Source organism: Microbacterium sp. NPDC077391, from assembly GCF_040686955.1.
GTDB lineage: Bacteria > Actinomycetota > Actinomycetes > Actinomycetales > Microbacteriaceae > Microbacterium > Microbacterium commune.
In genome coordinates, this window is the sequence record NZ_JBFBMI010000003.1 from 226459 (window position 1) to 284129 (window position 57671).

Consider the following 57671-nt stretch of genomic DNA (forward strand, 5'->3'; position numbering starts at 1 on the left):
GACCAGGAACTGACATCCCACTTCCGCGAAGGAGCGACGACATGACCAACATCACCATCATCGGTCTCGGCATCATGGGCCTGCCCATGGCGAAGAACCTCGTCAAGGCGGGCTACGCGGTCACCGGCGTGAACCGCAGCCCCGAGGCCGTCCAGAAGCTCGTCGATGCGGGTGGCAACGGCGCCGCCAGCGTCGCCGAGGGTGTCAAGGACGCCGACGTGATCATCACGATGGTCCCCGACTCCCCTGATGTCGCCGACGTCGTGCAGGGCCCCGAGGGCGTCTTCGCCAACGCGAAGAAGGGCGCTCTCTGGATCGACAACTCCTCGATCCGCCCCGACGTCGCCAAGGAGCTGGCCGAGGAGGCCGTCGCCGCCGGTCTCGGCGTCGTCGACGCGCCCGTCTCGGGTGGCGAGCAGGGCGCCATCGACGGCGTCCTCTCGATCATGACCGGCGGCTCGCCGGAGGACTTCGCCAAGGCGGAGCCCATCCTGCAGGCCATCGGCAAGACCATCGTGCACGTCGGCCCTGCGGGTGCCGGTCAGACCGTGAAAGCGGCCAACCAGCTCATCGTCGCCGTCAACATCCAGGCCCTCAGCGAGGCGATCGTCTTCCTCGAGGCCTACGGCGTCGACACCGACGCCGCCCTCAAGGTCCTCGGCGGCGGTCTCGCCGGCTCGAAGGTCCTCGACCAGAAGGGGCAGAAGATGCTCGACCGCGACTTCGCCCCCGGCTTCCGCCTGGCCCTGCACAACAAGGACCTCGGCATCGTCACCGCCGCGGCGCGCGGCGCCGGCGTGAGCGTGCCCCTCGGCTCGGCTGTCGCCCAGCTCGTCACCTCGCTCGTCGCCCGCGGCGACGGCGGCCTCGACCACTCCGGCCTCTTCAAGCTCACCGCAGAGCTCTCCGGCCGCGAGTAAGAATTAAGGACAGAACATCATGACCCGCATGCGCGCAGTGGACGCCATCGTCCAGATCCTGATCAAGGAGGGCGCCGACGAGGCGTTCGGCCTGCCCGGAGCCGCCATCAACCCCCTGTACTCCGCGATGCGCGCAGGCGGCGGCATCCGGCACACCCTCGCGCGCCACGTCGAGGGCGCCTCGCACATGGCCGACGGCTACAGCCGCACGGGCGACGGACGCATCGGCGTCTGCCTCGGCACGTCGGGCCCCGCCGGCACCGACATGATCACCGGTCTGTACGCGGCGATCGCCGACAGCATCCCGATGCTGTGCATCACCGGACAGGCGCCGGTGGCGAAGCTCGACAAGGAGGACTTCCAGGCCGTCGACATCGCGTCCATCGCGAAGCCGGTGACCAAGTTCGCCAAGACGGTGCTCGAGGGTGCGCAGGTTCCCGGCGTGTTCCAGAGCGCCTTCCAGATCATGCGCTCGGGCCGCCCCGGTCCCGTGCTGATCGATCTGCCGTTCGACGTGCAGATGACCGAGATCGAGTTCGACATCGACACGTACGAGCCGCTGCCGGTCGCCAAGCCCGTCGCCACTCGTGCGCAGGCCGAGAAGGTGCTCGACATGCTCACCGCGTCGAAGCACCCCGTCATCGTCGCGGGCGGCGGCATCGTCAACTCCGGCGCGTCCGACAAGCTCGTCGAGCTGGCCGAGACCCTCGGCGTGCCGGTCGTGCCGACCCTGATGGGCTGGGGCGCGATCGCCGACGACCACCCGCTGGCAGCCGGCCTGGTCGGCATCCAGACCTCGCAGCGCTACGGCAACGCGAGCTTCCTCGAGAGCGACTTCGTGCTCGGCATCGGCAACCGCTGGGCCAACCGCCACACCGGTGGGCTCGACACGTACCGCAAGGGACGCACCTTCGTGCACGTCGACATCGAGCCGACCCAGATCGGCCGGGTGTTCGCACCCGACTACGGCGTGGTCTCCGATGCCGGCGCGTTCATGGACGTGCTGCTCGAGGCCGCACGCGACCGGGTGGCCGAGCTGCCCGACTACAACGGCTGGGCCGAGGAGTGCCGCGACCGCAAGGCGCGTCTGCAGCGCAAGACCAACTTCGACAACGTGCCCATGAAGCCGCACCGCGTCTACCAGGAGATGCTCACGGCGTTCGATCGCGACACCACCTTCGTCACGACGATCGGCCTGTCGCAGATCGCCGGAGCCCAGCTGCTGCACGTCTACGGTCCCCGCAAGTGGATCAACGCGGGCCAGGCCGGCCCCCTCGGCTGGACCGGTCCCGCCGCCCTCGGCGTCGTGCGCGGCAAGCCGGGTGAGCAGGTCGTCGCCCTGTCGGGCGACTACGACTTCCAGTTCATGATCGAAGAGCTCGCCGTGGGCGCGCAGCACAAGCTGCCGTACATCCACGTCGTGGTCAACAACAGCTACCTCGGTCTGATCCGTCAGTCCCAGCGCGGCTTCGAGATGGACTACGAGGTCTCGCTCGCGTTCGACAACGTCAACACCCCGTACGACCCCGACAGCGTCGCCACCGGGTACGGAGTCGACCACGTCAAGGTCGCCGAGGGCCTCGGCTGCAAGGCGATCCGCGTGGAGCGCCCCGAAGAGCTCGCCGCCGGGTTCGCCGAGGCCGCGCGCCTGCGCGACGAGTTCCAGGTGCCCGTGGTGGTCGAGGTCATCCTCGAGCGCGTGACGAACATCGCGATGGGTGCCGACCTCGACACGATGAACGAGTTCGAGGACCTCGCGGCATCGCCGGCCGACGCTCCTGAGGCGATCTACGCCCTGCTCGACTGATCGGTTCCGAGTACGACATGCGCATCCTCATCGCCTCTGACAAGTTCAAGGGCTCGGCGACGGGCTCCGAGGTGGCGGCGGCGCTCGCCGACGGCATCCGGGAGATCATCCCGGATGCCGTCGTCGACGCGGCTCCGGTCGCCGACGGCGGCGAGGGCACGGTCGACGCGGCCGTCGCGAGCGGATTCACGCCGGTGACGGTCTCGGTGACCGGTCCCACCGGGCGTCCGGTGGATGCCACCTTCGCCCTGCGCGATGGTCAGGCCATCATCGAGATGGCGGCGGCCAGCGGTCTGGACGTGCTGCCGGACGGCGAGAAGGATGCCCTCGGTGCGACCAGCCGCGGTACGGGCGAGCTGATCGCCGCGGCACTGGACCGAGGAGCGACCTCGATCGTGCTCGGCGTGGGCGGCAGCGCCTGCACCGACGGCGGCGCGGGCATGCTGCAGGCCCTGGGTGTCGCACTGCGCACCGAGGACCGGCCCGTCCGCCCCGGTGGCGCGGGCCTGGTCGAGCTGGTCTCGGCCGACCTCACGGGTCTCGACCCTCGACTCACCGCGGTCAGCGTCGTGCTGGCCGCCGACGTCGACAATCCCCTCCTCGGAGAGCGGGGGGCCGCCGCGGTCTTCGCGCCGCAGAAGGGGGCGAGCGCCGATGATGTCGCGGTCCTCGAGGCGGGCCTCTCGCGTCTGGCAGAGCTCGTCGACGCGCTGCCCGGGGTGCGCGCCTCGGCATCCGCGCCCGGAGCAGGCGCGGCCGGTGGCGTCGGCTACGCCGCCCTCGCGGTGCTCGGCGCCGTGCGCGAGCCCGGCATCGACGTCATCCAGCGCCTCATCGGTCTCGAGGCGCGCATCGCCGACGCCGACCTCGTCATCACCGGCGAGGGCAGCCTCGACGATCAGAGTCTGGGTGGCAAGACGCCCCTGGGCGTCTCGGCCGCCGCGGCCAGGGCGGGCAAGCCCGTCGTCGCGGTGTGCGGTCGCGCGACTCTGGATGCCGCGCAGGCGGCGTCCGCGGGCTTCGCCCGGGTCTACGCACTGAGCGACATCGAGCCCGAGCCTGCGAAGAGCATGGCGAACGCGGTGCCCCTGCTGCGCGAGGTGGGCCGCACGATCGCCGCCGACCTGCCCGCTCTCACCGCGCGCTGAGCCCGCGCCTGGCTGCATCGGCGTGCGGGGTGGGCCCGTGTGGTCGCCTCGCGGCGTGGGATGCGGCCGTTCGGGCCCACTCGAGGCGTGGGTGCGCCGGGAGTGGGTTCCCGTGTCGAGCCGGGTGGTCCCGTGTGGTCGCCTCGCGGCGGGGGATGCGGCCGTTCGGGCCCACTCGGCGCGGGGTGCGCCGGGGGTGGGTTCCCGTGTCGAGCCGGGTGGTCCCGTGTGGTCGCCTCGCGGCGGGGGATGCGACCATTCGGGCCCACTCGGCGGGGGATGCGCGAAGGGGACCGGACCGCCGGTGGGCGGAGCCGATCCCCTCTGTCGCGCGTGGGTCCTCAGGCCGCCTTCGGGAAGAGGACGCGGAACGCGCGGATGAAGCCGTTGCCCTGGCCTGCGGGCAGGTGGAAGTCCGGGTCGATGTTGACCGACGGGTTCTCAGCGGACGGGACGTGCCCGCTCGCCTCGGTCGGATGTGCGCTCACGTCCCTCTCCGTTTCTGTTTCCATAAAGCGAAATAATCATCTTGCTGTATGAAAAGAGTACGCACAGGCGCGCCGGAGAGTCAATACCCTCTCGGCACCTGTGACGCCGGATTGCGCTGCGGTGCAGGCGAGTCGTCAGCCCCAGTGCCCCGGATCGGCGAGCACCCGAGAGGTCACCTGCAGCGATCCCGGCGCCACCTCTGCCGTGCAGAACAGCAGCGACATCGTCGGATATCCGTGCACGCGGTTGTCGCGCACGATCGCCCGGTCGTCCTCGGGCGAGAGGCGAGCGCTCTCGGCGAGCACGGCGACCCAGCGCTCGTCCCACCCGCCGGGCGTCCGGTCGGCGGCCGCGGCGAATCGCGGCAGCCACGCATCGATGCGCGCCGTGCCCGGATCGTCCAGGTCGTCGTGGGCGATCATGTGCACTCCCGCGGGCACCGCCGTCTCGCGCAGCTCGACGCCGTCCCACGACAGCACGCGGGATGCCTGCGCAGTCACCTCGAGCAGGTTGAAGCCGTGCATGGGCGGGTGTCCCTGCGGGGAGCGTCCGGCGACCGACTCCAAGGCCAGCGAGCCGCGCGAGCGCACGTCGCTCTCCGGGAGGCCGAGCACGTCCGCGCGATTCAGCAGCACGGCGAGGCGTCCGACGGCGGGATCGGCGGCGAGCCACGCCCCGCCGGCCCGACGATCGCGGATGCCGACCACCCCGGGATGGGTGTCGGGCCACCACTGTCCGAGGTCGTCCCAGGGGCGATCGGGATCCTCGTCCCGCACGGCCAGCAGCCGCGCGCCTTCGCCGGGAGAGGGGGCGACATCGATCACGACGGTGCACACGAGCACGAGTCTAGGCGGGGGACCGGGGCGCGCCGGAGCTGTCTGCGCCGGCAGCCTGGGGCAGAATCGGACGCGTGAACATCGTCGTCGCCGTCACCGGCGGGATCGCCGCCTACAAGAGCGTGCACCTGGTGCGCCTGCTGATCAAGGCCGGACACGAGGTCACCGTCGTGCCCACCGAAGACGCGCTGCGCTTCGTCGGCCTGCCCACGTGGGAGGCGATCAGCCGCCGTCCCGTGACCACAAGCGTGCACGAGGACGTCGCCCAGGTGCGCCACGTCGCCCTCGGTCAGGCGGCCGAGCTCGTGATCGTCGCGCCCGCGACCGCGAACACCATCGCGAAGATGGCCGCCGGCCTCGCCGACGATCTGCTCGGCACCACTCTGCTCGCCACCACCGCCCCGGTCGCGATCGCTCCTGCGATGCACACCGAGATGTGGCGCCACCCGGCGACGCAGGCGAACATCGCGACGCTGCGCGACCGCGGCGTCGCCGTCCTCGGTCCCGGCGAGGGCGAGCTGACCGGGGGAGACTCGGGAGCCGGACGGATGCTCGAGCCCGAGCAGATCATGGCCGAGGCGCTCACCCTGATCGACGCGGGGCACCGGGGAGCGCACGAGCCGCACGACCTCGACGGCCTGCGCGTCGCGGTCTCGGCGGGCGGCACCCGCGAGCCCCTCGACCCGGTGCGCTTCCTGGGCAACCGCTCCAGCGGGCGGCAGGGGGTCGCTCTCGCGCTCGCCGCGGCCGACCGGGGCGCGGACGTCGTGCTCGTGGCCGCGCACGTCGACGGTGCGGTGCTGGCGGATGCCGAACGGCATCCGCTCATCCGGATCGAGCACGTCGGCACCGCGGCCGAACTCGGCGACGCGATGCGCCGCGCGGCGGAGGAGGCCGCGGTGATCGTGATGGCCGCGGCCGTCGCCGACTACCGACCGGCCGACGTGTCCGACCGCAAGCTCACGAAGGAGGCGGGTCCGCTCGAGAGCATCGAGCTGGTGCAGAACGAGGACATCGTGGCGCATCTGGCTGCGCGACGGCATCCGGGTCAGGTGATCATCGCATTCGCGGCCGAGACCCCGGATGACGACGGCGAGCTGCTCGAGCGCGCGCGACGCAAGCGCGAGCGCAAGGGCGTCGACCTGCTCGTGGTGAACGAGGTCGGCTGGGACCGCGGATTCGAGGCGGGCGAGAACACCGTGCACGTGATCGGCGACGGCGGCGCGGTGCTCGCCCTGGCATCCGGAACCAAGCGCGCGGTCGCCGACGACGTGTGGGATGTCGTCGCCGACGTCCTGGGGTGAGCCGCGGCGGCTCAGCCGCCGATGTACGACATCTCGATGCGCTTGCGCTGCGTGCGCAGGGCGGGGGTGAGGCCGGCGCGGATCTCGGAGTAGCGGTCGTCGCGTCCGCCCCAGATGGATGCCATGGCCGCCGCCAGCTCGACGTCGTCTGCGCCGCCGCGCATGAGCGCCCGCAGATCGTGACCCTGGGAGGCGAACAGGCACGTGAACAGCCTGCCCTCGGTAGAGATGCGGGCGCGCGTGCAGGTGCCGCAGAACGCGTTGGTGACGCTGGAGATCACGCCGATCTCGCCGCTGCCGTCGGTGTAGCGCCAGCGCTTCGCGGTCTCGCCGTGCACGGTCGGGGCGACCGGCTCGAGCGGGAACACCGCGCCGATGCGCTCGATGATCTCGGCAGAGGGCACGACCTCATCGAGCGACCAGCCGTTGGTGTTGCCCACGTCCATGTACTCGATGAAGCGCAGGGTGTAGGGGGTGCCCTTGAAGTGACGGGCCATGCTGAGGATCTCGCCGTCGTTGACCCCGCGCTTGACGACCATGTTGAGCCTGATCGGCCCGAGCCCCGCCGCCTGCGCGGCGTCGATGCCGTCGAGCACCCGGCTCACCGGGAAGCGCACGTCGTTCATCCGCTGGAAGAGATCGTCATCGAGCGAGTCGACCGACACGGTCACCCGATTCAGCCCGGCAGCCTTGAGCGCCCCGGCCTTCATCGCGAGGGCCGAGCCGTTGGTGGTCAGGGCCAGGTCGAGCGGCCGGCCCTCCGGCGTGCGGATCGCCGCGAGCTGCTCGATGAGCTGCTCGATGCCGCGGCGCAGCAGGGGTTCGCCGCCGGTGAGGCGCAGCTTGTGCACCCCGTGCGCGGCGGCGACGGTGGCGATGCGCGTGATCTCCTCGAAGCTCAGCAGCTCGTCGCGGTCGAGGAACGCGTAGTCCCGCCCGAAGATCTCCTTGGGCATGCAGTAGACGCAGCGGAAGTTGCAGCGGTCGGTCACCGAGATCCGAAGATCGCGCAGCGGACGATCGAGCCGGTCGGTGAGCGCGGTCGTCGCAGTCGCCAGCCGGCCGTCGCCGTCTATGCGCCTGCTCGCCATGATCACGTCCTCCCGCGTTGAAACGCTAGCACCGGATTGCCGGGTGCGGACCCGCGGATGCCCGTGACAATTCCCTCTCGCGCGTCTTTCCGGTCGAGTGCGGAAATGCGCGCCGGAATTCTCTGGACGCCGGGAAATGATGTTGCTATTCTTGGACAGCCGCATATCCGAGATGCGGCTCAATTGAACAGTCAGCGGTTCGACGTATATCTCGCAGAACGATCCCATCCGGATCCGACTCGATAAGCCGTATCACTGCTACGACAGCAAGGAAGCTCTCGTATGAACAGCAGCGCTATGCCCCGACCCGAATCGCCGGCCGACCCGATGACCTCCCGCGACCCAGCCGAGTACCTGGCCGAGGCGGTGCGGATCGCCGTCGAGAACGTCCGCAACGAGGGCGGACCCTTCGGCGCCCTGGTCGTCACGGCAGACGGGCGGGTCTTCGAGGGCGTCAACCGGGTCACCGCAGATCTCGATCCCTCGGCGCACGCCGAGGTCACCGCGATCCGCAACGCCTGCCGCGGACTGGGCACCTTCGATCTGTCGGGAGCGACGCTCTACACGAGCTGCGAGCCCTGCCCGATGTGCCTGGCGACGTCGCTGTGGGCGCGGATCGACCGGGTCTACTTCGCCGCCGACCGCAACGACGCCGCCGACGCCGGCTTCGACGATGCGGCGTTCTACCGCTACTTCGAGGGCAGCGACGCCGATCGGGCCGTCATGCCCGTGCGCGACATCGCCCTGCCGCCCGAGCAGCGCGTCGCGCCGTTCGCGGAGTGGGCCAGCACCCCCACCCGCATCGATTACTGACCCCCTACACCCTTCTCCGGAGCCGATGATGTCTTCACCTGTCCCTCCTTCCGCACGCCCATCCGAGGCCGACACATCCACCACCGAGGTGGTCGGCAACGACGCCGCCGGGCACTTCGCCCGCGGCGACGAGAACCTGCCGCCCCTGGCGACGGGCGCGACGACCACGGTCGACGCCACACCCAAGAACGGCTTCGACCGGTTCTTCGAGATCACCCGACGAGGGTCGACCATCGCCCGCGAGATCCGCGGCGGGGTGGTCACGTTCGTGACGATGGCGTACATCGTCATCCTGAATCCACTGATCCTCGGCGGCGTCACCGACGTGGCCGACGGGGCGCTGGATGCCGCGCAGATCGGCGCCGCGACGGGCCTCACGGCCGGCGTGATGACGATCCTGTTCGGCGTGGTGGCCCGGCTGCCGTTCGCGCTCGCGGCGGGGCTCGGCATCAACTCCTTCCTCGCCGTCTCCGTCGTCGGGCAGGTCACCTGGCCGGAGGCGATGGGTCTCGTCGTGATCAACGGTCTGCTGATCGTGCTCTTCGGTGCCACCGGCATCCGCACCGCCATCTTCAAGGCGGTGCCGCAGGCTCTCAAGGCCGCGATCACCGTGGGCATCGGCCTGTTCATCGCCTTCATCGGCTTCGTCGACTCGGGCTTCGTCACCCGCACCGCCGGCGGCCCGCCCGTGCAGCTCGGCGACAACGGGTCGATCACCTCGGTGCCCACGCTGATCTTCCTGCTCGGTCTGGTGCTGATCGGCATCCTCGTGGCGCGCAAGGTGCCCGGCGGCATCCTGATCGGGATCGTGGTCAGCACGGTCGTGGCGCTGATCGCGCAGTCGGTGCTGAAGCTCGGGCCGTCGTTCGAGGATCCGAACGGCTGGCACATGACGATCCCCGAACTGCCCGCAGCGTGGATCACGGTCCCCGACTTCGGTCTGATCGGCCAGTTCGACCTGTTCGGCGCCTTCGAGCGCGTGGGCATCCTCTCAGCCACCATGCTCGTGTTCACCCTCGTGTTCTCGAACTTCTTCGACGCGATGGGAACGATGACCGGTCTCGCCAAGAACGCCGGCCTCGCCTACAAGGACGGCACCTTCCCGCGGCTGCGCTCGGCGTTCGTGGTCGAGGGCTTCGGCGCCGTGGCAGGCGGCGTGACCTCCACGTCGTCGAACACGGTGTACGTCGACAGCGCCTCCGGCATCGGCGAGGGCGCGCGCACCGGCCTCGCCTCGCTCGTCGTCGGCGTGCTGTTCCTGCTGTCGATGTTCGTCACCCCGCTCACCCTCGTCGTGCCGATCGAGGTCGGCTCCGCGGCGCTGGTGGTCGTCGGCGCGATGATGATGTCGCAGATCCGCGAGATCAAGTTCACGAAGTTCGCCGTGGCCCTGCCCGCGTTCCTCACCATCGTCACCATGCCGCTGACCTACTCGATCGCGAACGGCATCGGGGTGGGCTTCATCTCGTGGGCGCTCGTGAACGCGTTCTCCGGTCGGGCGCGCAAGGTGCACTGGCTGATGTGGATCGTCGCCGCCGGTTTCGCGCTGTATTTCGTGCGCGGGCCGATCGAGGCGATGCTCGCCGGCTGAGCACCGCACGCAGAAAGCCCCGGTTCCCGCGCTGCGGAACCGGGGCTTTTCGCGTTCTGCGTGAGAATTCGTATGCCGTGGAATGCGGAAATAACGCGACGTATTCTCGCGGGTGACAGAATGCGCGCATTCATGCAATTGCGACATCACCGGAATGCATTCGATGCATTCCGGTGATGCCGAAGAATGTCATGCGGATGCCAGTGGCGCGGCCTCCTCGATGAGCTGCAGGATGCGCGCGGCGACGCTCACCGCGATGACCGCCGGCTGCTTGCCCGACACCTCCGGGACGCCGATCGGCGTCGTCACCCGGGCGAGCTCCGCGTCGGTGTGGCCGAGCTCCTGCAGCTTCCTGCGGAACCGCGCCCATTTCGAGGCCGAGCCGATCAGACCGATCGACCCGAGCGCGGGTGTGCGCAGCGACTGATCGACGACCGCGAGGTCCTCGACGTGGTCGTGGGTCATCACCAGCACGTGGGCGCCGGCGGGAATGCTCAGCAGGGCCGCCTCCGGCACCGGCGCGTGATGCGGATGGATGCGCGCCACAGCGTCTGTCGTGACCGGCGCGAGGCGCGCGGGATCGAGCATCTCGGCGCGGGAGTCGACGAGATGCAGCGACACCTCGTGGCGCGACAGGATGCGCGCCAGTTCGAGGCCGACGTGGCCCATCCCGAACACGGCCACCGACGGCACCACCCGCACGGGCTCGAGCATGATCGTGACCTCTCCTCCGCAGCACTGCACCCCGTACTCGGTCGTCGCCTTGTCGCTGAGGGTCAGGGTCAGCAGCTGGGGCTCGGCGGTGCCCGAGGCCAGCATCTCGCGGGCGCGATCGGTGGCGGTCGCCTCGAGGTTGCCGCCACCGATCGTGCCGAACTGACCGCCTGGCGAGATGACCATCTTCGCGCCGCCGTTGCGGGGCGCGTGACCGCGCACCATCGCCAGCGTCACGATCACCGCGGGGGTGCGGCTCTCGCGCAGCGCGCGCAGGGCATCCAGCCAGTCGACCATGTCAGACCGTGCTGAGGGCGGGTGCGGGCTCAGCCGCGTCCTGCGCCGCGCGCGCTGTCTCGACCGCCCAGTACACCGACTCCGGTGTCGCCGGCGAGGCCAGATCGACCGAGTGGCCGGCCGGGCCGAAGGCGGCGACGGCCTGGCGCAGCGCCTCGCGGGCACTGAACGCGAGCATGAACGGCGGCTCGCCGACGGCCTTCGAGCCGTACACCGCGCCGTCCTCGCGAGCGTTCTGGAACAGGCGCACGGTGAACTCCTCGGGCATCTCCGAGAAGCTGGGCAGCTTGTAGGTCGACGCCGACTGGGTCTGCAGGCGGCCGCGGTGCGGTCCGTCGGTGTCATCCCACCGCAGGTCCTCGAGCGTGAGCCAGCCCATGCCCTGCACGTAGGCGCCCTCGATCTGGCCGATGTCGAGCATCGGCGAGAGCGAGTCGCCCACGTCGTGCACGATGTCGACGCGGAGGATGCGATACGCCCCGGTGAAGCGGTCGATCTCGACCTCGGTGGCCGCCGCGCCGTAGGCGAAGTACTTGAACGGCGAGCCCTGCATGGTCTCGGGGTTCCAGTGCAGACCCGAGGTGCGGTAGTACCCGGCGGCGAACAGCTGCACGCGCTGGAAATACGCCGCCTTCGCGACCTCGGCGAAGGTCAGACGCCCCGGTGTGCCGAGTGCCGTGACGTAGCCGCCGCCGAAGCGCACGTCGCGCTCGTCGACGCCCAGCAGGCGGCCGGCGACAGCGGCCATCCGGTCGCGGATCTGATCGCACGCGTTCTTCACCGCGCCGCCGTTGAGGTCGGCTCCCGACGACGCGGCCGTGGCCGACGTGTTGGGCACCTTGTCGGTGCGGGTGGGGGCGAGGCGCACCTGGTGCAGCTCGAGCCCCAGCGCGGTGGCCGCGATCTGCAGCATCTTCGTGTGCAGGCCCTGGCCCATCTCGGTGCCGCCGTGGTTGACCAGCACCGAGCCGTCCTTGTAGACGTGCACGAGGGCTCCGGCCTGGTTGAAGGCGGCGAAGTTGAACGAGATGCCGAACTTGATCGGCGTCATCGAGATCGCGCGCTTCACGTCGGGGCTCGCGGCGTTGAACGCGTCGATCTCGGCTCGGCGCTGCGCGATCGACGCCTCGTCGGCGAGCTGATCCCAGATGGTCGGCATCCGCTCGGCATCCTTCACCAGCTGACCGTACGGGGTGTGCTGACCGGGCTGGTAGAAGTTGCGGCGACGCAGCTCGAGGGGATCGATGCCGAGCGTCGGGGCGATCCGGCCGAGGATGTCCTCGATGAGGAACACGCCCTGCGGACCGCCGAAGCCGCGGTACGCGGTGTTCGACTGCTTGTTGGTCTTCGCGATCCGTCCGTACGCGTGCACGTTCGGGATCCAGTAGGCGTTGTCGATGTGGCAGAGCGCGCGGCCGAGCACGGGCTCGGACAGGTCGATCGACCAGCCGCCGTCGGCCGTGAGCACGGCGTCGAGCGCCTGCAGCATCCCGCTCTCGTCCAGGCCGACCTTCCAGCTGATGTGGAAGGGATGCCGCTTGCCGGTCATCGTGAGATCCTGCGTGCGGTTCAGGCGCACCCGCACCGGGCGGCCGGTGAGCTTGGCGCCGAGAGCCGCGATGGCGGCGAAGCCGTGCGGCTGCATCTCCTTGCCGCCGAACCCGCCGCCCATGCGCAGGCACTGCACGGTGACCTCGTTGGCGGGGATGCCCAGCACGTGCGAGACCAGGTCCTGCGTCTCGGTCGGGTGCTGGGTGGAGCACTGGACGAAGTACTGCCCCTCCGAGTCGCGCACCGCGAACGACGCGTGCGTCTCGAGGTAGAAGTGCTCTTGACCTGCGAACTCGGTGACGCCCTCGAAGACGTGCGCCGAGGACGCGAGGCCGGCGGCCGCGTCGCCGCGGGCGACCGTGCGCGGCGTTCCCATGAACGATCCTGCCTCGATGGCGTCGTGCACGGTGATCAGCGACGGGAGCTCGTCGTACTCGACCTTCACCCGCTCGGCCCCGAGACGCGCGGCCTCGGTCGTCTCGGCGAGCACCCACACGAGTGCATGTCCGTAGAACATGGCCTCGCTCGGGAACAGCGGCTCGTCGTTGCGGATCCCGGCGTCATTCAGGCCGGGCACGTCGTCGGCGGTGAGCACGCGCACGACGCCAGGCACCTCGTAGGCGCCAGAGACGTCGATGCTGACGCGGGCGTGGGCGCTGGTGGACTGCACCGGCCAGGCGGTCAGCACGCCGGCGGTCTGCGCGGCGATGTCGTCGGTGTACATCGCCGCGCCGGTCACGTGCAGCGCTGCACTCTCGTGCACGGCGCGGTGTCCGACGACGGCGTTCTCGGGTCGGTCGGCGAGAGAGCTCACTTCGACACCTCCTTCGACTGGATGACGGTCTGGCTGTAGAACTTCAGCAGGGCGGAGCCCAGCATGTGCGCGCGGTAGTCGCCGCTGGCGCGGTGGTCTGACATCGGGGTGCCCTCGGACTGCAGCACGGCGGATGCCGCCTTCACCGTGGCGATGCTCCACGGCTTGCCGATGAGCGCCTCTTCGGTGGCGAGGGCGCGCAGCGGAGTGGCCGCGACACCGCCCAGGCCGATGCGGGCGGAGGCGACGGTGCCGCCGGTGATGTCGAAGGCGAAGCCGAGCGCGACGGAGGAGATGTCGTCGAAGCGACGCTTCGAGATCTTGTGGAACGCGGTGTACTCGGCCAGGGGCAACGGGATGCGCACGGCGGTGATCAGCTCGTCCTTCGCGCGCACGGTCTGCCGGTAGCCGGTGAAGTACTCGGCCAGCGGCACCTCCCGCTCGCCGTCGACGGATGCCAGCACCAGCCTCGCGTCCAGGGCCAGCAGCGCGGGCGGGGTGTCGCCGATCGGCGAGCCGGTGCCGAGGTTGCCGCCGATGGTCCCGCGGTTGCGGATGAGGCGGGAGGCGAACTGCGGGAACAGCTTGGCGAGCAGCGGCACGCGGCCGGCGAGGCGGCGCTCGACGTCGGAGATCGGCAGCGCCGCGCCGATCTCGATCATCTCGTCGGTGGCGGTGAGTGCACGCAGCTCTTCGAGCTGGTCGATCGCGACGACGAAGGGCGCGCGACGGCCGCGGAGGTTCACCTCCACGCCCCAGTCCGTCGAGCCGGCGACGATCAGCGCATCCGGCTCATCGCGAAGCAGGCGCAGGGCGTCGGCGAGAGCGGCGGGGCGGACGAAGCGCGATCCCGCGACCTGGGCATCCGTCGCGACCGCCGTCGGCGCGGGCTGCGACAGGCGCTGCTGCAGCGGGTCGTCCTGCTCGGGCGAGCCGAGCGAGTAGGCGGCGTCGCGGATGGGGCGGTAGCCGGTGCAGCGGCACAGGTTGCCGCTGAGCGCGTGCAGGTCGAATCCGTTCGGTCCGGCCTCCATGCCGTCGTCGTCGGGTCCCTCGCCGTGCTGCTGCTCGCCGTCGTGCGCGGGGCAGCCGGTGCCGCGCTCGGGCCGGTAGTACTCGGCAGCCATGCTGCACGCGAAACCAGGGGTGCAGTACCCGCACTGCGAGCCGCCGGCCTCGGCCAGCTTCTGCTGCACCGGATGCAGGTCCTCGACCCCACCGAGCCCCTCGGCCGTCACGATCTCCTGGCCGTCGAGCGCGTAGACGGGCACGAGGCACGCGTTGACGGGCGTCCAGCGGGTGGTGCCGTCGTCGTCGGGGGTGGCGATCATCATGGCGCACGCGCCGCACTCGCCCTCGGCGCAGCCCTCCTTGCTGCCGGGCAGTCCGCCGTCGCGCAGCCAGTCCAGAGCGGTCGTGTGGGTGGCCACACCGTCGAGTGGGCGGCTCCGCCCGTTCACGGTGACCGTGGTGTCAGTCATTGTCTCTCCTCGGGTACGACGCGGCGGCGTCTGGTGCACGCTTCTCGCGTGCCGGCGGGGATTCCGAGGGTGAGCGCCGCGGCGATCGCGGGGCGATCACGTCGACGTCGCGCGCGGACGCGCTGATCTCAGGCGAACCGACGGCGAGGCCTCGGAATCGTCGGGAAGGGCGATTCCGGGGGCGGCTGCTCAGGCGCCGTGGGCGTACCAGTTTCCCCAGGCGGTGGAGCTCTCGACGGGGGCGGTGGCGTGAACGTGAACGTGCTGCAGCATCGCGGCCCCTCTCTGCGCTGAGCTGAGGAGAATCCTCATGGTGTCGGTCAGTGTAATCGGCCCGCTCGGGTTCGGTCAAGGCGAGCGGGTTGCCCTTCGCCCGTTCGACATCTAAACTTGAGTCAAGACAACTCAAGTTTGAAGGAGTCTCCCTCCAGGAGGAACGAATGACCAACCCGGCACAGTCTGAAGAGCAGCAGAGCGCGCTCGAGCAGTTCGGCATCAATCTCACCGATCGCGCCCGCCAGGGCAAGCTCGATCCGGTGATCGGACGCGACAGCGAGATCCGCCGCGTGAGCCAGGTGCTCACCCGGCGCACGAAGAACAACCCCGTGCTCATCGGCGAGCCCGGCGTCGGCAAGACCGCCGTCGTCGAAGGGCTCGCCCAGCGCATCGTCGCGGGAGACGTCGCGGAGTCTCTCAAGGACAAAGAGCTCGTCTCGCTCGACATCTCGGCGCTCGTGGCCGGTGCGATGTACCGCGGTCAGTTCGAGGAGCGCCTGAAGAGCGTGCTCAAGGAGATCACCGAGTCCGAGGGCAAGGTCATCACGTTCATCGACGAGCTGCACGTGCTCATGGGCGCAGGCGGCGGCGAGGGGTCGGTCGCGGCATCCAACATGCTCAAGCCCATGCTCGCCCGCGGCGAGCTGCGCATGATCGGCGCCACCACGCTCAACGAGTACCGCGAGTTCATCGAGAAGGACGCCGCGCTCGAGAGGCGCTTCCAGCAGGTGTACGTCGGCGAGCCGAGCGTGGAGGACACGGTCGCGATCCTGCGCGGCCTCAAGGGGCGGTACGAGGCGCACCACGGGGTGACCATCTCCGACACCGCGCTCGTGGCATCCGCCGCCCTGTCGAACCGCTACCTGCCCAGCCGGCAGCTGCCCGACAAGGCGATCGACCTGATCGACGAGGCCATGTCGCGGCTGAAGATGGAGATCGACTCGTCGCCCGTCGAGATCGACGAGCTCAAGCGCCAGGTCGACCGGATGAAGCTCGAAGAGCTCGCGCTGAAGAAGGAGAAGGATGCCGCCTCGAAGGAGCGCCTCGCGGCGCTGCGCGAGCAGATGGCGGGACTCGAGAGCGAGCTGCGCGGGCTCGAAGAGCGCTGGGCCCGCGAGCGCCAGGGGCTGAACCGGGTCGGCGAGCTGAAGAAGCAGCTCGACGAGGCCACCACGCAGCGCGACCTCGCGATGCGCGAGGGCGACTACACGAAGGCATCGCGGCTCGAATACGAGACCATCCGGCGCCTGAACGCCGAGATCGCCGAGGCCGAGCAGGCCGAGGCCACGGTCTCGGACGAGGGGCGCATGGTCAACGAGCAGGTCACCGAAGAGGACATCGCCGCCGTGATCGCCGCGTGGACCGGCATCCCGGTCGGTCGACTGCTGCAGGGCGAGAGCGAGAAGCTGCTGCATCTCGAGAGCGAGCTCGGTCGTCGCCTGATCGGTCAGAAGGAGGCGGTGAAGGCCGTGTCGGATGCCGTGCGGCGCTCACGCGCCGGCATCAGCGACCCCGGCCGCCCGACCGGATCGTTCCTCTTCCTCGGCCCGACCGGCGTCGGCAAGACGGAGCTGGCCAAGGCCCTCGCCGCATTCCTCTTCGATGACGAGCACGCGATGGTGCGCATCGACATGAGCGAATACGGCGAGAAGCACTCCGTGTCGCGTCTCGTCGGAGCCCCTCCGGGATACGTCGGGTACGAGCAGGGCGGTCAGCTGACCGAGGCCGTGCGGCGGCGCCCGTACTCGGTGGTGCTGCTCGACGAGGTCGAGAAGGCGCATCCCGAGGTGTTCGACGTGCTGCTGCAGGTGCTCGACGACGGTCGCCTGACCGACGGGCAGGGCCGCACGGTCGACTTCTCGAACGTGATCCTGATCCTCACCTCCAACATCGGCTCGCCCATCCTCATCGACCCGGTCATGTCGCCCCACGAGAAGCGCGAGGCGGTGATGACGCTGGTGCGCCAGTCGTTCCGGCCCGAGTTCCTGAACCGCCTCGACGACATCGTGATGTTCTCGTCGCTCTCGCACGACGACCTCGCCCAGATCGTCGAGCTGGCGGTCGACGGCCTGCAGCGTCGGCTCGCCGATCGTCGGCTGACCCTGGCGGTTACACCGGATGCCAGGGCCTGGCTGGCCGAGCGCGGATACGACCCCGTGTTCGGCGCCCGGCCGCTGCGCCGGCTCATCCAGACCGAGGTGCAGAACCGCCTCGCGACGGCGCTGCTGTCGGGCGGCGCGCGCGACGGCGACACGGTGCGCGTCGATGTCGCGGCCGACGGCAGCGGGCTGGCGCTCACGGCTGACAGCGTGTGACGAACAGTAGGGAGCCCCGCGAGTGAGACTCGCGGGGCTTCCTGCCGTTCTGCTCAGTTCCAAGATGCGGAATAGTTAGTTCGGCTTTTGGAAAAACCATTGACCTCGGCGCGGACGCGTGGTTGACTCTGGACTACTTCAGCAGCCACGCCGGGGACGGCGTCGACATCCGGGGCGGCCTCGTCATCGAGGACGACCGCGTGATGGCAGACATCCTGCTCGGCGACACACCGACCGGACCGACCGGGCCCGGCCCACGAGACGATCGACACCACGGCGAAGCCGCTCGCGCCCTGCTCGCGCCGGCGCTGACCCGACATTCACCTGATAACCGATCACCCGACACGACGAAGAGGTCGACATGACGAAACAGAAGACGCAGAGCACTGCCCGCCCCGAAGACGAACGCCTGTCCATCGGCGCGACCTTCGGGTACGGACTCCAGCACGTGCTGACGATGTACGGCGGCATCATCGCCCCGCCGCTGATTATCGGTCAGCTCGCCGGCCTGAGCCCCGCGGAGATCGGCGTGCTCATCGCGTCGTGCCTCTTCATGGGCGGCCTCGCGACCATCCTGCAGACCGTGGGTGTGCCGTTCTTCGGCTCGCAGCTGCCGCTCGTGCAGGGCGTGTCGTTCGCCGGCGTCGCCACCATGGGAGCGATCGTGACGAACGGCGGGGGACTGCCGGCCGTGTTCGGATCGGTGATAGCGGCATCCGTCATCGGTCTGCTGATCGCACCGATCTTCGCCATGGTGATCCGGTTCTTCCCGCCCGTCGTCACCGGTGTCGTCATCACGACGATCGGTCTGACCCTGCTGCCCGTCGCGGCACGTTGGGCGATGGGCGGCAACGCCGCCGCAGACGACTTCGGCTCTCCGCAGAATCTGCTGCTCGCCTTCGTCACCCTGCTGTTCGTGCTGATCCTCAGCAAGGTGCCGATCGGAGCGGTCTCGCGCCTGTCGATCCTGCTCGCCATCGTCGCGGGCACGATCTTCGCCGCGTTCCTCGGCCGCGTCGACTTCTCGCAGGTCGGCGAGGGCGCCATCTTCGCCTTCCCGACGCCGTTCGCGTTCGGCTGGCCGACGTTCGAGATCGCCGCGATCATCTCGATGTTCATCGTGATCCTGGTGACGCTCACCGAGACCACCGCCGACATCCTCGCCGTCGGTGAGATCGTGGGCACCAAGGTCGACAAGAAGCGCATCGCCGACGGCCTGCGCGCCGACATGCTCTCCAGCGCCGTCTCGCCCGTGTTCGGCACCTTCACCCAGTCGGCGTTCGCGCAGAACGTGGGTCTTGTCGCCATCACGGGTGTGAAGAGCCGCTTCGTGGTCACCGCCGGTGGTGTGGTGCTCGTCATCCTGGGCCTGCTGCCCGTGCTCGGCCGCGTCGTCGGCGAGATCCCCTCGCCGGTCCTGGGCGGTGCGGGCATCGTGCTGTTCGGCTCGGTCGCGGCATCCGGCGTCCGCACCCTGGCCAAGGTCGACTACCGCGGCAACATGAACCTCATCATCGTGGCGGCGTCGATCGGCATCGGCATGCTCCCGATCGCAGCTCCCACGATCTACGACCAGATGCCCGACTGGTTCAACACGATCTTCCACTCCGGCATCAGCTCGGCCGCCGTCGCGGCCATCTTCCTCAACCTGCTGTTCAACCACGTCGGCGCCCGCCGCTCGAAGAACGCGAACAGCTTCGTCGCGGCGCCCACGCGCAGCATCCCGGTGCAGTTCCTCGACGCACTCGAGGACGGCGACTCGGTCGTCGACGGCAAGATCGTCGACCGTGAGGGTCAGGAAGTGCCGGTGCGCGTCAGCGAGCACTGACCTCACACCGCTCTGACCCCCGCTGCAGTCGTGTGGCGGGGGTCAGTCGCTGTGCGAGGTCTGCCACGATGCCGGGCCGGTGGAACCGGCGGGGTACTCGTCGAGCGGCGTCTCGCCGCGAGCCCAGGCATCCCGAACCGGCTGGATGATCCGCCAGCACTGCTCGGCCTCATCCGCGCGCACCGACAGCGCGACATCGCCGTCGAGCAGCTCGTCGAGCACCTCCTCGTACGACCGCTGCTGCCCGACGCCGAGCTGCGCGACGAGCTCCTCGTCGCGCAGCGCGAACGGGTCATCGCCTCCCGTCACGTGCAGCCGCAGGTGCATCTCGTCGGGGCCGAGCGAGAAGGTGAGGCGGCCGCCGTCGGCGGGGGTGCCGTTCAGCCCCGGCGGCACGTGCCGCACGGGCTTGAAGGTCACCACGATCTCGGAGCGCTTGCGATCGAGCCCCTTGCCGGAGCGCAGGGTGAACGGCACGCCGGCCCAGCGGTCGCTGGACACCTCGAAGACGACCTCGGCCAGCGTCTCGGTCTGCCGTGAGACGTCGACGCCGTCCTCGTCGCGGTACGAGGGAAGCTCACGGATGCCGCCGTCGGCGAGATGCTGCGTGCCCGCGGTGTACTGCGCCCGGCGCGAGAAGCGGGCGGGGTCGTCGCCCATCACGTGCGTGGCACGCAGCACCTCCGCTTTCGCGTCGCGCAGATCGCGTTCGCCCAGCGTCGCCGGGGGATCCATCGCGAGCAGGGCGAGCACCTGCAGCAGGTGGCTCTGGATCATGTCGATCATGGCTCCGGCCCTGTCGTAGTAGCGGGCTCGACCTTCGAGGGCGACGGACTCGTCGAAGCGGATCAGCACCTCCTGGATGTGCTCAGCCGACCACACCGGCTCCCAGATGCGGTTGGCCAGGCGCACGCCGAGCAGGTTGAGCAGGGTCGACCGACCGAGGAAGTGGTCGACGCGGAAGATCTGGTTCTCGGGCACCAGCGCCAGCAGCTTGTCGTTGAGCGCGCGGGCGCTCGCCTCGTCCTGCCCGAACGGCTTCTCCATCGCCAGCACGGTGCCCTCGGGCAGCGTCAGCCCGGTCATCGCATCGATCGCGGCGGCGGTGACTGCCGGCGGCAGCGCGAAGTAGAGCACGGTGTTCGGGTCGAGCGTGTCGACGAGGGATGTCACGGCCGAGGGATCCGTCACATCGGCCTGCACGTAGTCGGCGACGCCGACCCGGTCCAGCGCCCCCGGGGAGTCGGAGAACGCCTTCTCGACCGTGGCGTGCCACGTCTCGGCATCCCAGTCCTCGGTCCCCGACCCCCTCAGGGTGACGCGGTGTTTGCGCTCCTTGCCGAGCAGCGTCGCGAGCGAGGGCAGCAGTAGGCGAGAGGTGAGATCGCCGGTCGCACCGAGGATGAAAAGCGTTGTGGTCGTCGACATGGCACCGAGGGTAGTCGCCGCCGGATCGAGCGCAAGGGGGGTGGAGCGGGTTCGACGGCGGTGACAGACTGCGCTCGTGGTGACGCGAATCGAGGACTACGCCCTGCTCAGCAACTGCCGTACGGCGGCGCTCGTGTCGATGGAGGGGAGCATCGACTGGCTGTGTCTGCCGCGACTGGACTCGCCCAGCACCTTCGCCGCGCTGCTGGGCGACGAATCGCACGGACGGTGGATGGTGCGTCCCGACGATCCGGATGCCGTGGCGACCCGTCACTACGACCGTGACACGTTCGTGCTCATCACCCGATGGCAGAGCGGCGATGCCGTCGCCGAGGTGCACGACTTCATGCCCATCGACCCGGACCCGGGTGTGCAGATCCGGCGGACGGATGTCGTGCGCCGCGTCGTCGGGCTGAGCGGCGAGATGACGTTCACGCAGAGCCTGCGCATCCGGTTCGATTACTCCCGAGCGATGCCGTGGGTGCGGCAGACGGGCACCGACGACGAGCCTCAGCTGGTCGCCATGGCCGGGCCCGATGCGGTGGTCGTGCGCGGGGCACGTCTCACGGCGATCGACCACGAGCACCGCGGCGAGGTGCGCGTCGCCGCCGGCGAGGCGCGCGATCTGCAGCTGGCGTGGTTCCCGTCGCACCGCCCCGCACCCGACCCGCTCGATGTCGATGACGTTCTCGAGGCGACGAAGACGTGGTGGCAGAGCTGGGCCGACAGGATCGAGCACTCCGGACCGCACCACGAGAAGGTCGTGCGGTCGCTGCTCATTCTGCGTGCTCTGACGAATCACGAGACCGGGGGGATCGCCGCGGCGGCCACCATGGCGCTGCCCGAGGAGATCGGCGGCGAGCGCAACTGGGACTACCGCTACGTATGGCTGCGTGACGCCGCGCTCACACTCGAGGCACTGCTCGACCACGGCTTCCTCGGCCTCGCCGACAGCTGGCGCGAGTGGCTGCTGCGCGCAGTGGCGGGTGATCCAGCCGATCTGCAGATCATGTACGGCCTGGCAGGCGAGCGCGATCTGACCGAGCGCGAGTTGACCGCGCTGCCCGGCTACGCCGGATCGTCGCCGGTGCGGGTGGGGAACGGGGCGTGGGGGCAGTATCAGGCGGATGTCGTCGGCGAGGTGCTCGTGACCCTCTCGGCCGCCCGCAAGGCCGGTCTTGCCGAGAGCGCGTTCTCGTGGCCGCTCGAGCGCAGCCTGCTGCGGTTCGCCGCGGATCAGATCGATCAGCCGGATCACGGTCTCTGGGAGATCCGTGGGCCGGCGCGCATGTTCACCCATTCGCGGGTGATGATGTGGGCGGCGTTCGACCGCGGTGTGCACGCGGTGGAGGACTACGGTCTGCCCGGCGCGGTCAAGACCTGGCGCACGCTGCGCGACCGGCTGCGAGAAGAGATCGATTCCCGGGGAGTGCGAAACGGACATTTCACCCAGCATTACGGCACGGACGAGGTGGACGCGTCGCTGCTGCTGCTTCCGGAGGTCGGCTACTGTCGACCCGATGACGAGCGGATGCTGGCGACGGTCGACCGCATCGAGAAGACGCTCATGCACGACGGCCTGCTGTACCGGTACCGCACGTCGAGTGGCGTGGACGGGCTGGCGGGGGAGGAGAGCCCGTTCCTCGCGTGCTCGTTCTGGCTCGTCGAGCAGTACGCGAGCACGGGACGACGCGACGAGGCCGCCCAGCTGATGGACCGGCTCTGCTCGCTGACCAACGACGTCGGGATGCTCGCGGAGGAGTACGACCCGATCGCCGGTCGACAGCTGGGCAACACGCCGCAGGCGTTCTCGCACCTCGCTCTGGTGCGCGCCGCCGACGCGCTGACCGACAGCGAGAGCATGCCCCGCTGACGCGGAGAGCGCCGTCCCCGGATCGGGGACGGCGCTCTTCGGGAAAGTGCTCGGGTCAGGCGTTGGCGAGCAGCGTCTCGTCGATCGGCCGACGCACGCGCGGCGCCGACTCGCGCTCCTGCAGTGCCTCGGGCAGCTCCCCGGCATCGCCGAGCTCGCCCAGGGCGATGACGGTGATCGGGGTGAAGCGCTCGCCGAGGTCGGTCAGCTCGCTGATGGCGGCGGGGTCGAACCCGCTCATCTGGTGCACGACGAGGCCGTCGTGGTGGGCCTGCACCGACAGGTGCGCGACGGACTGACCGAGGTCGTAGACGGCGTGCGAGATGGGAGCGCCTTCTTCGTTCGTGGTCTCCGCGACGGCGACGATGAGTGCCGCGGCGTTGCCGGCCCACGCCTGGTTGAAGCCCATCAGCGCGGACTGGATGCCCCGGTGCAGCTCGGTGCCGCGGCGGGCGACGATGAAGCGCCACGGCTGCGAGTTGTTGGCACTCGGGCTCCAGCGGGCGGCCTCGAGGGCGGAGGAGAGCTTGGCCTCGTCGATCGGCGTCTCGGAGTCGTAGGCGCGCGGGCTCCACCGGTCGGCGAGCACATCGAGGACGGGATGCTCGGTGGGTGCGGTGCGATCGATCACGGGGGTGCTCATCAGATGAGGCCTTTCGTTATGCGGCTGGTTCGGGCGGACCTCATCGTCCATCCGACACAACCCTTTCATGCACTCGCATATTCCTCGGCATCCGGGGCCGTTTCGCGAGTGGGTCCGCGGGTCAGCCGCGCAGGGCCTCGGCGAGCCGCACCCGGGCGCCCATCCGAAGCAGCGAGTTCTCGTAGATCTTCGCCGCGACGACGATCGCTGCGGCGCACGTCGCGAGCAGGATCACCAGCGACAGAGCGCCCTCCCACCACTGCGCCTCGCCGACGAACATCCGCACCGGCATCGCCACCGGGGCCGAGAACGGCACGTACGACATGATCGTCAGCACCAGCGGGTTGTCGTTGAAGAAGATCACCAGGAAGTACGGCGCCATCACCAGCATCATCAGCGGCATGGTCGTCGAGCCGATGTCCTCCTGCCGTGACACCATCGCCGCCGCGGCCGCGTACAGCGAAGCCAGCAGCACGAACCCGAACAGGAAGAACACCGCGAACCACAGGATGGGGGCGCCGACGCCGCTGAGCACGTCCTCCTGGCCGGTCACGATCAGCCCGACGATCGCGATCACGGCCAGCGCGATGATCTGGCCCATCGCGAGCACGGTGTTGCCGAGCACCTTGCCGGCGAGCAGCGTGCGCGTCGGGATCGCCGAGATCAGCAGCTCGACCACCCGGGTCTGCTTCTCCTCGACCACGCTCTGCGCGATCGTGCCGCCGAAGGTCGACGCGGCGATCAGGAACACGAGGCCGAACCCGAGCGCCACCAGGTAGCGCAGCAGCGGGTCGGTGTCGGCCGGCTGCAGCACCTCGACGGTGGGCGACTGCGACAGCATCATCATGAGCCCGGTCGGCGCGCCCTCCTTCGTGAGCACCACGTACCCGAAGCCGGTCGGATCGCCCGGCACGAGGGCGGCCTCCACCTCGCCGCTCGTGACGAGGTCTTCGGCGGCCGCACGATCGGCCACCTCGCGCGGCTCCAGCCCGGGCATCCCGTCGAGCACCGGCGCGGTCTCGGACGTGACGGCGACGGCATCCGCGGTCGGGCTCTTGCTCATGAACCCGCCGAGGATCACCCCGGCGAGGGCGATCAGCAGCAGGATGCCCGTGGCGATGACGAACGCGCGACTGCGCAGCTTCGCGGTGATCTCGCGCTCGGCGACGAGCCAGACAGCACTGTTCATGCGATGACCTCCTTGAAGATCTGGGCGAGGGAGGGATGCTGCGGGGCGAAGCTCGACACGGCCGCGCGGTCCATGGCCTCGCGCAGCACGCGCTGTGCGGTGTCGGGGGTGTCGACGTCGAACAGCGCGGATCCGCCCTCGAAGTCGATCACGGAGACGCCCGGCTCGCCGCGCAGCCAGCCGGCATCTCCGCCGGAGTGCAGCTGGTAGCGCAGCGTCGAGTGGGCCGAGCGCAGCTCGTCTCGCGAGCCGGCGGCGCGGATCGTGCCTCCGGCGATGATGATGAGGTCGTCGCACAGCCGCTCGACGACATCGAGCTGGTGCGACGAGAACAGGATGGCGGCTCCCGCCGCGGCGCGGCGCTGCAGCACCTCGGCGACCACGTCGACCGCGAGCGGGTCGAGGCCCGAGAACGGCTCGTCGAGGATGAGCACCTGCGGATCGTGCACGAGAGCCGCAGCGATCTGTGCTCGCTGCTGGTTGCCCAGGGAGAGGGCCTCGATCTTCTCGTCGAGGCGTTCGCCGAGCCCGAGCTCCTCGAGCAGCGCGGTGCCGCGCGCGGTGGCGTCGGCCTTGTTGAAGCCGTGCAGGCGAGCGAGGTAGACGACCTGCTCGAGCACCTTCATCTTCGGGTACAGGCCGCGCTCCTCCGGCATGTACCCGAAGCTCTGCCGGTCGTCGGCCGTCGCCGGGTGCTCGTCCAGCGTCACGGTGCCGCCGTCGGCGGCGAGCACGCCGAGGATGATCCGCATGGTGGTCGTCTTGCCCGCGCCGTTGCCGCCGACGAATCCGGTCAGTCGCCCGGGGGCGACGTCGAACCGGATGCCGTCGAGCACCCTGCGCGAGCCGTAGCTCTTGGTGATGCCGTCGAGTCTGAGGAAGCTCATGACCCCACGCTAGGGAAGGCCGGTGGCGCCCGGCATCCCCCCTGCGACGGATTCGGGGGATCCGCCTACCGGCCGAGGTGCAGGGCGGCGCGCACGACGAGTCCGGCGACGAGAGCCCAGAACGCGGCGCTGATCCCCAGCAGGGCGACACCCGACGCCGCGACGAGGAAGGTCACGACAGCGGGCATCCGCTCGCCGGGGTCGTCGATCGCCTGCTGCACCGCCGAGCCGAACGCCCCGAACAGCGCCAGGCCGGCCACGGCGGGGATGACGGCGGCGGGGGCCAGCAGCACGAGCGCGGCGAAGACGGCCGACAGCCCACCGAGCACGATGTACGACACCCCCGTCGAGACCCCCGCGATCCACCGGCGCGCGGGATCCGGCTCCGCCTCGGGGGCTGCGGCGAGGGCGGCGCTGATCGCCGCCAGGTTGATCGCGTGACCCCCGGCCGGCGCCCCGAGCGCGGTGCCGATGCCGGTGACGAGCATCGCCGGTCGCCACGGCACCTCGTACCCGAAGCTGCGCATCACAGCGATGCCCGGCACGTTCTGCGACGCCATCGTCACGATGAACAGCGGCAGGGCGATGCCGACGATCGATCCGAGGGTGAAGGTGGGAGCCGTGAAGACGAGGGCGGGCAGCAGCGCCCCCGGGTCGACATCGGTTCCGGATGCCGCGATGCCGGCCACCACGACGACCGTCGCTGTCATGAAGGCCGCCGGCACCGCCCAGCGCGGAGCCAGCCGCGTGACGACCAGCCACGTGAGCACGACCGGCACGACGCCCCACGGGTTCGTGACCATCCCGCTGATCGGGGCGAGACAGAGCGGCAGCAGGACACCGGCGAGCATGGCCTGTGCGATCGACGGCGGGATCGCCGCGACCAGAGCGCCGAGGCGCGGCACGAGGGCGGTGAGCAGGATGAGCGCGGCGACGACGACGAACGCCCCCACGGCGGCGGGCCAGCCGCCGTCGACGACGCTGACCGCGGCGAGCAGAGCAGCGCCGGGAGTCGACCAGGCCGACGTGATCGGCATGCGGCAGCGCCAGGCGAGGATGATGCATGCGGCGCCCATCGTGAGACTGAGCGCCAGCAGACCGCTGGCGGCCTGAGCAGGGGTGGCGCCGACGGCGTCGAGCCCGGTGAGCACGACGGCGAAGGAGCTGGTGAAGCCGACCAGGGCGGTGACGATCCCCGCAGTGATCGGACGGATCCGCCAGGGCCTCTCCACGGACGTCGATGCGGTGCTCATCGGGTGAGTCCGTGGCGGTGGGCCAGCACGATCGCCTGCACGCGGTCGCGGGCGCCGAGCTTCTGCAGCACGCGGGACACGTGGGTCTTCACGGTCGCCTCGCCGATGAACAGCCCTCGGGCGATCTCCGCGTTGCTGCGGGCGTCGGCCATCAGCGCGAGCACCTCCGACTCGCGGTCCGTGAGCGGTTCGGCGAGGACGTGCGCCCGGGCCGGGGTGGTGCGTTCCTGCGCTTCGGCGACGGGCGTCGCGCAGAACCGCGACAGCACGCGGCGGGTCACCTCGGGGGCGAGGATCCCGTCGCCCGCAGCGAGCGCTCGGACCGCTGTGATCAGCTCCTCCGGGCCGGCGTTCTTCAGCAGGAAGCCCCCGGCGCCGGCATCCAGCGCCTGGAAGAGGTACTCGTCGCGATCGAACGTCGTGACGATGGCGACCGCGGCTGTGACGGCAGGGTCGGCGGCGATGCGCCGGGTCGCCTCGATGCCGTCCATGTCGGGCATCTGCACGTCCATCGTGATGACGTCGGGCTGCAGCCGGGCGGCCAGCTCGACACCCTCGGCCCCGGTCGCGGCCTCGCCGACGACCTCGATGTCGGGCTGGGTGCAGAGAATCGCGCGGAATCCGGCGCGCAGCATGGCGTGGTCGTCGACGAGCAGCACCCGGATCATCCGACACCCCCTCCCCCTGCTTTCGAATCGCTCACCTTGTCGCTCCCGGTGCCCGGATGCCGCCAAGTGAGCGATTCGAAAGCAGGGGGCGCCGCGATCGGCACGGTGACCCGCACGCGGAAGCCCCCCTGCGGGCGCGGCTGCAGCTCGATCTCGCCGCCGGATGCCAGGGCGCGCTCGCGCATGCCCAGCTGGCCGAGCCCCGGGCGCAGCACGCCGACCGTGCGGCCGCTGTTCACGATCTCCAGCTCCACGGCACCGCGGTTCCAGCGCAGCCGCACATCCGCCGTCGCGCCCGATCCCCCGTGCCGTCGGGCGTTGGTCAGCGCCTCCTGTGCGATCCGGTACAGGTTCACGCCGACCGTCGTCGGCACCGCAGCAGGGTCGCCGATCTCGGTGAAGGCGGTCGGCAGACCGGCATCCGTCGATGCCTGCGCAAGGCGCTCGAGGTCGGCGAGACCGACGGCAGACGGCTCATCCGACCCGCCGTCGCCGGGCTCGCGGAGGGTCTCGAGCAGCTGCCGGAAGTCGCCGATCGCCTCGCGGGACGCGTCTTCCACACTCGACAGCATCCGCTTCGCCTCGTCGGGGTCGCGGTCGATCATGAGCCGCGCCGCACCGGCCTGCACGCCCATCACCGACACGTGGTGCGCGACGACGTCGTGCAGCTCGCGGGCGATGCGCACCCGATCCAGAGCCACCGCCTGCGCGGCGGTGAGCTCGCGCTCGGCCTCGAGCTCGGCGGTGCGCTGTTCGAGCACGAAGCGCTGCGCGGCGGCGTGCCACGAGCGCTCACCGAAGTAGTACGCGCCGCCGAAGTAGAGCACGTTGATCAGCAGGTTCAGCATCATGAACGCCACGAAGGGCGAGAACAGCCCCGCGGCGACGTCGGCCTTGTCCGCCTCATCGATCGCATCGCGATACATCACGATGATCAGCCACACGAACATGCCGAGGATGATCCCGGCCCGCACGAAGAACGCGCGACGGCGGTCGATCATCCATGCACCCACGGTGTACAGTGCGATGAACATGGCGATGTTGGTGGCGTACACCTCCGGGACGCGCAGTGTGACGCTGGTGAACATGACCAGGGCGATGACGACAGCGGCCAGAGCCGGATACCGCCGGCGCACGATGAGCGGAGCGGAGAGCCCCACCGCCACCAGCAGCGCCCCCCAGAGGGGCGCCTGCTCATCGCTGTAGAGGCCCGAGATGCTCGACAGCGCCGCGCTGATGACCGCGCCGACCAGCATGATCACAGCGAGCAGCAGGTCCTGGCGCCGGTCGCGGTCGGTCGGGGTGCGGCTGAAGACGGCGGGCTCGGGCATCTCTCCAACTTACGGATGAGGGGATGCCGGGGCATCCCTCCCACGACGGATGGCGCAGGCGGAGGCGGAACCCGTCAGTCGCTCTGATCGGCGGGAAGCAGGTCGGCGACCGACTGCACGATCTCGTCGGGGCGGAACGGGTACCGCTCGATCTCCGCCCGGTCGCTGATGCCGGTCATGACCAGCACCGTGTGCAGACCGGCCTCGATGCCGGCGACGATGTCGGTGTCCATGCGGTCGCCGATCATCCCGGTCTTCTCGGAGTGCGCCCCGATCTTGTTCAGCGCCGAGCGGAACATCATCGGATTCGGCTTGCCCACCACGTACGGCTCGCGACCGGTGGCCTTCGTGATCAGCGCGGCGATCGCGCCGGTGGCGGGCAGCGGGCCCTCGGCACTGGGCCCGGTGGCATCGGGGTTGGTGACGATGAATCGCGCTCCGGCGCCGATGAGCCGGATCGCCTTGGTGATCGCCTCGAACGAGTAGTTGCGGGTCTCGCCGACCACGACGAAGTCGGGCCGGGTCTCGGTCATGATGAAGCCCGTCTCGTGCAGCGCGGTGAGCAGGCCCGCCTCGCCGATGACGAAGGCCGAGCCGCCAGGCAGCTGCTGGGCGAGGAAGTCGGCGGTCGCGAGCGCGGAGGTCCAGATCCGCTCCTCGGGCACGTGCAGGCCGCTGGCGCGCAGCCGGGCCGAGAGGTCGCGCGCGGTGAAGATGGAGTTGTTGGTGAGCACGAGGTAGGGGACGCCGTCGCGCTCCCACTCGGCGAGCAGCTCGGATGCGCCGGGGATCGCGTCGTTCTCGTGCACGAGAACGCCGTCCATGTCGGTCAGCCAGCATTCGATCTCAGAGCGGTCAGCCATGGCATCAGGCTATCGGCTGTGCCTCCGCAGGAATTCCTGAGGCGGTCAGCCGCCCAGCATCCGCTCGATCACGGCGGCGACGCCGTCGTCGGCATTCGAGCCGGCGACCTCGTCGGCGGCATCCCGCACGACGTCGATCGCGTTGCCCATCGCGACGCCGTGCCCGGCCCACTGCAGCATCTCGAGGTCGTTGAGGGCGTCGCCGAAGGCCAGCACCTCGTGCGCCTCGACGTCGAGGCGCCGACACACCTGCGCAAGTCCGGTCGCCTTGGTCACGCCCTGCGCCATCACCTCGACGAACGGCGCACCCGACAGTGTCGACGCGAAGCCCGACAGCCCGAGAGCGTTCAGCGTCGCGTAGATCTCGTCGATCGGCACCGACGCGTGCCGGATCACGAGCTTGAGACTGGGCGAGCCGAGCACCTCGTCGAGTGCGACGCCGCCCATCGTCTCGGGGTCGCGCTTGTGGTCGCTCAGCTGCGCGAGCGCGGCGTAGCCGTGCTGGGCGACGAATCCCTCGCCGGCGTCGCGCACGCTCGCGAAGACCAGATCGGGGATGCTCTTCAGCAGCGCCCGCGCCAGCTCGCCCTGCACATCGGCGGGGATCTCCGCCGCGAACAGGTGCTCTCCGGTCGTCAGGTGCAGGCCGTAGGCGCCGTTGCCGCACAGCGCCCAGGAGTCGAGACCGGCCTGCTCGGCGATCGGCCGCAGCCCGATGGGCTGGCGGGCGGTGACCGGGATCGTCTCGATCCCGGCATCCCGAGCGGCGTCGAGAGCCGCCCTGGTACGCGGCGACACCTCACCGGACTCGTCGAGCAGGGTGCCGTCGAGGTCGGTCGCGATCAGCCGGATGCCCGAGAGCGCACTCACGAGAAGATCATCGGCAGGTCGCCGTCGTCGTCACCACCGCCGAAATCGAGGTCGACGACGACGGGAACGTGGTCGCTCGGCTGCTCGCCCTTGCGCTCGTCGCGGTGGATCGACGCCCCGGTGACGGCGTCGGCGAAGGGCTTAGAGCCCAGCACGAAGTCGATCCGGATGCCCTCGTTGCGGGGGAACTTGAGGCGCTGGTAGTCCCAGTAGGTGTATCCCTCCGGGATCAGCGGACGGACGACGTCGGTCACCCCTGCCGACTCGAGGGCGAAGAACGCCTCACGCTCGGGGGGTGACACGTGCGTCGAGAAGCCCTGTACGATCGCGGGGTCACCGTTGTCGTGGTCGAACGGGATGATGTTGAAGTCGCCGACCAGCGCGAGCGGCAGGTTCGGGTCGGCGGCGAGCTCGGCGGCGGTCGCGGTGCGCAGCGCCTCGAGCCAGTGCAGCTTGTAGTGGTAGTGCTCGTCGTTCAGCGAGCGGCCGTTGGGCACGTAGAGGCTCCACACCCGCACGCCGTCGACCATCACGCCCAGGGCGCGCGCCTCGAGCGGGGCATCCGGGCCCTCGTGACCCTTCGCGAACCCGGGCTGGCCGGCGAACGAAGTGCGCACGTCGGTCATCGGCAGACGGCTCGCGATCGCGACGCCGTTCCACTGGTTCAGCCCGTGCACCTCCACCTGATAACCGGCCTCTTCGAACGGCTCGTAGGGGAACTGCTCGGGCTTGCACTTGGTCTCCTGGAAGGCGAGCACGTCGATGTCCTCCCGCACGGCGAAGTCGACGGCGCGCGAGACGCGCGTGCGGATCGAGTTGATGTTCCAGGTGGCCAGGCGCATGCATCCAGCCTATTCGGGGCGACGGACAGGCGCCGTCCGACGGCTGCCGCTCTGCGGCTACCGCTCGGCGGGGTCTCCCGTGCCGATCAGCACGCCGCGGGCGAGGGTGTGGAAGTGCCGGTTGAAGCCGAGCACCCCGGGCGTGGATCCGGGCTCGAGGTCGAGGTGGTCGACGTCGAGCGCGTCGACGACGAAGAAGTAGCGGTGGATGCCTGTACCGGCCGGAGGAGCCGCGCCGATGAAGCGCTCCTTGCGGGCTTCGTTCGGCAGCACGATCGCACCGTCGGGGAGGTCTGCCGTGGTGCCGTCGCTGCTGTCGAGGCGGCGCACGTCGGGGGCGATGTCGTAGGCGGCCCAGTGCCAGAAGCCGGATCCGGTGGGGGCGTCGGGGTCGAAGCACGAGATGGCGAAGCTGAGCGTGCCGGCCGGCGGGTCCGACCATTCGAGCGTCGGATGCCGGTCCTCACCCGCCCGATCGGATGACCAGGCGAAGCCGGGCAGCGGCCCGCCCGCCGTGAAGTCGGGGCTGGTCAGCGCGAGCGGGGCGACCGGACGCAGCTCGGCGAGTTCGGCATAGGGATCGAATGAGAACATGTGTGACCTCCTCGACCCACGGTAGGGGAGGAGTGGGCATCCGGCCAGGCGGCGAGCGGTGAATACACTGGATGCCGTGACCCACCTCGCCGAAGACCGCCAGGCCCTGCTCGATCTCATCAAGGACGAGGCCGTGTTCCACGGCGACTTCACTCTCTCCAGCGGCAAGAAGGCGACGTACTACGTCGACATGCGCAAGCTGACGCTCGACCATCGCGCGGCTCCCGCGATCGGGCGCATCATGCTCGACCTCATCAAGGACTTCGACATCGCCGCCGTCGGCGGGCTCACGCTCGGCGCCGATCCGATCGCGAACTCGGTGATGCACGCGTCGGTGGCGACGGAACGCCCGCTCGACGCATTCGTCGTGCGCAAGGAGCCGAAGGACCACGGCCGAGGCCGCCAGGTCGAGGGCGCCGACATCGCGGGCAAGCGGGTGATCGTGCTCGAGGACACCTCGACCACCGGCCAGTCGGCCCTGAAGGCCGTCGAGGTGCTGCGCCGCGAGGGCGCCGAGGTGCTCGCGGTCGCCGTGATCGTCGATCGCAAGACCGGTGCGCAGGCCGCGATCGAGGCCGAGGGCCTGCAGTGGCTCGCCGCGTACGACCTCGACGACCTGGGCCTCGACCCGCAGTAGTCGCTGTGCCCGCCGGCACCCCGCTGACACCCCGGTGACACTCCGGGGGCCGACACTCCAGATGTCGGACCCATTCGCGGGATCCGTCCGACATCTGGAGTGTCGTCCCCCGATTCGTACGTGGTTCCGGTGTGTCGTCAGCGCTTACCGCGGGGCCGGTCGTCGTCGTCCCAGGGGCCCTCGTACCACTCGCCCCGGTTGTCGCGCTTGCGCGGCTTGAGCAGCTGGATGGTGATGAGCGTCAACGACGCGAGGCCGATGCTGATCAGCACCAGGAACAGCATGTCGCTCTGATTCACGGTCGGTTCCTCCTCGCTCAGCCTAGGCTCAGCCAGATCGCGTGGGCTGCTCCGTCGGGCAGGTCGGCCGGAGCGGTGATCTCGACGCCGACGCTCACACCCGCGTCCTCCAGTCGCTGCAGCAGGTCGGGGTCGCGATCGCTCACCCGCAGCACGCGGCCGGTGTGCCCGGCGGGCGCGTCGCCGAGCAGCACGAACGGCTCGCGTACGACGTCGCCGTTCGCGTCGGGGATCGCGTCACCGTGCGGATCGAAGCGCGGGCGTCCGAGGCGCTCGTCGATGGCATCCAGCAGCCGATCGCTGATCGTGTGCTCGAGCACCTCGGCCTCGTCGTGCACCTCGTGCCAGGCGTAGTCGAACTCGCGCACCAGCCAGGTCTCGATCAGGCGGTGGCGGCGCAGCATCTGCAGTGCGCGCTCCCGCCCGGCATCCGTCAGCTTCACCGCACCGTACGGCACGTGCGAGACGAGACCTGCGGCAGCGAGCTTCTTCACCATCTCGGTGACGCTCGACGGGGCGATGCCGAGCGCACCGGCGAGCTGCGACGGGGTGATCGGCGCCTCCTGCCACTCGGTGTGCGCGTAGACCGTCTTGAGGTAGTCGTCGAAGGCGGGGGATGCCATGCTCAGCCGCCGAGTGAGGCCAGCACGTTGAACGCCGCGTTGCCCGCGAAGAACAGGACCGCGAACCCGGCGATCGCGGCGAGCAGCGACAGGCGCCCGTCGTAGTCGGTCACGCCCCGGGTGCCGATGGCGCGAGCCCGGAACGCGAGGAAGAGGGTCAGTGCACCGAGCGCGAGCTGCACCCACGGGCCACCGGCCGGAAGCAGATCAGGCAGCGCGATGAGCAGCACGCCCAGGGCTCCCGATGCGAGCGCGAACCACGTGCTCAGCTGCATCGCCCGACGCGCCTCGGAGTCGTCGCGGTGCTTCTTGGCGGGGGAGGAGGGCATGATCTCGAGCCTACCCGGGGCAGTCCGCGCCTCCCTCGCGTGCCGGGGTCACGCGCCGGTCGCGACCAGCCAGAGCAGTACGGCGTTCAGGGCGATCAGCAGCACCGCGAACACGACGCCGAGCACGGTGGTAATGGTGCGGTTGGCGTGCTCGCCGAGGGTGCGGCGCTGGGCGGTGAGCGCGACGAGCGGCACGAGCGCGAACGGGATGCCGAATGACAGCACCACCTGACTGAGCACGAGCGCGAGAGTCGGGTCGAATCCGACGCCGAGCAGCACCAGCGCAGGAATCAGGGTGACCAGGCGCCGGGCGAGCACCGGGATGCGCACGGTCAGCAGTCCGTGCATGATCTCCGCTCCCGCGTAAGCGCCGACGGAGGTCGACGCGAGACCGGACGCCAGCAGCCCGACCGCGAACAGGGTGCCGATCACCGGGCCGAGGCTCGCGCTGATCGCGGCATGCGCGCCCTCGAGCGAGTCGGTGCCGTCGACGCCGGCGAGATTGGCTGCGGCCAGCAGCAGGATCGCGAGATTGACGGAGCCCGCGATGACCATCGCGATCGTGACATCCCAGCGGGTGACGGCGAGCAGCATCCGGATGCCCGGGCGGCCGACCTCGGCGGCGAACCGATCGCGCGTGAGAGCACTGTGCGCGTAGATGGCGTGCGGCATGACGGTGGCGCCGAGGATCGAGGCGGCGAGAAGCACCGAGCCGCTGTCGGCGAAGCGCGGCAGCATGCCGCCGAGCACGCCCGCGGGGTCGGGCGGTGCGACGAAGAGTCCCGCGACGAACCCGATCACGATGACCGCCATCAGGCCGATGATGACGAACTCGAAGTGCCGTGGCCCGCGCCGGGTCTGGATGGTCAGCAGCACGATCGAGACGGCCCCGGTGATGGCTCCGCCGAGCAGCAGCGGAATGCCGAAGAGCAGATGCAGGGCCACGGCGCCGCCGAGCACCTCGGCGATGTCGGTGGCCATGGCGACGAGTTCGGCCTGCAGCCAGTACGCACGGCGCGCCCACCGATTGCGGATGCGGGTGCCGAGCACCTCGGGCAGGCTCTGCCCGGTGACGATGCCGAGCTTCGCCGACAGGTACTGGATCAGCCAGGCCATCACGTTGCCGACGACGACGACCCAGACGAGCAGGTACCCGTAGCGGGCGCCGGCGGTCATGTTGCTCGCTACGTTGCCGGGGTCGAGGTAGGCGACACCGGCGACGAGGGCGGGGCCGAGCAGCCAGGCGCTGCGCCACCATGACCCCCGCGCTCTCGTACTCTCCACCAGATTTTTAGGCACGCCTAAAAATAGCACTTCCCCTCCGGCTTTCGAATCGCTCAGTTGGCGACGGCCGCGGCCCCAGACCGGCAAGGTGGGCGATTCGAACGCGGGGGTGGGGGCCGCGGTTAGGCTGGGGACGATGGACGAGACCGGGTCAGAGACGCAGCCGGGATACGGCGTCGGCCCGTGGTCGGGCGAGTGGCCGACCGACGAGCACTACGACCCCGAGCTGCTCGCGCACGGCGACACCCGCAACGTCATCGACCGGTACCGGTACTGGCGGATGGATGCCATCGTCGCCGACCTCGACACGCACCGACACCCGTTCCACGTGGCGATCGAGAACTGGCAGCACGACATGAACATCGGCTCGATCGTGCGCAGCGCCAATGCGTTCCTCGCCGACACCGTGCACATCATCGGTCGCCGCCGCTGGAACAAGCGCGGCGCGATGGTGACCGATCGGTATCAGCACGTGGTGCACCACCCCGATGTCGCGGCGTTCACCGCGTGGGCGGCGGGCGAGGGCATCCCGATCATCGCGGTCGACAACGTGGGCGAGGCGGTGCCGGTCGACCGTGCCGCTCTGCCCGAGCGCTGCGTGCTGCTGTTCGGGCAGGAGGGGCCGGGGTTGTCGGATGAGGCGCTGGCCGCGGCATCCGGCCATATCGAGATCACCCAGTACGGCTCGACCCGCTCGATCAACGCGAGCGCGGCGGCGGCGGTCGTCATGTACGAGTGGTGTCGCCGATACGCCTGAGCGGATGCCCGGATGGAGACCGTCCGGCGCTTCTCTTGGTACGCAGTCCCGCGTAGGATGGGCCTGAGTCTCACGCGAATGGAGTGCGCCATGGCATCCGACTACGTCCCCCCGGTCGACGACTACCGGTTCCTCTTCGGCGAGGCGTTCGGCGTCGACCTGCCCGCGCGGTCGACCGGCGGCGCGTTCACCGCCGAGGACGCGACCGAGATCGTCGCGGGTGCCGGCGAGTTCGCGGCATCCGTCCTGGCGCCGCTCGAGACGATCGGCGATCGCGAGGGCGCCCGCCTCGAAGACGGACAGGTGCGACTTCCCGCCGGGTTCGCCGAGGCGTATCAGGCGTTCGTCGAGGCCGGCTGGGTCAGCGCCGAGGCGCCTGAATCCGCCGGGGGCGACGGATTGCCCGGATCGATCCGCGCCGGTCTCGGCGAGATCTGGAACGCCTCCAACGCCGCGTTCGCACTGTGCTGGCTGCTGACCGCGGGGCAGATCCACGCGCTCGACGCGGCGGCATCCGACGAGATCCGCGAGACGTACCTGACCAGGCTCGTCTCGGGCGAGTGGACCGGCACGATGAACCTGACCGAGCCCGACGCGGGCACCGACCTGGGCGCGATCCGCACGATTGCGACGCCTCGGCCCGACGGGTCGTGGGGTGTCAGCGGGCAGAAGATCTTCATCACCTGGGGCGACCACGACGTGGCCGAGAACATCGTGCACCTCGTGCTCGCGCGCACGCCCGACGCCCCGGCCGGCGCCAAGGGACTGTCGCTGTTCGTCGTGCCGAAGTTCCTGCCCGACGCGTCGGGTGCGCCGGGCGAGCGCAACGCCGTCACCACGGTCGCGCTCGAGCACAAGCTCGGCATCCACGGCAGCCCGACCTGCGTGCTCGCTTACGAAGACGCGACCGGATACCTCGTCGGTGAGGTCGGCGGCGGCCTTGCGGGCATGTTCGTGATGATGAACTCCGCTCGCGCGGGCATGGGATTCCAGGCGACCGGCATCTCCGACCGCGCCTATCAGCAGGCCGTCGCCTATGCGGACGACCGTCGTCAGGGCGCGGTGCTCGACCGTCCGGCGGGTGCGCCGATCGCCGAGCATCCCGACGTGCGGCGCCTGCTGCTGTCGATGCAGAGTCGTCTGTTCGCCATGCGCGCGCTGGGCGTCTACGTCGGCGACCTGTTCGATCGGGCGGCGACGGACGACACCGGTGCGCTCGCCGAGTTCTTCGTGCCGATCCTCAAAGGGTGGGCGACGGAGGATGCCGTCGCGCTGACGAGCGACGCGATCCAGGTGCACGGCGGCATGGGCTTCATCGAGGAGACCGGCGTCGCGCAGCACTACCGGGATGCCCGGATCATGCCGATCTACGAGGGCACCACGGCGATCCAGTCGAACGACCTCATCGGCCGCAAGGTGATCCGCGACGGCGGCGCGACCGCTGAGGCGCTGTTCTCGCTCATCGGCGAGAACGTCGAGACGCTGCGGGGGCTGGAGCACGAGGTTGCCGCGCGCACGGCCGATCGCCTCGAGCGGGCGGTCGATGCGGCTCGCCGCGCCACGGCGTCGCTGCTCGGCTTCGGCATGACGCGCAACGCGTACGGCGTCAGCGTGCCGTACCTGATGCTGCTCGGAACCCTCGCCGGCGGCTGGATGCACGGCCTGGCGGTCGCTGCTGTGCTGGCGCACGCGACTCCGGACGCCGCAGACGCCGCACGCCTGGTGTCGGCCGACTTCTACGGTGCGCATCACCTGCCGCGCGTGCACATGCTCGCCGAGACGGTCGCGGCGGGCGAGGTCGCCTGACCGCACTCGGCGTCTTCGCCGACACCCCAGTCATCACCGAGACCCATGGCTGTGCACGTCCGCAGCCGGGGGTCTCGGCGGCAGGTAGGGGTGGCGGTGAGAGGACGCGGGCTCAGCCGATGCGGCCGGAGACCTCGATGTCCTGCGCGACGCGGACGCGCAGGTCGTGCACGCGCAGCGTGCGGCTCGCGCCGTCGGCGGCCGCCTCGGCGTTGAGATCGAGCCGCCGACCCTCGGCCTCGCGCAGCTCTTCGCGCATGAGGCGCAGGGCCAGGGCGATCAGCGGATTGCGGCTGCTCAAGCGCACGGTCTCCACGGCGATGATCGCATCGCGGGCGACGTGCAACTCTACGTGGGCGCGCACGGTCGCGTAGAAGACCTTCCACCGCACCGCAGCCACCGCGTCGATCGTGACGTTCTGATCGTCGTTCGCGGTGACATCCGTGTCGAGGCGGCGCAGCCGCATGCCCGATTCCTTCATCAGGGGGCGTGCGACCGACTCGATCATCGGACCCAGGTCATCGGCGCGCATGCGCACGGAGAAGGCGCCGCTCGGGGCGCCGGAGTCGTCGGCATCCGCGATCCCGAATGCCGTCGCCGGTCGGTCCGCGCGAATGGGCGTCTCGTAGCGAGCCCAGTCGAAGGCGACGTTCTGCAGGGTCGCGTCGATGCGGATGTTATATCCCTGGATGTTTGCCGGGTCGGCGGTGATTCGGGCGAAGCGCAACGCTCCGGGGATGCGGTCGAGGATGGCCGGCTCGGTATCCGCCTTCGCCTGCGGCTCAGGAGTCGCACCGTTCCCGGGCTTCATCTTCAGTTTCACGCCAGTGGCGTCGATGAGCAGGTGGGTGATCTCGGCGCCGTCGAGGTCGACTGTGGTGCGGACGTCGTCGAAGCCACTGACGCGCATGTCCGCGCTGCTCGCGATCTCGGCGAAGAGCTCGTCGCGCAGGCGGCGTTCGACGGTCGCGGAGTCGCCGGGCCAGGCATCCGGAACCCAGCTCTTGTCGTCGTGTCGGTTCCAGGGACTCATGCTCCCACCTTCGTCCACGCGTCGGTGCGCACCCGCCAGCCGAGGGTGCCGAGACGCGCGAGCAGGTACACGCCGAAGAACGCGACGGCGAGCCAGACGAGTCCGGCGGCGCCGGCGACACCGGTGGCGGCGATGATCCACAGCGCGGGCAGAAACGGCACGAGGTTCAGCACACCCGCGATCGCGAGGTAGCGGGCGTCGTTCGCGCCCATGAGCACGCCGTCGAGCACGAACACGATCCCCGCGACCGGCTGCGCGACCGCGAGCACGAGGAACGCGGGCTGCACGAGCGCACCGAGCTCGGCATCCCCCGTGAAGACGACGCCGATCACACCCGACAGGGCGGCGATGGCGGCGCCGACGATCACTCCGAACCACGCTCCCCACGCCACCGTGCGGCGCAGCACGCGGTGCACCTGCGCGAGATCGCCCGACCCGAGACCCCTGCCGATCATCGCCTGCGCGGCGATGGCGAGGGCGTCGAGGGCGAACGCGGCGGTCGAGAAGATGGTGAAGGCGATCTGCCAGCCGGCGAGCTCGCGCGTGCCGATGCCCGTCGCGACGGCCACGGTGGCGAGCAGCGCGACGCGCAGACTGACGGTGCGCAGGAACAGCCATCCGCCCGAGCGGGCGGTGCCCCGGATGCCGCTGCGCTGCGCCTTCATCGACGCGCCGTGTCTGAGGGCGAGACGGCGGATGACGACCACGTACGCCGAGACCATCCCCCATTGCGCGGTGACCGTGCCGAACGCAGAGCCGGCGATGCCCCAGCCGAATCCGTAGATGAAGACCCAGTTCAGCAGGGCGTTGGCGCCGAAGCCGAGGCCGGCGATCCACAGCGGGGTCATGGTGTCCTGCATCCCCCGCAGCAGCCCGGTGGCGGCGAAGACGATGAGCATCGCCGGCAGGCCCCACATAGAGATGGTGAGGTACGTCTGCGCCTCGGTGGAGACCGCGTCGGATGCCCCGAATGCGGCGATCAACGCCGGGCTCGCCAGTGCCCCGACAGCGGCGAGCACAGCGCCCAGCCCCAGGGCGAGCCACATGCCGTCGATGCCGACCGAGACGGCATCGCCGGGGCGGCCGGCTCCGTACCGGCGTGCGACGGCGGGCGTGGTGGAGTACGCGAGGAAGATCATCAGCCCGACGATCGTCTGCAGCACCGCGCTGGCGATGCCGAGGCCCGCGAGTGGTGAGGTGCCGAGGTGGCCGACCATCACCGAGTCGAGGATGAGGAATGCCGGCTCGGCGACGAGGGCGCCGAGGGCGGGCACGGCGAGTCGCAGGATCTCGCGGTTGAGCGCGGGGGACGGGGATGCGGTGGATGCCACCTCACGAGCCTATGGGGTGGGTCGGGCGCCGTCCCGCGGGCGCGGTCCCGCGGGTGCGGTCAGGCGGCGATGTCGTAGCGCGCTCTGCCGCCGGGGCGGGGTGTTCGGGTGGGGTCGATGTGGGGTGGTGGGATGAACCACACTCGTCCTCTGGTGCCGGAGCGCGTATCGCTGTTCTCGATGCGGATCTGCCAGGCGTTGTCGTGGATGCGGTGGTGGCAGGTCGAGCAGAGCAGGATGCCGTTGTTGAGGTCGGTGGGTCCGGCGTCTCGGTTCCACCAGTCGATGTGGTGGACTTCGGTCATGTGGGGTGGCAGTCCGCACATGGCGCATCCGCCGTCGCGGTCGACGAGGGCGAGTTTTTGGGTTCGGGTGAACAGGCGTTTCTCGCGTCCCCAGTCGAGGATGTCCCCGGCACTGTCGAGCACGCACGGGATGACGCCACCCGATGCGGCCATCCGCCGGATCGCGGTGACGGAGATCGGCTGGTCGACGCCGTCGATGCTTCCGGCGCCGGTGCCTGCGGCGAGGTCCGTGGCGTTGATGCGGACGATGACGGTCGCGCCGCTGACGGGCATCCGGCTGTCGCAGTCGAGCGCGTGGGCGCAGAACAGGGTGAGGGCGTCGGCGCGCATCATGGTGACGGTGCGTTGATCGGCATCCACCTCGCCCAGATCCGCGGTGTCGGCAGTGTCTTTGCGGGCCTGGAACTGCGCCGACACGTACCCGTCGATCGCCGCTTTGATCGGCGCGCCTTCTTCGACCGGGGTGACGAGGTTGAGGTGCAGCATGCCGTCGCGTTCGAACATGCTCAGCGCCCGCGCCGCCCGGCGCTCTTCTTCCCGCTGCTCGAGCCGGTCGGCTTCGAGTACCGCCTCGGCGCGCTTGACGAGTCGGCGCACGTCATCCAGCGACAGACCAACGGCCCGCTCGACCAGCTGCTGCTCGACATCCGCCACAAGGCCTTTGTCGGCCCCGATGCGGGCCCGGTCGAGGAACTCCACGATCACCGCCGCCCCGGCACCACCCAACCGGCCGGAGGTCACCGCGGTCTGCACGGCCGGGTACTTCGCCGGCGCGGGCTCGCCGAGCAGGTTCTGCCGGGGCGCGATGGCTTCCCCGACCTTCACCAGCCGCGCCGCATCTCCGGCGCTGGTGCCGGTGGTGGTCGCGATGAGCTGGGCGGTGTTGCGGAATCCCTGCTGCTTCGCGAGGGAGTCCGCACCCAGCTCTGGCCGGGACTCATGCGCGATGGCCGCGGCGACGTCGGCCTGCAGTGCATTCAGCGCCCGCCGCGCGGACCCGATGGCGCGGGTCATCGACACGAGGCCCGACCGGTTCAGGTCGGCCGCGGAACCGGCATCCGCCCAGACCCCGGCCAGAGCCGCGACGGCTTCTCGCAACGGGTCCAGAGCGGGTGCTGACATGTGAAAAGCCTAAACGCCGGCCACCCGCAAGTCAAGCAAAAGTACGAAGAAAACTGTACTACTTCTCCACAACTGTCGAAACTATATGCGAAAGCATCCATCGCCCGACGAGGAGGAAATCTACGCCCGGCCACCGACGCCCGCGTACCCTGAATCGCACGGAGGTGCCTGCCATGTCTGACGCGATGAGCAATGCCGCCCGCTACCGCGCCCGCCGCGACGCCGGCCCCGGTACAGAGGCCGAGCCGGAGAATGACGCGCCAATGGTGCTGAACGCGCAGAACAGGGCGGAGTTCGTCGAGACGGCCATCCAGCTCGCGATCCGCCGTGGCGAGTTCGACAACCTGCCCGGCGCCGGCAAGCCGCTCGAGGGGTTGGGCACGCATCACGATCCCGATTGGTGGATCCGCCGCAAGATCGAGACCGAGAATCTGTCGGGCCTGGGTCCTCCCGCGCTCATGCTGCGCGTCGAGGATCGTGAGCTCGACGGCGAGCTCGATCAGCTCGGCCGCGAGGAGGATGTGCGCGGCGTGCTCGACGACTTCAACCGCCGCGTGATCGAGGCGCGACGCCAGCTGCTCGGCGGCCCACCGGTGGTCACGCAGCCGCGCGACGTCGAGGCCGAGGTGGCGGCCTGGCGAGAACGCCGGGCGGCCCGGCAGGCGGATGCCCGTGCTGAGACGGCTCCGGATGCCGAGCCGAAGCGCGCTCGACGCTGGTGGCGGCGCTGACGTCTTCCACGGACCCGCCCGCCTCGCCGGTTCAGAGATGGGCAACGCCGGTGCGGATGCCCGTGCACCGGCGTTTCCCATCCCTGACGGCACTCACGGCGGCGTGCACCACGGCGCCCGCCCGCGCGAGGCCAGGGCCGGCGGGCCCGAGGTCGGCGCCGCCGCATAGGCTGGACGGCATGACTGACGTACTGCCCTCCGGCCTTGCCGTCTCCGAGTTCAGCTCCGACATCCGTCCGCAGGACGACCTCTACCGCCACGTCAACGGCGCGTGGCTCGAGGCCGCCGAGATCCCCGCCGACAAGGCGCGCTGGGGCTCGTTCCACATGCTCGCCGAACAGGCCGAGAAAGACGTCCGCGAGATCATCGTCGAGTCGCAGGATGCCGCTGAGGGCACCCTCGAGCGCAAGGTCGGCGACCTGTTCCGCAGCTTCATGGACACCGACCGCATCGCCGAGGTCGGCCTCGCGCCCCTGCGGGCAGAGCTGGCGAAGGTCGACGCGATCGACAGCATCCCGTCGTTCCTGCAGACGATCGGCGAGCTCGACCGCAACGGCGTCGCCGCGCTGATCGGCGTATTCATCGAGCCCGATCCGGGCAACCCCGAGCGCTACGTGCCCTTCGCCGTGCAGGCCGGTCTCTCGCTGCCCGACGAGAGCTACTACCGCCTCGACAGCTTCGAGGCGATGCGTGCCGCATACCGTGCGCACCTCGAGCGCCTCCTCGCCCTCGCCACGATCGAAGACCCGGCAGGCCAGGCGGACCGCGCCTTCGGCCTCGAGCATGAGATCGCCGGACACCACTGGGACAACGTCGCATCCCGCGACGCGGTGAAGACGTACAACCTCAAGACGTGGGACGAGTTCCAGACGCTCGTCGGCGTCGACCTCGCACCCTGGCGGGATGCCGTGGCGACCGCTAACCCGAGCGCATTCGACGAACTCGTCGTCTATCAGCCGAGCTTCTTCGAGGGTCTCGGCACCCTGCTCATCCCCGAGCGTCTCGACGACTGGAAGGCGTGGCTGCGAGCCAAGGTCGTGCACGGCATGTCCTCGTACCTCACCGACGACTTCATCGACGAGAACTTCTCGTTCTACGGCACCGAGCTCACCGGCACCCCGTCGATCCGCGAGCGCTGGAAGCGCGGCGTCTCGCTCGTCGAGGGGTCGCTGGGCGACGCCGTCGGGCGGATCTACGTCGAGCGGCACTTCCCGGCCGAGTCCAAGGCAGCAATGGACGAGCTGGTCGCCAACCTCATCGAGGCGTACCGGCAGAGCATCCAGAAGCTCGACTGGATGAGCCCCGAGACGCGCGAGAAGGCGCTCGCCAAGCTCGACACCTTCCGCCCGAAGATCGGCCACCCCGACGTGTGGCGCGACTACGACGGCGTCGACATCGATCCGACCGACCTTGTCGGCAACGCCCGCCGCGCGACGGTCTTCGAGCACGACCGACAGGTCGCGAAGGTCGGCAAGCCCATCGACCGCGACGAGTGGTTCATGCCGCCGCAGATGGTCAACGCGTACTACAACCCGCTGATGAACGAGATCGTCTTCCCCGCCGCGATCCTGCAGTACCCGTTCTTCGACCCGAAGCGCGACGCGGCGGCGAACTACGGCGGGATCGGCGCGGTCATCGGGCACGAGATCGGTCACGGCTTCGACGATCAGGGCAGCCGCTACGACGGCGACGGCCGACTGCAGGACTGGTGGACGGATGCCGATCGCGCCGCGTTCGAAGAGCGCACCAAGGCCCTGATCGCCCAGTACGACGCGCTCGTGCCCGTGGGCCTGAGCGAGGAGAATCACGTCAACGGGGCCCTGACCATCGGTGAGAACATCGGAGACCTCGGCGGTCTCGGCATCGCGCTGAAGGCCTACGAGCTCTCGCTCGCCGGCGAGGAGGCGCCGGTGATCGACGGCTACACGGGCGTGCAGCGCCTGCTGCTGTCGTGGGCGCAGGTGTGGCAGCAGAAGAGCCGCGACGCCGAGACGATCCGTCTGCTGACGATCGACCCGCACTCGCCCAACGAGTTCCGCTGCAACCAGATCCTCAGCAACATCGACGCGTTCTACGACGCGTTCGATGTGACGGAGGGCGACCGGCTGCACCTGCCGGCGGAGCAGCGGGTCACCATCTGGTGAGACCGGGGTCACCCGGCCGGAGGGTGCGGGTTACGATGGCCGGGGCGCGGCCGACAGGACGTCGTGCTGAGCGCCGGCCGGAATCGCCTTCTCTCGGATAGGACATCGCGCGTGGTCTCGTCGCCCGCCCCCGAACCGTCCTCCGGTGTGCCCTCAGCCCGCCGGCGAACGCGACGCGGCGTAGGGCGCGTTCCCCGTCGCGCGGCCGCCGGACGTCGCTCGTTCGCGTCGAGCCTGCGCCGTCTCGAGGAGCTGGCGCAGAGCGGAGCGCAGGTGTCGGTGCACGTCGTCGAGCTCGACTCGGGGCGCGTCGTGCTGAGCGGAGACGACCACGTCCCGCTGCCGATCGCGGGGCTCGGCATCGTTCCGGTTCTGGTCGAGACCGCCGCGGGCTTCGCGTCTCGCGCGCTCGACCCGCTGCGGATCATCGACCGTCCCGACGATCACGTCGCCGGCTCGGGGCTGTGGCGGCACCTTCGCGCGCCCGCTCTTCCGCTGGTCGACCTGGCTGTGCTGGCCGCTGCTGCCGGAGACCCCAACGCCGCCAACGCTCTGCTCGACGCCGTCGGGCACGAGCATGTCCGGGCGCGGATGGTGTCCCTCGGGATGCCGCGCAGCGCCGTGCTCGATCTGTTCCGCGACGTGCGCGGGCCCGATGACGCCCCGCACGTCGCGGTCGGCACGACGCGCGAGTTCGCGACGCTGTTCGCCGGGCTCGTCGACTCCCGCGCGGTGGACGCGGCCGTCAGCGCCCAGGTCGCCGAGTGGCTCAGTCTGAACCAGGATCTCAGCCTCGTGGCATCCGCGACCGGACTGGACCCGTTCGCGCACGACGATGACGCGCACGGTCTGCTGTTCATCAACAAGACCGGCCGCGATCGCGGGGTGCGCGCCGAGGCGGGGGTGCTCGTCGGACCGCGCACGGGCGTCGCCTACGCCCTGACGGTGTGCTTCGACGACCTTTCGATCAGCCACCGGCTGCGCGCGCACGACGCGTTCCGCGTGCTCGGCACCGACCTCATGGAGTTCACCCACTGATCCCCCGGCGAATCAGCCGGGCAGCGCGGGGTGCGCTTCCGACGCCGGATGCCTGGGGATGAGGAAGGTCAGCGCGAAGCCGATCACCCCGGCGACGATCGACAGCCAGAAGCACACCTCGAAGGCCTCCCGGATCGGGATCGCGCGGCCGCCGACTTCGATGCTCATCGAGGCGAGCACCGCACCCATCACGGCCGACGCCGTCGAGGTGCCCACCGATCGGAACAGAGCGTTGAGCCCGTTCGACGCGCCCGTCTCGTGCGCGGGGACGGCGCGCATGATGATCATCGGCATGGCGGCGAAGGCGAACCCGATGCCGATGCCGATCAGCACATTGGCGACGACGAAATGCCAGATCTCGGTCGACCAGATCAGCACGAAGGCGTAGGCGAGCACGATCGCGGCGGTGCCGACGGTGAACAGCGGGCGCGGTCCGACGGTGCGCTCCAGCCATCCCGACAGGGGCGAGATGAACATCATCATGACGCCCGAGATGGCGACGATCATCGCCGCGGTGAACATGTCCAGCCCCAGGCCGGATCCGGTCTCGCGCGGCAGCTCGAGCATCTGCGGAAACGTCACGTTCGACGAGAACAGGGCGAAGCCCATGCCGATCGCGGCGATGTTCGTGAAGAGCACGGCGGGGCGAGCGGCGACGCGCAGATCGAGCAGCGGCTCCTTGGCCTTCAGCTGGTACCAGCCCCAGACGGCCAGCACCACGAGTCCGCCGATCAGGCACACCAGCGCGAAGGGAGATGTCCAGCCCCACTCCGCTCCGCGCGAGACGTACAGCAGCAGCCCGGTGAGCCCCGCGGCGAGCCCCAGAGCGCCGATGACATCGAGGCGTCCGGGTGCGAGCAGCACGTCATCGGGCACGACGAGCATCACCAGCACCAGCCCGATCACCCCGAGCCCGGCGGCGAGCCAGAACAGGGCGTGCCAGTCGGCGTTCTCGGCGACGAACGCCGCCACCGGCATCCCCACCGCCCCGCCGACGCCCATAGTCGCGCTCATCAGCGCGACCGCGGTGCCGAGTCGTTCGGGCGGCAGCACATCGCGCATGATCGCTATGCCGAGCGGCACCACCCCGGTCGTCGCGCCCTGCAGCGCGCGGCCGATGATCACACCGACGATCGACGTCGACAGGGCGGCCACGATCGAGCCGATCGCCAGCAGAACCAGCAGCGCGATCACGACACGGCGTTTGCCGTACATGTCGCCCAGGCGGCCCGAGATGGGGGTCGCCACGGCCGCGACCAGCAGGGTGATCGTGACCACCCAGCTGGTGTCTTCGCGTGAGGCGTTCAGCAGCCTCGGCAGCTCGGCCTGCAGCGGCACGACGAGAGTGAACATGAACGCCGAGCACAGGCCGACGAAGGCCAGCACGGCGATGATCGCCCCGCGGGGAGGGGTGCGGGAGAGCCGCTTTCTCGCTCTGTCATCCGCATCGTCCACCGATAGAGGTTATCGGCTCGCAGGGACGCCGGCTCCGGATGCCGGTCAGCTGACGCCCTTCATGAGCTTCAGCACCGGCTTCACCGACACGAACAGCCCCGCGCCGACCGCGATCGCGATCAGGCCGAGCACGGTGAAGTACGGTGCCTCGTTCTGCGGGTCGTAGAACTGCACGAGCCATCCCGAGATCGCCGTGCCCAGCGAGACCGAGAGGAAGAACAGCGCCACCATCTGCGTCTGGAACCGCGCCGGTGCGAGCTTGGTCGCCGCCGACAGCCCGATCGGCGAGAGCAGCAGCTCGGCGACGGTGAACACGAACAGGATGCCGACGATCGCCAGCAGCGGAGTGGAGCCCTCACCGCCGTTCGCGAACGGCAGGAACAGCAGGAAGGCCACGCCCATCAGCGCGGTGCCCAGGGCGAACTTCACCGGGGTGGACGGCTGCCGGGTGCCGAGGCGGGTCCACAGCGCGGCGAAGAGGCCCGAGAAGATGATGATGAACACCGGGTTGATCGACTGCACCCACGACACCGGCATCTCCAGCCCGAAGATCGAGCGGTCGAGGCGCTTGTCGCTGTACACCGTCAGCACGGTGAACTGCTGCTGGTAGAGCGACCAGAACGCGACGCTCGTGATGAACAGCGGCACGAACGCCCACACCCGCGAGCGCTCCGTCGAGTCGACGTGCCGGCTCGAGAGGATCACCGTGAAGTAGGCGATGGTCGCCCCGAGCGCGCACAGGATGACGATGCCGGCCAGGTTGTCGACGCGGATCACGCCGGTGAGCACGAGCGCGACGATCACAACGACCGCGCCGACCGCGACGCCGCCGAACAGCGGGTAGCGGCTGCGCGGCAGCGGATTCGGAACCTCGCGCGCAACAGCCGGCAGCTCTTTGCGGCCGAAGCTGTACTGGATGAGGCCGGCCGTCATCCCGACCGCGGCGAGACCGAAGCCCCAGTGGAAGCCGACGGACTTCTGCAGCAGGCCCGTGAGCAGCGGACCGAAGAACGAGCCGAGGTTGATGCCGAGGTAGAAGAGCGAGAACCCGGCATCGCGTCGCGTGTCGTCTGCGGAGTACAGGGTGCCGACGACCGCCGTCGCGTTGGCCTTCAGGCCGCCCGAGCCGAGCGCCACGAGCACCAGCCCGACAGCCACACCGGCGACACCCGGGATCAGCGCCAGCGCGAGGTGCCCCGCGACGATGACGATCGCGCTGCCGAACAGCACACGCTCCGAGCCGAACAGACGGTCGGCGAGCCACGCGCCGAGAATGGTCGAGAGGTACACCGACCCGCCGTACGCGCCCACGATGCCGCCCGCGACTGCCTCGTCGAGTCCCAGCCCGCCCTTCGTCACGCTGAAGTACAGGTAGATCAGCAGGATGCCCTGCATGCCGTAGAAGCTGAACCGCTCCCACATCTCGACGCCGAACAGGTGGGCCAGCGCGCGCGGCTGACCGAGGAACTGCTTGTGTGACGCCGTGCTGTCGGTCGCGGATTCTGGGAAAGGCATCCATCCAGATTACGCGCGCGCCCGTTCGGGCACCGGGGCTCGTCAGCGCACTGGGCGCCGTGCTCGCAGCAGTCCGACCACTCCGGCGACGAGGATCGCCGCGGCCACGACCAGAGCAGTGACCCCGATCGGCGTGCTCTCCGGCGCGCCGCTCAGCCGTCCGATCGCCGCCCACACCAGACCCCACGAGGTGGCCAGAGCGGGAGCGAGGCGGCGAGTGACGAATGCGCTCGCCGCACCGATGACGGCGACCACGACGAGGACGCCGATGCCCCAGGCATCCGCCTGCTCGGCCAGATCGCCCGGAAGCGTCTGCGTCAGCCATGCCGCGGTGTTCGCGACCGTCGCGATCGTCACCCAGCCGAAGTGCAGGCCCTGCACGCCGTCGAACAGGGTCAGCTCGAGCGAGCCGGATGCCCGGTCGCGTCCGAGCAGGACGATGATGCGCGCCAGCACGGCGAGCAGCGCGGCGATGACGATCACGGTGGCCACGAGGTTCAGGTAGCGGGCGGTCACCAGCCAGAGACCGTTGAGCACCATCGAAGCCGCCACCCACCAGCCGACCGCACGCTGGCGGGTGCTGTCGCGCTGCCCTGGCAGGGCCTGCCAGATCGTGTACGCCGCCAGCCCGAGGTAGATGACCGACCAGATCGCGAACGCCGGCCCCGCCGGCGCGAGGTACGAGCCCTCAGCCGACAGCGCGCCGTTCTGCAGCTCCGCCACCGACTCTCCGCCGAATGCGCCACCGCCGACGGCCGCTCCGATCAGCATGAACACCGCCGCGGCGATGACGGTCGACTGCCTCACGATGTCGCGTCCGGTGCTGTTCATGGCCACGACCATACTCGTCGTAGGCGAGCAGCTAGCCAGGGTTGACAAGTCCGAGGGCGGCGGCGACGCCTTCCCGGCGCGTCGAGCGCCCCGGTACGCTGGCATCGTGCGCACGATTCGAGATCTCGACACCGTTGAACTGATCATCGACGCCCAGGAACTGCTGGACTCGATCCGTGGCGAGAACCGCGTCATCGACGCCGGCACCCTGCGGGCCCTGCAGCACTCGGGCAACTACGTCGTCGGGCTCTTCGACGACAGTGAGGGCGCAGAGCGGATGGTGGGCGCCTCGATCGCCTTCTTCGGTGAGCCCGCACGGCGCACCATGCACTCGCACATCACCGCGCTGCTGCCCGAGTATCGGGGACGCGGCTGGGGGCGCGAGCTCAAGGAGCACCAGCGGCAGTGGGCGTTCTCGCGAGAGGTCGGGCGCATCACCTGGACCTACGATCCGCTCGTCGGCCGCAACGCGCACTTCTTCCTCACTGTGCTCGGAGCGCGGGTCAGCGGCTACTCGGTGAACCGCTACGGCATCTTCGGCGGCGGTGACGCGGGAGATGAGAGCGACCGGCTCGACGTGGAGTGGGCGCTGGCCGACATCGCCAAGCCGCCGGCATCCGACGCCGTGGTCGCCACTCTCGAGATCCCCTCCGACGTCGAGGCGATGCGGGTCAGCGATCCCGACGCCGCACACGAATGGCGTCTGCGCCTGCGTGGCGGGATGGAGGAGCTGCTGGGCCGGGGATTGCGCATCGCCGGCTTCGACGACGAGCGCGGCTACCTGTTCACCGAGTAGGCGGCAGCACGAAGGCCCCGGTGTCGCCGGGGTTGACCGCGACCTCCCAGCGGAACCCGTCGGGGTCGGCGAAGTACCCCGAGTACCCACCCCACACCCGCCGCCGCGCGCGGGAGACGCGCGCTCCCAGCGCCTCGACCTCGGTGAGCACGGCATCGACCTCGGCCTCGGTCGCGAGATTGTGCGCGAGGGTGACGGGCGCGATCCCGGATGCCGGCGCCTCGCCGATCTCGGCGGTGAAGCCGGCCACGCTCCACAGCGACAGGATGACCCGCTCCGCGACGGGGAACATGATTACCTCGTCGGACTCGAAGATCGGCTGCCAGCCGAGGCCGTCGACGTAGAACGCGCGGGTGCGGGGCACGTCGGCCACGGCGAGGGTGATGAAGCTCACGCGCTGCTGCATGCCTCCAGCATCCACCCGGCACCCGACGTACCGGAAGGGCGTCGCGGGTAGGATTGGGATGCCCGTGTTCACGGGCTCCTCACCCGCAGCATCCGACCATTGGAGCCACCGTGGCCGAACAGTCCCGTCTTGACAAGGTCATCGCCCTCGCCCGCCACCGCGGGTTCGTTTTCCAAGCGGGTGAGATCTACGGCGGCTCGCGTTCGGCATGGGATTACGGCCCCCTCGGCACCGAGCTGAAGGAGAACATCCGTCGGCAGTGGTGGCAGACCTTCGTGCGTGGGCGCGGCGACATGGTCGGCCTGGATTCGTCGATCATCCTGCCCAAGCGCGTGTGGGAGGCATCGGGTCACGTCGCGACCTTCTCTGACCCGCTCGTCGAGTGCCTGCAGTGCCACAAGCGCCACCGCGAAGACCACCTGATCGAGGCGTTCGTCGCCAAGAAGGGCCGTCAGCCCGAGAACGGCATGGCCGACATCGCCTGCCCCGACTGCGGAACCCGCGGCCGGTGGACCGAGCCGAAGTCGTTCTCCGGTCTTGTGAAGACCTACCTGGGCGTCGTCGACGACGAGTCGGGTCTGCACTACATGCGCCCCGAGACGGCGCAGGGCATCTTCGTGAACTTCTCGAACGTGCTCACCGCATCGCGCAAGAAGCCGCCGTTCGGCATCGGCCAGGTCGGCAAGGCGTTCCGCAACGAGATCACCCCCGGGAACTTCATCTTCCGCACCCGCGAGTTCGAGCAGATGGAGATCGAGTACTTCGTGCCGCCCGCCGAGGCGAAGGAGTGGTTCGACCACTGGGTCGAGGCGTGCTGGAACTGGTTCGTCGACCTGGGGGTGAACCCCGAGAACATGCGTCAGTTCGACGTTCCGGAGGATGAGCGCGCGCACTACTCGGCGGGCACCATCGACTTCGAGTACCGCTTCGGGTTCCAGGGCTCGGAGTGGGGCGAGCTGATGGGCGTGGCGAACCGCACCGACTACGACCTGTCCTCGCACAGCGAGGCGTCGGGCCAGTCGCTGACGTACTTCGACCAGGCATCCGGAGAGCGCTACACGCCCTACGTGATCGAGCCGTCGTTCGGCCTCACCCGCGCCATGATGGCCTTCCTCGTCGACGCGTACGAAGAGGAGGAGGTGCCGAACGCCAAGGGTGGCACCGACACCCGCACGGTGCTCAGGCTCGACCCGCGGCTGGCTCCGGTCAAGGTGGCCGTGCTGCCCCTCTCGCGCAACGAACGACTCTCGCCGCTGGCGCGGGAGGTGGCTGACACCCTGCGCGGCCGCTGGACCGTCGACTTCGACGATGCCGGCGCCATCGGCCGCCGCTACCGCCGTCAGGACGAGGTCGGCACCCCGTTCTGTGTCACCGTCGACTTCGACTCGCTCGACGACAACGCCGTCACGGTGCGCGACCGCGACACGATGGGCCAGGAGCGCGTGCCGCTCGAGAACCTCGAGGCGTACCTGTCCGAGCGCCTGCGCGGCGCCTGATGACATCATGACGGAGCCCCGACTCACATAGGTGAATCGGGGCTCCGTCGTCTCAGCGCCTGATCAGAAGTCTTCGCCCTCGGCCTGCGACGGGTGACGGTCGAACCAGTAGGGGCGGCCGATGTGCAGCAGTGCGTCGGTGTCGATGAGGTCGTTCTCGCGGTCCATGTTCGTGGCTCCTTCGCGCGGATGTGGATGGCTTGCTTCCAGCCTCGACGAGAGAACGCCTTCTCGCGCGACCTCTCGTGCGAAAGAATCCCCGTTCCTTCCCTCTCGATAAGACCCCCCGTCCACCCCACCCCACACCCACCGCCTTCCGGTATGAGTTCGTGCCGCCGGGAGCGGGTCCAGGCGGCACGAACTCATACCGGAGCGAGAAGCGGTTGCGTCAGGGGCGGGTTATGCGCAGCGTGCGCACCTCGAAGGGCTTCAGTGCCAGGGCGGTGCCGGTGCGCGCGTTCTCGAGGTCGTCCTCGATCAGGCTCACCTCGCGGACGCCGGTGTGCTCGAACCCGATCGACAGCTCGCCCTGCGTGCGGCGGCCGAGCGACTCGTAGACGCGCACGATCACGTCGCCCGAGCGGTCGTCGGCGAGCTTCACCGACGACACGATGATTCCCGTGCCGGTCACCGAGACCAGCGGGTCGACCTCGTTCGCGCCGCGCACGAGCGTCGTCGGCGCGTTGAGCCTGATGCCCTCCGCCGTCGCGATCTCGGCATCCGCTCCGATCACCAGACCCACTTCGATCTCGTGGCGGCCGTGGTCGGTGTCAGGGTCGGGGAAGCGCGGAGCACGCAGCAGGGACAGGCGCACGGTGGTCGTCACGTCGTCGCCGTCCACGTCACGCGAGGTGTCGTAGCCGTAGATCGAGTCGTTGATCAGGGCGGCGCCGAAGCCGTCGTCCTCCTGGGCCAGCACGAACCGGTGCATCGAGGTCTCGAACTTCGCCGCCTCCCAGCTCGTGTTCACGTGCGTGACGCGGCGCTGGAAGCCGAACTGCGTCTCGGCCAGAGTCTCCCGCGCGAAGATGTCGAGCGGGAAGGCGAGCTTGAGCAGCTTCTCGGTCTCGTGCCAGTCGATGTCGTTGCGCAGCATGACCGTGCGCGAGTCCGCTGCGAGCACGATCGTCTGCGCGATGGTCGACTGCGAGAACTCGCGGACGACCTTCACGACGGCGGCCCCGTCGACGACGGATGCCGAGACGGATGAGGCGCCGGTGAGATCGTCGACGCGGTTCTTGTAGTAGCGATCGATGTCCCACGCATCCCACATGTTCGGGAAGTCCTGGTGCAGCTGGAACAGGTTCGCGGGCTTTCCTGCGGGGATGGTCTCGCGGCCGGTGGCCCTGTCGATCGCCGAGGTGATCAGGCCCGACGCCGAGACCGTGACCACGACGAGGTCGTTCTCGAGAACGTAGCCGTCCGCGGTCTCCGCGAGCGAGGCGGATGCCTGAGGGCGCGCGAGCTCGGCGGCGCCGAGCTCGCGACCGTCGCCCACCGAGGTCGGTGTGAACACGAGGGCGCGATCGCCGTCGCCCGCGAGAGCCTGGCGTGCCGCGGCTGACAGCTGCTCCGCATCCGCCAGCACCTGCGAGAGCACCTCGACGGCCTCACGATGCACCCACGCGATCGACGTGCCGGGCAGGATGTCGTGGAACTCGTGCAGCAGCACGAGCTGCCACAGCCGGTCGAACTCGTCGTACGGGTACTCCGCGTCCAACTGCACGGCGGCGGTCGCCGCCCACAGCTCGGCCTCGATGAGCGCCTGCTCGGCCCAGCGGTGCAGCGCCTTGGTGGCGTGCTGGCTGGTGAGCGTGCCGCGGTGCAGCTCGAGGTACAGCTCGCCGACCCAGACGGCCGGGTCGGTCATCTCGGCCTTGGCATCGTCGAAGAAGGCATCCGGATGCTTCCATTCGACCTTCGCCGAACCCTCGAGATCAGCCAGACGCAACGCCTTGCCGGTCATCTCGCGGGTCGTGCCGCCGCCGCCGTCGCCCCAGCCGACCGGGGCGATCGACATGGTGGCGACGCGGTTCTCCTTGAACTGGCGCGAGGCCTTGGCGACCTCCATGCCGGAGAGCTGGGAGTTGTAGGTGTCCATCGACGGGAAGTGCGTGAACATCCGCGACCCGTCGATGCCCTCCCACAGGAAGCTGTGGTGCGGGAACACGTTGCGCTGGTTCCACGAGATCTTCTGCGTGAAGAACCACTCGAACCCGGCCCGACGCATCAGCTGCGGCAGGGCGGGGGAGTAGCCGAAGCTGTCGGGCAGCCAGACGCCCTTCGACCGGATGCCGAACTCGCGCTCGAAGAAGCGCTGGCCGTGCGAAAACTGGCGCACGAGTGACTCGCCGGTCGGCATCACCGTGTCGGACTCGACCCACATGCCGCCCAGCGGCAGGAAGCGGCCGTCCGCGACGGCGGCCTTCACCCGCTCGAAGACCTCGGGACGGTGCTCCTTGATCCACGCGTACTGCTGGGCGCTGGACATGCCGTAGAGGAACTCGGACTGCTCGTCGATGAGCGCTGTCATCGACGAGGTGGTGCGGGCGACCTTGCGGATCGTCTCGCGCACCGGCCACAGCCAGGCCGAGTCGATATGCGCGTGGCCGATCGCGGCGATGCGATGCGCGCTGGCGTCGGCGGGAGATGCCAGCACATCGGCCAGTTGCGCGCGGGCGTCGCCGGCGGTATCGACGATGCGCTGCAGGTCGAGTGCATCCAGTGCGTTGTCGAGTGCCTGCAGGATGCGCATGCGGCGCGGGCTCGTCTCGGGCAGCTCGGCCTGCAGCTCGATCAGCACCTCGAGGTCGAGCGAGAGGTCGAACACCTCCGGCTCGAAGACCGCGAGGTCCATGTGGCGCACACGGTACAGCGGCTCGGGGGAGGAGGTGCGGATGTCGCCATCCTGCGTGGGCAGGAAGGGGTGGTAGTCGAGCAGCACGGGGTTGGCCGCGCCTTCGAGCAAGAGCTCGACGGTGTGCCCGGCGACGGCGTCGATCGGGACCCACTGGTTGCGGGGGTTGATGCTCTTCACGGGCGTGCCGTCGGGGCGGTAGACGAGCGCCTCGCACTGGAAGCCGGGCATGTTGATGTCGAAGCCGAGGTCGATGAGCGCCTCGACCTTCTTGCCGCCCCACTCGGCGGGAACCTCTCCGCGCACGCGGAACCAGGTGGTGCCCCAGGCCGGGCCCCACATAGCGCCGGCGGTGAACGGCTGGAAGTCGAGGGCGAGTCCCTCGGCGGGGGCGATGGGCTCGCCGGGCAGCTGGTGCGCGGCGATCTCGAGCGGCACCCGGGCCGAGTGGATGGCGGGACGGACGCGCTCGGTGAGCACCCGGTTGACGCGTCCGACGGTGAGCGAACTGTCATCGTGCACGGAGACTCCTCTGCGGTGCGGAACGCGGCGATGGTCAGACGACGGTGTTGTTCGACGAGCAGGTGGCGACCGGCTGCGAGAGATCCGGATGCACCAGCTCGGTGATCCCGCGGGATGCCAGCACGCGGGCATCCGCAGCCTGCGTCGACGTCACGAAGGCCGGGTCGACGCCGCTCTCGCAGGCCTGCACCCACGCCTCGAAGATCGGCCCGCCGGGCGCGAGGGCGCCGCGGCTGACCGGGGTGTCATCGTCATCGACCTCGATGACGATGCCCAGCTCGCGGGGCACCCGCGGACCGCGCTCGCGCAGCTCCGGGATGATCTCGGCGAAGCGCCGACCGATCGGCTTGGCCGCACCTGACTGGTCGATCAGGCCGAGGGAGTACTCCAGCTCGGGGAAGTCCACGAGCGAGCGGCTGACGTCGTGCGAGCACCACCATGTGACGCCCCAGAGGTCATCGGTGCGGGCGGCGTTTCGCACGGTCGCCTCGAGGAAGCCGGGCGTCTCGTCGTCGGTGAGGCAGTTCGAGGGGGCGCCGACCTCCTGCAGCCACGTGCGGCGCCGCGGGTCGGTGGCGAACGCGCGCGACACCTCGATCATGTACTCCGCGTGGCGGTCGGATGCTGCGGAGCGGCCGCCGTACCGCTGTGCGGTGCCGTTGAAGATCCAGGAGTGCACGGTGGTCATGGCGCCCAGGCGTGCCGCGAGGGCGGGGGTGAAGCCGTGCCCGTCGAGGTACCAGGCGGCGTCGTACTCGCTGTGCACGTGCTCCTGGTCGGGAGCGCTCGACTCGGCCGCGTCGAGCAGTGTGGTGATCCAGTTCGCCGCCTCGGCGGTGGTCACCGGCCACGGAGAGGGGTGCACCGACGCGGAGAACTGATTGGTCTCGTTGCCGGTGGTGAATCCGAGGAAGTTCTTCGCATCGCCGAGCGACTCGGCAAGCCGCTCGACGAGCGCGACCTGCCCGCTCAGTGCGTCGGGGTGCGTGAACATGTTCTTGTCGTGCCAGGTGTACAGCCACGAGGGGATGAAGTCGAAGCTCGACAGATGCCCCTGGATCACGTCGACGCTGACGTCGAGCCCGAACTCCGCGCCCACGTCGACGACGGCGCGCACGTCGGCCACCGCCTCGACGCGGATCAGCGAGCGATTCGGCTGCAGCACGGTCCACAGCGGAAAGATCCGCACATGGTCGAGACCGAGATCGGCGAGGCCGGCGAAGTCCCGGCCGACGTCGTCGAGGTTCAGCGAGAGCCAGGAGTGCATCCAGTTCGTGGAGGGCGTGTAGTTCGCCCCGAAGCGGAGGGGCGCAGCGCCCGCAGCCGTGGTGGACATCGCTGTCCTTCCTTCATGGCCGGTCAGAGGTCGAGCACCCTCTGACGCGTGGTCGTCACGATTCTGTCGAGCGTATCCCACCACCGTGCGCCGCTGCGGTGCGTCGGTTACCCGAGTTGCGTCCCCATAGAATCTTCTGAAGCACACTCGGAAGGACGCCATGAGCGAGACCGTCAAGAAGCACCAGGACTACAACCCCGGACCGCGGGTGGGAATCACCTTCTCCACCTTCGACCTGCTGCACGCCGGGCACATCATGATGCTCGCCGAGGCCAAGCGGCAGTGCGACTACCTGATCTGCGGTCTGCAGATGGACCCGACGCTCGACCGCCCCGAGAAGAACGCTCCGACGCAGACCGTCGTCGAGCGTTACATCCAGCTGCGCGGCTGCGAGTACGTCGACGAGATCGTCCCTTACTCCACCGAGCAGGACCTCGAAGACATCCTGCGCTCGTTCAAGCTCGACGTGCGCATCGTCGGAGACGAGTACGAGGAGCGCGACTTCACCGGCCGCAGCTACTGCGAGGAGGCGGGCATCGAGCTGTACTTCAACAGCCGCAACCATCGCTTCTCGAGCTCGGGCCTGCGCAAGATCGTCGCCGCGAAGGAAGCCGAGCGCCTCGCCCGCGGCTGACATCGCGCGCCGGGCGACGCCGAGCCGAGGCTCAACTCACTACGGTGAGCTGCATTCCCTCGCTGCCGCCGGACTCCGCCCAGGCGAGCGAGCGGGTCAGGATGCCTCGCAGCACGTCCAGGTCGATCTGCTCGAGATCTTTGATGTACAGGCATCCGGCTCCCGACGCGTGCGGGCCGAGGTGCGCGAGTTCCTCGGCATGAGCGTCCACACCGTCCAGCAGGTAGATCGTCGTCGCCGTCTTGCGAGGCGCGAAGGCGAGCAGACCGGTGTCGCCCTCGGTGCCGGTGGGGTAGCGGTAGTGCACCTGACCGAAGCCGATGATCGTGCCCCAGGTCGCGGGCGCGCGGCCCGAGATCTTCTGCATCAGGGCGGTCAGCGTCTCGGCATCCCGCCGCCGGATCGCGGGAGCCGACCGGGCGATCAGACCCGCGACGTCGTCGCCGGTCGGCCTCACGCCTTTCCCGCCTTGGCGGCCGCCTTCATCGCCTTCTTGTGCTCGCGCACCTTGGTCAGCGACTCGGGCGAGACGATGTCGGCGACACTGCGGAACGCCTCCGGTTCGCCGTAGGGAGCGGATGCCTCACGCCAGCCCGCACCGGTGAAGCCGTACTGCTTGCCGAGCAGGGCGAGGAAGATCTTCGCCTTCTGCTCGCCGAAACCCGGGA

General features: G+C 69.7%; 52 protein-coding genes (2 of these 52 only partly in view). 19 read left to right on the top strand and 33 right to left on the bottom strand.

Features of this window, described 5'->3' with window-relative positions:
* The 4 genes in view from AB0O65_RS09300 to AB0O65_RS09315 are tightly spaced (at most 28 nt apart) and all read left to right on the top strand, a layout consistent with a single transcriptional unit that may run on beyond the window.
* Positions 1-13 carry the 3' portion of a TIM barrel protein gene (locus AB0O65_RS09300; RefSeq protein WP_363384375.1) on the top strand. 773 nt of this gene lie to the left of the window's left edge, so the window shows 13 of its 786 coding nt (coding positions 774-786); its start codon lies off the left edge, out of view; the stop codon is at positions 11-13.
* A 28-nt stretch (positions 14-41) separates the two neighbouring features.
* On the top strand, positions 42-920 hold the full coding sequence (locus tag AB0O65_RS09305) for a 2-hydroxy-3-oxopropionate reductase (RefSeq protein WP_363384378.1): 879 nt from the start codon (positions 42-44) through the stop codon (positions 918-920).
* Between the two features lie 19 nt (positions 921-939).
* Positions 940-2727: a glyoxylate carboligase gene (gene gcl / locus AB0O65_RS09310; RefSeq protein WP_071641991.1), complete on the top strand. Its 1788-nt coding sequence runs from the start codon at positions 940-942 to the stop codon at positions 2725-2727.
* Between the two features lie 17 nt (positions 2728-2744).
* Complete coding sequence (locus AB0O65_RS09315) at positions 2745-3875, top strand: glycerate kinase (RefSeq protein WP_363384382.1); 1131 nt, start codon at positions 2745-2747, stop codon at positions 3873-3875.
* Positions 3876-4216: 341 nt separating this feature from the next.
* On the opposite strand, the gene AB0O65_RS09320 is transcribed toward AB0O65_RS09315, so the two are convergent.
* Positions 4217-4363 (bottom strand): hypothetical protein, encoded by a 147-nt coding sequence (locus AB0O65_RS09320; protein ID WP_191712504.1) that lies wholly within the window; start codon positions 4361-4363, stop codon positions 4217-4219.
* Positions 4364-4498: 135 nt separating this feature from the next.
* Positions 4499-5200, bottom strand: a complete 702-nt coding sequence (locus tag AB0O65_RS09325; protein WP_363384385.1) for an NRDE family protein — start codon at positions 5198-5200, stop codon at positions 4499-4501.
* A gap of 74 nt (positions 5201-5274) precedes the next feature.
* On the opposite strand from AB0O65_RS09325, the gene coaBC reads away from it, so the two are divergent.
* A complete protein-coding gene (gene coaBC / locus AB0O65_RS09330; protein WP_071641994.1) occupies positions 5275-6504 on the top strand; it encodes a bifunctional phosphopantothenoylcysteine decarboxylase/phosphopantothenate--cysteine ligase CoaBC in 1230 nt (409 codons plus the stop codon).
* A gap of 11 nt (positions 6505-6515) precedes the next feature.
* On the opposite strand, the gene moaA is transcribed toward coaBC, so the two are convergent.
* Positions 6516-7595, bottom strand: a complete 1080-nt coding sequence (moaA, locus tag AB0O65_RS09335) for a GTP 3',8-cyclase MoaA (protein ID WP_363384388.1) — start codon at positions 7593-7595, stop codon at positions 6516-6518.
* Between the two features lie 327 nt (positions 7596-7922).
* Between moaA and AB0O65_RS09340 the strand changes: the two genes are divergently transcribed.
* A complete protein-coding gene (locus tag AB0O65_RS09340) occupies positions 7923-8408 on the top strand; it encodes a nucleoside deaminase (protein WP_363384961.1) in 486 nt (161 codons plus the stop codon).
* A 28-nt stretch (positions 8409-8436) separates the two neighbouring features.
* Complete coding sequence (locus tag AB0O65_RS09345) at positions 8437-9999, top strand: NCS2 family permease (protein ID WP_083428642.1); 1563 nt, start codon at positions 8437-8439, stop codon at positions 9997-9999.
* 189 nt (positions 10000-10188) lie between these two features.
* On the opposite strand, the gene xdhC is transcribed toward AB0O65_RS09345, so the two are convergent.
* The 3 genes from xdhC to AB0O65_RS09360 are packed head-to-tail and all read right to left on the bottom strand — an operon-like array spanning position 10189 to position 14856.
* Positions 10189-11010, bottom strand: a complete 822-nt coding sequence (gene xdhC, locus AB0O65_RS09350; protein ID WP_071642000.1) for a xanthine dehydrogenase accessory protein XdhC — start codon at positions 11008-11010, stop codon at positions 10189-10191.
* Between the two features lies 1 nt (position 11011).
* The gene (gene xdhB / locus AB0O65_RS09355; RefSeq protein WP_363384392.1) at positions 11012-13375 is read right to left on the bottom strand and encodes a xanthine dehydrogenase molybdopterin binding subunit; all 2364 of its coding nucleotides are present in this window, start codon (positions 13373-13375) and stop codon (positions 11012-11014) included.
* Positions 13372-14856, bottom strand: a complete 1485-nt coding sequence (locus tag AB0O65_RS09360; protein WP_363384395.1) for an FAD binding domain-containing protein — start codon at positions 14854-14856, stop codon at positions 13372-13374. The genes xdhB and AB0O65_RS09360 overlap by 4 nt, the downstream gene beginning before the upstream one ends.
* 440 nt (positions 14857-15296) lie before the next feature.
* Between AB0O65_RS09360 and AB0O65_RS09365 the strand changes: the two genes are divergently transcribed.
* The gene (locus AB0O65_RS09365) at positions 15297-17447 is read left to right on the top strand and encodes an AAA family ATPase (RefSeq protein WP_363384398.1); all 2151 of its coding nucleotides are present in this window, start codon (positions 15297-15299) and stop codon (positions 17445-17447) included.
* A gap of 53 nt (positions 17448-17500) precedes the next feature.
* On the opposite strand, the gene AB0O65_RS09370 is transcribed toward AB0O65_RS09365, so the two are convergent.
* Complete coding sequence (locus AB0O65_RS09370; RefSeq protein WP_363384401.1) at positions 17501-17767, bottom strand: hypothetical protein; 267 nt, start codon at positions 17765-17767, stop codon at positions 17501-17503.
* Between the two features lie 41 nt (positions 17768-17808).
* Here AB0O65_RS09370 and AB0O65_RS09375 point away from each other — a divergent pair, with 41 nt between their 5' ends.
* Positions 17809-19275, top strand: a complete 1467-nt coding sequence (locus AB0O65_RS09375; RefSeq protein WP_071642008.1) for a nucleobase:cation symporter-2 family protein — start codon at positions 17809-17811, stop codon at positions 19273-19275.
* 42 nt (positions 19276-19317) lie between these two features.
* On the opposite strand, the gene AB0O65_RS09380 is transcribed toward AB0O65_RS09375, so the two are convergent.
* A complete protein-coding gene (locus AB0O65_RS09380) occupies positions 19318-20703 on the bottom strand; it encodes a glucose-6-phosphate dehydrogenase (RefSeq protein WP_363384404.1) in 1386 nt (461 codons plus the stop codon).
* A 76-nt stretch (positions 20704-20779) separates the two neighbouring features.
* Between AB0O65_RS09380 and AB0O65_RS09385 the strand changes: the two genes are divergently transcribed.
* A complete protein-coding gene (locus tag AB0O65_RS09385) occupies positions 20780-22576 on the top strand; it encodes a glycoside hydrolase family 15 protein (protein WP_313480655.1) in 1797 nt (598 codons plus the stop codon).
* 55 nt (positions 22577-22631) lie between these two features.
* On the opposite strand, the gene AB0O65_RS09390 is transcribed toward AB0O65_RS09385, so the two are convergent.
* The 10 genes from AB0O65_RS09390 to AB0O65_RS09435 all read right to left on the bottom strand — a co-directional run bounded on the left by AB0O65_RS09390 (position 22632) and on the right by AB0O65_RS09435 (position 31716).
* Positions 22632-23219, bottom strand: a complete 588-nt coding sequence (locus AB0O65_RS09390) for a nitroreductase family protein (RefSeq protein WP_071642014.1) — start codon at positions 23217-23219, stop codon at positions 22632-22634.
* 121 nt (positions 23220-23340) lie between these two features.
* Positions 23341-24408 (bottom strand): ABC transporter permease, encoded by a 1068-nt coding sequence (locus tag AB0O65_RS09395; protein WP_071642016.1) that lies wholly within the window; start codon positions 24406-24408, stop codon positions 23341-23343.
* A complete protein-coding gene (locus tag AB0O65_RS09400; RefSeq protein ID WP_071642018.1) occupies positions 24405-25295 on the bottom strand; it encodes an ATP-binding cassette domain-containing protein in 891 nt (296 codons plus the stop codon). Before AB0O65_RS09400 ends, AB0O65_RS09395 begins: the two co-directional genes overlap by 4 nt.
* Before the next feature lie 65 nt (positions 25296-25360).
* Positions 25361-26548, bottom strand: a complete 1188-nt coding sequence (locus tag AB0O65_RS09405) for a benzoate/H(+) symporter BenE family transporter (RefSeq protein WP_363384410.1) — start codon at positions 26546-26548, stop codon at positions 25361-25363.
* Positions 26545-27216, bottom strand: a complete 672-nt coding sequence (locus tag AB0O65_RS09410; protein WP_363384413.1) for a response regulator transcription factor — start codon at positions 27214-27216, stop codon at positions 26545-26547. Before AB0O65_RS09410 ends, AB0O65_RS09405 begins: the two co-directional genes overlap by 4 nt.
* The gene (locus tag AB0O65_RS09415; RefSeq protein WP_363384416.1) at positions 27213-28547 is read right to left on the bottom strand and encodes a sensor histidine kinase; all 1335 of its coding nucleotides are present in this window, start codon (positions 28545-28547) and stop codon (positions 27213-27215) included. The genes AB0O65_RS09410 and AB0O65_RS09415 overlap by 4 nt, the downstream gene beginning before the upstream one ends.
* Positions 28548-28621: 74 nt before the next feature.
* A complete protein-coding gene (locus AB0O65_RS09420; RefSeq protein WP_363384419.1) occupies positions 28622-29410 on the bottom strand; it encodes an HAD-IIA family hydrolase in 789 nt (262 codons plus the stop codon).
* A gap of 45 nt (positions 29411-29455) precedes the next feature.
* A complete protein-coding gene (locus AB0O65_RS09425; protein ID WP_363384422.1) occupies positions 29456-30280 on the bottom strand; it encodes an HAD family hydrolase in 825 nt (274 codons plus the stop codon).
* Positions 30277-31122: an exodeoxyribonuclease III gene (locus tag AB0O65_RS09430; protein ID WP_071642028.1), complete on the bottom strand. Its 846-nt coding sequence runs from the start codon at positions 31120-31122 to the stop codon at positions 30277-30279. Before AB0O65_RS09430 ends, AB0O65_RS09425 begins: the two co-directional genes overlap by 4 nt.
* Before the next feature lie 57 nt (positions 31123-31179).
* Positions 31180-31716, bottom strand: a complete 537-nt coding sequence (locus AB0O65_RS09435) for a YbhB/YbcL family Raf kinase inhibitor-like protein (RefSeq protein ID WP_071642030.1) — start codon at positions 31714-31716, stop codon at positions 31180-31182.
* A gap of 76 nt (positions 31717-31792) precedes the next feature.
* Here AB0O65_RS09435 and pyrE point away from each other — a divergent pair, with 76 nt between their 5' ends.
* Entirely contained in the window at positions 31793-32353 is a 561-nt protein-coding gene (pyrE, locus tag AB0O65_RS09440; protein ID WP_071642032.1) for an orotate phosphoribosyltransferase, read from the top strand.
* A 137-nt stretch (positions 32354-32490) separates the two neighbouring features.
* Here the strand turns inward: pyrE and AB0O65_RS09445 are convergent, their stop codons facing one another.
* The 4 genes from AB0O65_RS09445 to AB0O65_RS09460 are packed head-to-tail and all read right to left on the bottom strand — an operon-like array spanning position 32491 to position 34888.
* Positions 32491-32652, bottom strand: a complete 162-nt coding sequence (locus tag AB0O65_RS09445) for a hypothetical protein (protein ID WP_177243801.1) — start codon at positions 32650-32652, stop codon at positions 32491-32493.
* Between the two features lie 17 nt (positions 32653-32669).
* Positions 32670-33275 carry a metal-dependent transcriptional regulator gene (locus AB0O65_RS09450; RefSeq protein ID WP_363384427.1) on the bottom strand — a complete coding sequence of 202 codons (606 nt, stop codon included), beginning with the start codon at positions 33273-33275 and terminating at the stop codon, positions 32670-32672.
* Between the two features lie 2 nt (positions 33276-33277).
* Positions 33278-33604: a hypothetical protein gene (locus AB0O65_RS09455; protein ID WP_363384430.1), complete on the bottom strand. Its 327-nt coding sequence runs from the start codon at positions 33602-33604 to the stop codon at positions 33278-33280.
* Positions 33605-33652: 48 nt separating this feature from the next.
* Positions 33653-34888: an Nramp family divalent metal transporter gene (locus AB0O65_RS09460; RefSeq protein ID WP_318247214.1), complete on the bottom strand. Its 1236-nt coding sequence runs from the start codon at positions 34886-34888 to the stop codon at positions 33653-33655.
* Between the two features lie 136 nt (positions 34889-35024).
* On the opposite strand from AB0O65_RS09460, the gene AB0O65_RS09465 reads away from it, so the two are divergent.
* Both AB0O65_RS09465 and AB0O65_RS09470 read left to right on the top strand, forming a co-directional pair.
* The gene (locus AB0O65_RS09465) at positions 35025-35645 is read left to right on the top strand and encodes a TrmH family RNA methyltransferase (protein ID WP_363384434.1); all 621 of its coding nucleotides are present in this window, start codon (positions 35025-35027) and stop codon (positions 35643-35645) included.
* 90 nt (positions 35646-35735) lie between these two features.
* Positions 35736-37451, top strand: coding sequence for an acyl-CoA dehydrogenase (locus tag AB0O65_RS09470; RefSeq protein ID WP_363384437.1), 1716 nt, complete (start codon positions 35736-35738; stop codon positions 37449-37451).
* A gap of 112 nt (positions 37452-37563) precedes the next feature.
* Here AB0O65_RS09470 and AB0O65_RS09475 read toward each other — a convergent pair whose 3' ends face one another.
* The 3 genes from AB0O65_RS09475 to AB0O65_RS09485 are packed head-to-tail and all read right to left on the bottom strand — an operon-like array spanning position 37564 to position 41242.
* Positions 37564-38484, bottom strand: coding sequence for a hypothetical protein (locus tag AB0O65_RS09475; RefSeq protein ID WP_363384440.1), 921 nt, complete (start codon positions 38482-38484; stop codon positions 37564-37566).
* Complete coding sequence (locus AB0O65_RS09480; RefSeq protein WP_363384443.1) at positions 38481-39815, bottom strand: MATE family efflux transporter; 1335 nt, start codon at positions 39813-39815, stop codon at positions 38481-38483. The genes AB0O65_RS09475 and AB0O65_RS09480 overlap by 4 nt, the downstream gene beginning before the upstream one ends.
* 59 nt (positions 39816-39874) lie before the next feature.
* Positions 39875-41242, bottom strand: coding sequence for a DUF222 domain-containing protein (locus AB0O65_RS09485; protein ID WP_363384446.1), 1368 nt, complete (start codon positions 41240-41242; stop codon positions 39875-39877).
* A 173-nt stretch (positions 41243-41415) separates the two neighbouring features.
* Here AB0O65_RS09485 and AB0O65_RS09490 point away from each other — a divergent pair, with 173 nt between their 5' ends.
* The 3 genes from AB0O65_RS09490 (at position 41416) to AB0O65_RS09500 (ending at position 45155) form a co-directional block, all read left to right on the top strand.
* Positions 41416-41973, top strand: a complete 558-nt coding sequence (locus tag AB0O65_RS09490; RefSeq protein ID WP_363384449.1) for a DUF1992 domain-containing protein — start codon at positions 41416-41418, stop codon at positions 41971-41973.
* Between the two features lie 179 nt (positions 41974-42152).
* Positions 42153-44117 carry a M13-type metalloendopeptidase gene (locus tag AB0O65_RS09495; RefSeq protein WP_363384451.1) on the top strand — a complete coding sequence of 655 codons (1965 nt, stop codon included), beginning with the start codon at positions 42153-42155 and terminating at the stop codon, positions 44115-44117.
* A gap of 147 nt (positions 44118-44264) precedes the next feature.
* Positions 44265-45155 (top strand): serine hydrolase, encoded by an 891-nt coding sequence (locus tag AB0O65_RS09500; RefSeq protein WP_363384453.1) that lies wholly within the window; start codon positions 44265-44267, stop codon positions 45153-45155.
* 12 nt (positions 45156-45167) lie between these two features.
* Here the strand turns inward: AB0O65_RS09500 and AB0O65_RS09505 are convergent, their stop codons facing one another.
* From AB0O65_RS09505 to AB0O65_RS09515, 3 genes are read right to left on the bottom strand one after another with little or no spacing between them, the layout of a single operon-like run.
* Positions 45168-46610 (bottom strand): MFS transporter, encoded by a 1443-nt coding sequence (locus AB0O65_RS09505; protein WP_363384456.1) that lies wholly within the window; start codon positions 46608-46610, stop codon positions 45168-45170.
* A gap of 45 nt (positions 46611-46655) precedes the next feature.
* Positions 46656-48125 carry a peptide MFS transporter gene (locus AB0O65_RS09510; protein ID WP_363384459.1) on the bottom strand — a complete coding sequence of 490 codons (1470 nt, stop codon included), beginning with the start codon at positions 48123-48125 and terminating at the stop codon, positions 46656-46658.
* A gap of 42 nt (positions 48126-48167) precedes the next feature.
* Positions 48168-48956: a TspO/MBR family protein gene (locus AB0O65_RS09515; RefSeq protein WP_363384462.1), complete on the bottom strand. Its 789-nt coding sequence runs from the start codon at positions 48954-48956 to the stop codon at positions 48168-48170.
* A 106-nt stretch (positions 48957-49062) separates the two neighbouring features.
* Here AB0O65_RS09515 and AB0O65_RS09520 point away from each other — a divergent pair, with 106 nt between their 5' ends.
* The gene (locus AB0O65_RS09520; RefSeq protein ID WP_363384465.1) at positions 49063-49752 is read left to right on the top strand and encodes a GNAT family N-acetyltransferase; all 690 of its coding nucleotides are present in this window, start codon (positions 49063-49065) and stop codon (positions 49750-49752) included.
* Here AB0O65_RS09520 and AB0O65_RS09525 read toward each other — a convergent pair.
* Complete coding sequence (locus AB0O65_RS09525; RefSeq protein ID WP_363384468.1) at positions 49742-50158, bottom strand: VOC family protein; 417 nt, start codon at positions 50156-50158, stop codon at positions 49742-49744. The two genes, AB0O65_RS09520 and AB0O65_RS09525, sit on opposite strands and share 11 nt — an antisense overlap.
* Before the next feature lie 110 nt (positions 50159-50268).
* Between AB0O65_RS09525 and AB0O65_RS09530 the strand changes: the two genes are divergently transcribed.
* Positions 50269-51654: a glycine--tRNA ligase gene (locus AB0O65_RS09530; RefSeq protein ID WP_071642058.1), complete on the top strand. Its 1386-nt coding sequence runs from the start codon at positions 50269-50271 to the stop codon at positions 51652-51654.
* A gap of 388 nt (positions 51655-52042) precedes the next feature.
* On the opposite strand, the gene AB0O65_RS09535 is transcribed toward AB0O65_RS09530, so the two are convergent.
* Positions 52043-55033, bottom strand: a complete 2991-nt coding sequence (locus tag AB0O65_RS09535; RefSeq protein ID WP_363384472.1) for a glycoside hydrolase family 38 C-terminal domain-containing protein — start codon at positions 55031-55033, stop codon at positions 52043-52045.
* Positions 55034-55067: 34 nt separating this feature from the next.
* Positions 55068-56369, bottom strand: a complete 1302-nt coding sequence (locus AB0O65_RS09540; protein ID WP_363384475.1) for a glycosyl hydrolase — start codon at positions 56367-56369, stop codon at positions 55068-55070.
* Positions 56370-56529: 160 nt separating this feature from the next.
* Between AB0O65_RS09540 and AB0O65_RS09545 the strand changes: the two genes are divergently transcribed.
* A complete protein-coding gene (locus AB0O65_RS09545) occupies positions 56530-57003 on the top strand; it encodes an adenylyltransferase/cytidyltransferase family protein (RefSeq protein ID WP_071642064.1) in 474 nt (157 codons plus the stop codon).
* A 31-nt stretch (positions 57004-57034) separates the two neighbouring features.
* On the opposite strand, the gene AB0O65_RS09550 is transcribed toward AB0O65_RS09545, so the two are convergent.
* The gene (locus AB0O65_RS09550; RefSeq protein ID WP_313479476.1) at positions 57035-57460 is read right to left on the bottom strand and encodes a DUF1801 domain-containing protein; all 426 of its coding nucleotides are present in this window, start codon (positions 57458-57460) and stop codon (positions 57035-57037) included.
* Positions 57457-57671: the 3' end of an HhH-GPD-type base excision DNA repair protein gene (locus AB0O65_RS09555; protein ID WP_313479478.1), read on the bottom strand. 361 nt of this gene lie beyond the right edge of the window; 215 of the gene's 576 nt are visible here — the last part of the coding sequence; its start codon lies beyond the right edge, outside the window — the gene reads right to left on this strand; the stop codon is at positions 57457-57459. Before AB0O65_RS09555 ends, AB0O65_RS09550 begins: the two co-directional genes overlap by 4 nt.

Bases quoted from the DNA above. Each gene is read 5' to 3' on its own strand.
- AB0O65_RS09305 (WP_363384378.1), top strand. From the start codon at position 42: ATGACCAACATCACCATCATCGGTCTCGGCATCATGGGCCTGCCCATG.
- gcl (WP_071641991.1), top strand. From the start codon at position 940: ATGACCCGCATGCGCGCAGTGGACGCCATCGTCCAGATCCTGATCAAG.
- AB0O65_RS09315 (WP_363384382.1), top strand. From the start codon at position 2,745: ATGCGCATCCTCATCGCCTCTGACAAGTTCAAGGGCTCGGCGACGGGC.
- moaA (WP_363384388.1), bottom strand. From the start codon at position 7,595: ATGGCGAGCAGGCGCATAGACGGCGACGGCCGGCTGGCGACTGCGACG.
- AB0O65_RS09340 (WP_363384961.1), top strand. From the start codon at position 7,923: ATGACCTCCCGCGACCCAGCCGAGTACCTGGCCGAGGCGGTGCGGATC.
- AB0O65_RS09345 (WP_083428642.1), top strand. From the start codon at position 8,437: ATGTCTTCACCTGTCCCTCCTTCCGCACGCCCATCCGAGGCCGACACA.
- xdhC (WP_071642000.1), bottom strand. From the start codon at position 11,010: ATGGTCGACTGGCTGGATGCCCTGCGCGCGCTGCGCGAGAGCCGCACC.
- AB0O65_RS09360 (WP_363384395.1), bottom strand. From the start codon at position 14,856: ATGACTGACACCACGGTCACCGTGAACGGGCGGAGCCGCCCACTCGAC.
- AB0O65_RS09365 (WP_363384398.1), top strand. From the start codon at position 15,297: ATGACCAACCCGGCACAGTCTGAAGAGCAGCAGAGCGCGCTCGAGCAG.
- AB0O65_RS09370 (WP_363384401.1), bottom strand. From the start codon at position 17,767: ATGTCGGGTCAGCGCCGGCGCGAGCAGGGCGCGAGCGGCTTCGCCGTG.
- AB0O65_RS09375 (WP_071642008.1), top strand. From the start codon at position 17,809: ATGACGAAACAGAAGACGCAGAGCACTGCCCGCCCCGAAGACGAACGC.
- AB0O65_RS09380 (WP_363384404.1), bottom strand. From the start codon at position 20,703: ATGTCGACGACCACAACGCTTTTCATCCTCGGTGCGACCGGCGATCTC.
- AB0O65_RS09390 (WP_071642014.1), bottom strand. From the start codon at position 23,219: ATGAGCACCCCCGTGATCGATCGCACCGCACCCACCGAGCATCCCGTC.
- AB0O65_RS09395 (WP_071642016.1), bottom strand. From the start codon at position 24,408: ATGAACAGTGCTGTCTGGCTCGTCGCCGAGCGCGAGATCACCGCGAAG.
- AB0O65_RS09400 (WP_071642018.1), bottom strand. From the start codon at position 25,295: ATGAGCTTCCTCAGACTCGACGGCATCACCAAGAGCTACGGCTCGCGC.
- AB0O65_RS09405 (WP_363384410.1), bottom strand. From the start codon at position 26,548: ATGAGCACCGCATCGACGTCCGTGGAGAGGCCCTGGCGGATCCGTCCG.
- AB0O65_RS09410 (WP_363384413.1), bottom strand. From the start codon at position 27,216: ATGATCCGGGTGCTGCTCGTCGACGACCACGCCATGCTGCGCGCCGGA.
- AB0O65_RS09415 (WP_363384416.1), bottom strand. From the start codon at position 28,547: ATGCCCGAGCCCGCCGTCTTCAGCCGCACCCCGACCGACCGCGACCGG.
- AB0O65_RS09420 (WP_363384419.1), bottom strand. From the start codon at position 29,410: ATGGCTGACCGCTCTGAGATCGAATGCTGGCTGACCGACATGGACGGC.
- AB0O65_RS09430 (WP_071642028.1), bottom strand. From the start codon at position 31,122: ATGCGCCTGGCCACCTGGAACATCAACTCGATCCGCACGCGCGTCTCG.
- AB0O65_RS09435 (WP_071642030.1), bottom strand. From the start codon at position 31,716: ATGTTCTCATTCGATCCCTATGCCGAACTCGCCGAGCTGCGTCCGGTC.
- AB0O65_RS09450 (WP_363384427.1), bottom strand. From the start codon at position 33,275: ATGGCATCCCCCGCCTTCGACGACTACCTCAAGACGGTCTACGCGCAC.
- AB0O65_RS09455 (WP_363384430.1), bottom strand. From the start codon at position 33,604: ATGCCCTCCTCCCCCGCCAAGAAGCACCGCGACGACTCCGAGGCGCGT.
- AB0O65_RS09465 (WP_363384434.1), top strand. From the start codon at position 35,025: ATGGACGAGACCGGGTCAGAGACGCAGCCGGGATACGGCGTCGGCCCG.
- AB0O65_RS09470 (WP_363384437.1), top strand. From the start codon at position 35,736: ATGGCATCCGACTACGTCCCCCCGGTCGACGACTACCGGTTCCTCTTC.
- AB0O65_RS09475 (WP_363384440.1), bottom strand. From the start codon at position 38,484: ATGAGTCCCTGGAACCGACACGACGACAAGAGCTGGGTTCCGGATGCC.
- AB0O65_RS09485 (WP_363384446.1), bottom strand. From the start codon at position 41,242: ATGTCAGCACCCGCTCTGGACCCGTTGCGAGAAGCCGTCGCGGCTCTG.
- AB0O65_RS09490 (WP_363384449.1), top strand. From the start codon at position 41,416: ATGTCTGACGCGATGAGCAATGCCGCCCGCTACCGCGCCCGCCGCGAC.
- AB0O65_RS09495 (WP_363384451.1), top strand. From the start codon at position 42,153: ATGACTGACGTACTGCCCTCCGGCCTTGCCGTCTCCGAGTTCAGCTCC.
- AB0O65_RS09510 (WP_363384459.1), bottom strand. From the start codon at position 48,125: ATGCCTTTCCCAGAATCCGCGACCGACAGCACGGCGTCACACAAGCAG.
- AB0O65_RS09515 (WP_363384462.1), bottom strand. From the start codon at position 48,956: ATGAACAGCACCGGACGCGACATCGTGAGGCAGTCGACCGTCATCGCC.
- AB0O65_RS09525 (WP_363384468.1), bottom strand. From the start codon at position 50,158: ATGCAGCAGCGCGTGAGCTTCATCACCCTCGCCGTGGCCGACGTGCCC.
- AB0O65_RS09540 (WP_363384475.1), bottom strand. From the start codon at position 56,369: ATGTCCACCACGGCTGCGGGCGCTGCGCCCCTCCGCTTCGGGGCGAAC.
- AB0O65_RS09545 (WP_071642064.1), top strand. From the start codon at position 56,530: ATGAGCGAGACCGTCAAGAAGCACCAGGACTACAACCCCGGACCGCGG.